Source organism: Hydrogenophaga sp. L76 (assembly GCF_057654755.1).
Genome location: NZ_CM172807.1, coordinates 3,361,019 through 3,413,325, shown reverse-complemented (window position 1 = coordinate 3,413,325; position 52,307 = coordinate 3,361,019). Strand labels below are relative to the sequence as shown.

The window sequence follows — 52,307 nt, the reverse complement described above, 5'->3', positions numbered from 1 at the left end:
GGCACCCAGCGCCCCAGCTCCACGGCGTCGGCCGCCAGCGCCATGTCGCTGGTGTGCACCAGACCCGGACCCATGGCGGTCACGAGATACAGGCGGCCCTGTTCGTCCAGCAGGCTTTGCCGGACCTCGCCGGCATCGGAACCCGTGTGTGCCCACACCTGGCCTCCGGGCTGCAAGCGCCAGATGAAGGGTGTGTTTTCCAGCTCGACATACACCCGCTGCGGACCGTTCTGGAAGAACCATTGCCCTTGCTCATCCGCGGCGTAGTTGCGGTGGATGAATTCGATGAGCTTCTCGTGTTTGAGCAGGGAGCCCTTGCTGGCGGCGCCCCCGTCGCCCTCGGCCAGCGCAAACGGGCCGGCGGCCTGGCAACGGTCGTCGCGCATGTACCAGTTGCCGCGGGCGTCGAGTCCCAGCCAACCGTAGCAGTGCGGCACGTTGGGCCATTTGGCGAGGGCGGCCTTGACGATGTCGTCCATGACGTTTGCTTTCAGAGATGCGCCAGCAGCCAGCGACCGACGGCTTCGGGCATGGCGCGCACATGGCTGCGCAGCAGCGGGCGCGAAGCCGGGAAGCCCACGTGCCCACCCTGCGCCGGTTGCCACAGCGTAACGCAGGGTCCGGCGTCTTGCGAATTCGGCAGCGAACCAGCGGGCACAAAAGGGTCATTGAGCGCGTTGAGGGCCAGCGCTGGCACACGGATCTGTGCCAGCAGGGGCTTGGCCGATGCGCGCGCCCAGTAATCCTCGGTGTCTCGAAACCCGTGCAACGGGGCTGTGAACAGGTTGTCGAAGGTGTAGAGGTCGCGCGCCGCCAGCAAGGCCTCGCGGTCGAACAGGCCCGGGTACTGCGCCAGCTTGCGCAAGGCCTTGGGCACCATGGAGGCGAGGAACATGCGCGTGTAGACCAGGCGGTTGAAGCCGCGGCCGATGGCGTAACCACCCGCAGCAAGGTCCAGCGGCGAGCACACGGCGGCCACCGCACGCACGGTGTGTGCGGCGCCCTCGCCCATCTCGCCTGCCCAGCGCAGCAACGCATTGCCGCCCAGCGAGATGCCGACCGCCAGCAAGGGGCGCCCCGGGTGCTCGGTGGCGAGGCGGTTGAGGATCCAATCGATCTCCTGAAAATCACCCGAATGGTAGGCGCGGGGCGCGCGGTTGATCTCGCCCGAACAGCCACGGAAGTGGGGCACGGCAAAGGCCAGACCCTGCGATGCGGCAAAGTCGGCGAAGGCGACGGCGTACTGACTGGCCGATGAACCTTCCAGTCCATGGAACAACACCAGCAAGGGTGCGAGAGGCGCGACGGTGTGCGCGGTCATGTCCACATCGATGAAATCACCATCGGGCGTGTCCCAGCGGGTGCGTTGCCAAACGGGCGCCGGCCCGAAATGGCGCTGGGCATACAACGCTGCCCACAGCGTCTGCGCATGGCCACCGGGCAGCCACCAGGGCGCGAGGTAGTGATCCATCGCACTGGTCAGCGGCTCGCGTTTCATGTCACTGGCGCCCGGCCGCCCGAAGCCATGGACGCGCCTCCCTCGGGGGGCAGCGGGCGAAGCGAGCGTGGGGGTCGTTTCATCCTGGTTGAATGCTCAGTGCAGGACCGGCGGCGCGGTCGTGACCTCAGGCGGCTCGGTGCGTGAACCCGGGCTGGCGTGGTGGGCCACCAGGCGCCAGCCCTGTGCCGTCTTGGCGTAGACGTTGGTGGCGACCACCCAGGCGTGCTGCAGCCCGTCGTCGCTCAACACCTCCACGCGCTCGACCACGCTGTGCACACTGCAACTGCCCGCATCCAGGCGGCGCACCTTTTCCGGATGGGCCTTGACGCTGCCGTTGGCAAACAGGGCCTCGAAAGCTGCACGCACCGCAGCATGCCCCACCATCCGAGGGCCACCAGGGTGGACGCAGACGATGTCGTCCTCGTCGGCCCAGCAGGCCATGAGTCGCTCGAGGTCGGCTTGCTGCAGGGCGTCGTAGAACGCCTGCTCCGTGTCGTCGGGAGAGCTGGGAGGCAGTTTGGTTTTGCGCATGGCCGCCATTTTGCCGCTTGCCCGTTGCGCCGGGGGCAACTGGCGCCGGTTTCCCCTGCACGACTCGACCGTGAACACTGGCCGGTTCCTTGCCGGGGTCTGCCGGCAAGGGCACAGGGCGGCCACGCGCCACAGGTATAGTTACCCGACAGCAGGCCTCGACACCGCCTGCCCCATTCTGGCCAACGCCTCCGGAGGACCCATGCGCACCTTGATCAAACCTTTGACCACCTGGGCCCTGGCCCTGTTCCTCGCGGCCAGCCTCAGCGGTTGCGGCTACAACGATTTCCAGCGCCTGGACGAACAGAGCAAATCCGCCTGGTCCGAGGTGCTGAACCAGTACCAGCGCCGCGCCGACCTGATCCCCAACATCGTCGCCACGGTCAAGGGCGAGGCCAACTTCGAGCAGGAGACGCTGACCAAGGTGATCGAGGCCCGCTCCAAAGCCACTTCGATCCAGATGACGCCGGAGATGCTGAACGACCCGGCCGCGATGCAGAAATTCCAGGCTGCGCAGGGTGAGGTGAGCAGCGCGCTGAGCCGTCTGATGGTGGTCGTTGAGCAGTACCCGAACCTGAAGGCCAACCAGGCCTTCAGCGACCTGCGCGTGCAGCTCGAAGGCACCGAAAACCGCATCACGGTGGCCCGCAACCGCTACATCCAGGCCATCCAGGAATACAACGTGCTCGCACGCAGCTTCCCGACCAACCTGACCGCCATGGTCTTCAGCTACGCGCCCAAGGCCGGCTTCCAGGTGGAGAACGAAGCCGCCATTTCCGCACCACCGACGGTCGACTTCAACAAACAATGACCGCCCACTGGCGTCGCCCCTTGCTGGCGGTGGCCCTCTGGCTGCTGGCATCGATGGCCTGGGCCCAGGGGCTTCAGCCCTTGCCCGAGTTGCGCGCCCGCGTGATGGACCAGACGGGCACGCTCGATGCGAGCAGCCTCGCCGCCATCGAAGCCAAGCTGGAAGCTTTTGAGAAGAGCCGCGGCTCGCAGGTCGTGGTGCTGATGGTGGCGACCACCGCTCCGGAAGACATCGCCGACTACACCCAGCGCCTGGGCGACGCCTGGAAGATCGGGCGCAAGGACGTGGGAGACGGGGTCTTGTTCGTCATCGCCAAGGACGACCGCCGCCTGCGCATCGCGACGGCCAAGACACTGGAGGGCGCGATCCCAGACCTGATCGCGCGCCGCATCATCGACCAGGCGGTCACGCCCGCCTTCCGCCGGGGCGACTACGCCGGTGGCATCCAGGCCGGGGTGGACCAGATCCTCGCGCGCATCGCCGGCGAGGATCTCCCGCTGCCGCAGGCCGCACCCGCTGCGGTGAATGGCTTTGAGTGGATGGACGTGCTGATCTTTCTGGTCTTTGCCGTACCGATCGTCTCGAGCGTTTTGCGGGGCATCTTTGGCAACAAGTTCGGCACCCTGCTCACCGGTGGCGCGGCGGGTGGACTGGCCTGGTTCATCACCTCGGTGGCCTGGATCGCCATCGGTGCCGGCTTACTGGGGATGCTGGCCGCCCTGTTCATCCAGTTTCTGCCCACTGCACCCACCTCGGGGCGCGGCTCCCGCGGCGGGCACCCTGGCGGCTGGGGCGGCGGCGGTTTCGGCGGAGGGGGCGGGTTCGGTGGGGGCGGCGGATTTGGCTCGGGCGGTGGGGGCAATTTTGGTGGCGGCGGCGCTTCGGGAGGCTGGTGAGCAAGATGAACAAATGGCTGTGCATCCTCAAACACCGCTGGCTCGATGCCTCGGACACCCGCCGCGCGGTGCCGGACGACATGGCAGAACGTCTGGCCCAGCGGGTCGCGGCCAGCGAAGCCCGCCACACCGGCGAGGTGCGTTTGTGCGTCGAAGCGGCGCTGCCGTTGTCCTACCTGTGGCGCCTGCAGCCCGCTCAGCCGGTCGAGGCCCTGGTGCGCGAGCGTGCGGTGAGCTGGTTTGGACGCATGGGCGTCTGGGACACCGAGCACAACAACGGTGTGTTGATCTACCTGCTGCTGGCCGAGCACGCGATCGAGTTCGTGGCCGACCGGGCCCTCACGCAACGTGTGGATCAGGCGCAGTGGCAGGCCATCGTGGACCGGCTCGGCGCCCGCCTGCACAGTGGTGAGTTCGAAGACGGTTTGACGCAGGCGCTGGAAGAGGTATCGGCGCTGCTGGTGGCGCACTTCCCAGCTTCGGCCGACACCTGGCGCCCCAACCAGTTGAGCAACAACGTCGTGCGCGCCTGAGGCGTGCCTGCAGGCCCGTGTTCGGCCTACCGGCGTTTCTGGGTGTCGAATCCGGTGCGGCTGTTCATGACCACCTGCAACTCCTGCTGCAATGCCTTGTTCATCTGGGCAAAGGTCCTGAGCTTGCGGGTGGTCTCGCGCAGGCGGTCGGCCATGCGTTTGGAGATCGCCAGCAACAATCGGGCGCCGACACGGGGCTCGTCCTTGAGCAGTCGCATGAGGGCGGTTCGGGAGAGGACCGCCGCGTAGATGTCGGTGGTGGCGGTGCAGGTGGCAGAGCGGGGTGATCCGTCCAGCACGCCCATCTCGCCGATCAGATGTCCCGGCCCCATGATGTTGACCACCATGCTGTCGTTGAGACCGGGCATGGCATTCTCTACCGCGATGTCGCCTTCGAGCACCAGCAGCATGTAGTCGTTCTGCCGGATTTCGCCTTCCTGGATGAACACCGTCCCGGACTTGATGCGCTTGGGTCGCATGTACGCCACCACCTTCACGGCGTCTGCCAAGGTCAGGTCGTCCAGCGCAGACGCGGTGACCAGAAGGCGCGCCGCCACTTCCTCGGGTGCCAGGTCCGGGCTTTCAAATATCGACGACATGGCGGAGGTGGGGGTTGAGGCGGTTCGACAAGATCCTTGTATTGTGCGGGCTCTCAAGAGAAACCAGCAAAAAAAAAGACCGGCCAACGACCGGTCTTCTTGGGGCAGAACGCGCAGGGCGTTTTACTTTTTCTGGCGGTACTTGCGCAGCGCTGCAATCTGGGCGGCCATGACAGCGAGTTCGGACGTGGCCTTGGCCAGATCGATATCGCTCTTGGCGTTCTTGACCGCTTCTTCGGCCTGCTTGCGCGCGTCGGTGGCCTTGGCCTCGTCCAGATCCTTGCCGCGGATGGCGGTATCGGACAACACAGTGATGTGGTTCGGCTGCACTTCCAGAATGCCACCCGCCACAAACACGAACTCTTCGCCGCCGTCGGCTTTTTCGATGCGCACGGCACCGGGCTTGATGCGGGTGATCAGCGGAATGTGACCGGGCAGAATGCCCAGTTCACCGGCTTCACCCGGCAGCGCCACGAACTTGGCCTCGCCCGAAAAGATGGACTCTTCGGCGCTGACCACATCGACGCGGATGGTGCTCATAGTTACTCCAATAAAAAAGGTGGGTGGGAAGCAAGCAACGGGGTGCCTGGCCAGGTGCCGTGCGGAGCCGTACCAGCGTACGGCGAGCATGGCAACAACGCCGCCCCCCGGGCTCCGCTTTACGCCACCTTTTTGGCCTTCTCGAAGGCTTCGTCGATCGTGCCGACCATGTAGAACGACTGCTCGGGCAGGTGATCGCACTCGCCGCTGGTGATCATCTTGAAGCCGCGGATGGTTTCCGACAGCGGCACGTACTTGCCGGGCGAACCGGTGAACACTTCGGCCACGTGGAACGGCTGCGACAGGAAACGCTGGATCTTGCGCGCCCGGGCCACGGCCAGCTTGTCTTCAGGGGCCAGTTCGTCCATGCCCAGGATGGCGATGATGTCGCGCAGTTCCTTGTAGCGCTGCAGCGTGTTCTGCACGGAGCGGGCGGTTTCGTAGTGTTCCTGACCCACGACCAGCGGATCCAGCTGGCGGCTGGTGGAGTCCAGCGGGTCCACGGCGGGGTAGATACCCAGCGAAGCGATGTCACGCGACAGCACCACGGTGGAATCCAGGTGGGCGAAGGTGGTGGCAGGCGACGGGTCGGTCAAGTCATCGGCTGGCACGTAAACGGCCTGGATGGAGGTGATCGAGCCGACCTTGGTCGAGGTGATGCGCTCTTGCAGGCGGCCCATTTCTTCGGCCAGCGTCGGCTGGTAGCCCACGGCGGAAGGCATGCGGCCCAGCAGGGCGGACACTTCGGTACCGGCCAGCGTGAAACGGTAGATGTTGTCCACGAAGAACAGCACGTCACGGCCTTCGTCACGGAAGGACTCGGCGATGGTCAGACCGGTCAGGGCCACGCGCAGACGGTTGCCCGGGGGTTCGTTCATCTGGCCGTAGACCATGGCCACTTTGGAGTTGGGCAGGTTCTCAAGGTCCACCACCTTGGAGTCGGCCATCTCGTGGTAGAAGTCGTTGCCTTCGCGGGTACGTTCACCCACACCGGCGAACACCGACAGACCGCTGTGGGCCTTGGCGATGTTGTTGATGAGCTCCATCATGTTCACGGTCTTGCCCACACCGGCGCCACCGAACAGGCCCACCTTGCCGCCCTTGGCAAAAGGGCAGATCAGGTCGATCACCTTGATGCCGGTTTCCAGCAGTTCCTGCGAGGGGCTGAGTTCGTCATAGGCCGGGGCCTTGCGGTGGATGGAGGCGGTCAGGGTCTGGTCAACCGGGCCGCGCTCGTCGATGGGCGTGCCGAGCACGTCCATGATGCGGCCCAGGGTGGCCTTGCCCACGGGCACCATGATGGGTTCGGCGGTGTTGGTCACCAGCATGCCGCGGCGCAAGCCGTCGGACGAGCCCAGCGCAATCGTGCGCACCACGCCGTCACCCAGCTGTTGCTGGACTTCCAGCGTCAGGGCCGAGCCCTCCATTTTCAGGGCGTCATAAATGTGCGGCATCTGGTTGCGCGGAAATTCCACGTCAACCACGGCGCCGATACACTGGACGATCTTGCCTTGTACTTGAGACATGATGGATACCTTTTAAATTCTCTGGATTCTGTTGAACGGCTGCTTCAGACCGCTGCGGCGCCGGCAACGATTTCCGAAAGTTCTTTCGTGATCGCGGCCTGGCGGGTCTTGTTGTAGACCAGCTTGAGTTCGCCGATGACGCTGCCAGCGTTGTCGGTGGCGGCCTTCATGGCCACCATGCGCGCCGACTGCTCGGAGGCCATGTTTTCGGCCACAGCCTGGTAGACCTGGGCTTCCACGTAGCGCAGCAGCAGCTCGTCAATCACGGCGGGTGCGTCGGGTTCGTAGATGTAGTCCCAGTCGCGTCCGCCAGCGCCATCCTGCAAGGTGCCGGCGTTCAACGGCAGCAATTGCTCGGTCACGGCTTCCTGCTTCATCGTGTTGATGAACCGGGTGTAGCACAGGTAGACCGCGTTGATCCGGCCTTCGGTGTAGGCGTCGAGCAGCGTTTTCACGGGGCCGATCAGCTTGTCCAGATGGGGCGTGTCGCCCAGTCCGGTTGCGCTGGACACCACCTTGGCGTTGATGCGGTTGAGGAAACCGAGACCCTTGTTGCCAATGGCCACAGCTTCGGCACCCACGCCTTTGGCCTGCAGATCCTTGAGCTGGGACGTCAGCGCCCGCAGCACGTTGGTGTTCATGCCGCCGCACAGGCCTTTGTCGGTCGTCACAACGACAAAACCGGCGGTCTTGGCGTCGTTGACCTTCATGAAGGCGTGCGTGTACTCGGGGTTCGCGCGGCTCAGGTTGCCGGTGATCTGGCGCACCTTTTCCGCGTAAGGCCGGGCCGCACGCATGCGTTCCTGCGCCTTGCGCATTTTGGAGGCGGCGACCATCTCCATGGCTTTGGTGATCTTCTTGGTGTTCTCCACCGATTTGATCTTGCCGCGTATTTCCTTGCCTGCTGCCATTGCTGCTCCTTTATCGGGTCAATGGGCCGGTTCAGTACGTGCCGGTTTTCTTGAACTCGGCAATGGCGGCGGCCAGCTGGGCTTCAGCATCCTTGTCCATGGCCTTGTCGTTTTCCAGCTTGGCCAGCAGGGCCGCGTACTTGTCCTTGAGGTGGGCGTGCATGCCGGCTTCGAAAGGCAAGACTTGCTTGATTTCGATGTCGTCCAGGTAGCCCTTGTTCACGGCGAACAGCGTGGAGGCCATCAAGGCGATGGACTGCGGGCTGTACTGGGCCTGCTTGAGCAGTTCGGTCACGCGGGCACCGCGGTCGAGCTGCTTGCGGGTGGCTTCGTCCAGATCGGAAGCGAACTGCGCGAACGCAGCCAGTTCACGGTACTGGGCCAGGTCGGTACGGATACCGCCGGACAGGCTCTTGATCAGCTTGGTCTGGGCAGCACCACCGACGCGCGACACCGAGATACCGGCGTTGATGGCGGGGCGGACACCGGCGTTGAACAGGCTGGTTTCCAGGAAGATCTGGCCGTCGGTGATCGAGATCACGTTGGTCGGCACGAAAGCGGACACGTCGCCGGCTTGCGTTTCAATGATGGGCAGGGCGGTCAGCGAACCGGTCTTGCCCTTGACTTCACCCTTGGTGAAGGCTTCGACGTAGTCGGCGTTGACGCGAGCGGCGCGCTCCAGCAGGCGGCTGTGGAGATAGAACACGTCGCCGGGGTAGGCTTCGCGGCCTGGCGGGCGGCGCAGCAGCAACGAAACCTGGCGGTAAGCCACGGCCTGCTTGGACAGGTCGTCGTACACGATCAGCGCGTCCTGGCCGCGGTCGCGGAAGTACTCGCCCATGGTGCAGCCGGAGTAGGCCGACAGGTACTGCATGGCGGCCGATTCAGAAGCCGAAGCGGCCACGACGATGGTGTAGTCCATCGCGCCGGCTTGCTCCAGGGCACGCACCACGTTCTTGATCGACGAGGCCTTCTGGCCAATCGCGACGTAAACGCAGGTCATGTTCTGACCCTTCTGGTTGATGATGGCGTCGATGGCCACGGCGGTCTTGCCGGTCTGGCGGTCGCCAATGATCAGCTCGCGCTGGCCACGGCCGACGGGCACCATCGAGTCGATCGACTTCAGGCCGGTCTGCACCGGCTGGTCCACCGATTTACGGGCGATCACGCCCGGGGCGACCTTTTCGATCACGTCGGTCATCTTGGCGTTGATCGGGCCCTTGCCGTCGATCGGAGCGCCCAGAGCGTTGACCACGCGGCCGATCAGCTCTGGGCCGACCGGCACTTCCAGAATGCGGCCCGTGCACTTGACGGTTTCACCTTCGGAAATGTGTTCGTATTCACCCAGAATCACGGCGCCGACGGAGTCGCGCTCAAGGTTCAGAGCCAGGCCAAAGGAAGGCACACCATCCTTGTTGGCAGGAAATTCCAGCATTTCGCCCTGCATCACATCGGACAGGCCGTGCACACGGACGATACCGTCGGTCACCGACACCACGGTGCCCTGGTTGCGCACATCGCTCGATGCACCCAGACCCTCGATACGGGACTTGATCAGTTCAGAGATTTCGGCGGGATTGAGTTGCATGACTCTTTCCTTCTTTCGTTAAATGGGATGAGGGCGCGCCCGGGATTCGACCAACGGGCTTCAGGCCGTTAGCGCAACTTTCATTTGTTCCAGGCGGGCTTTGATCGAGGTGTCGAGCACCTCGTCACCCACCACCACGCGAACGCCACCGATCAGGTCCGGCTGGAGCTCCACCTTCAGGTTGAGCTTGCGTCCAAAGCGCTTTTCCAGCACACCCGACAGATCGGCCAGTGCAACACTGTCCATGTCGAAGGCGCTGTAAACCACGGCGTCGAAACTGCCCTGCTGGGCGTTTTTCAGCAAACGGAACTGCGCTGCCATTTCGGGCAACGCATCAATGCGACCGTTGTCGATCACCGTGCGCAGAAAATTCTGGGCCATGACCGGCAGCGCGCTCTTGAGCACACCGGTGATGACCCCGAACACCTGCTCGGACGAAGACTTGGGCGCATCAGCGAACTGGCGCAACTGCTCATTGGAAGCAACAGCAGCCAGCTCATCGAGCCAGACGGCGGTGCCGGCCGCGTCAGCGCCTGCAGCCTGGAACAGCGCTTCGGCGTAGGGGCGGGCAATGGTGGCGATTTCGGCCATGGTCTACCTTTGGATGCCTGCGGATATCGGATGGAACGTGGACGTCGAGCGCATCAGAGCTCGGTCTTCAGGCGACCCAGCAACTCGGCATGAACGCCGGCGTTGACTTCACGCTTGAGGATCTGCTCGGCACCCTTGACGGCCAGCGCGGCCACTTCTTCGCGCAGCGCTTCACGGGCCTTGACGACCTGCTGATCGGCTTCCTGGCGGGCGGTGGCCACAATCTTGGCGGCTTCGTCCGTGGCACGGGCCTTCGCCTCGTCGATCACGGCCTGGGCACGACGCTCGGCGTCGGCCAGGCGGGTGGCGGCCTCGTTGCGCGACTGGCTCAACTCTGCTTCAACGCGCTTGTTGGCCACGGCCAGTTCGGACTTGGCCTTCTCGGCAGAGGCCAGTCCTTCGGAAATCTTCAACGCACGCTCGTCAAGTGCCTTGGCGATGGGGGGCCACACGAATTTCATCGTGAACCACACCAGGATCGCAAAAACGACGGCCTGCGCGAAGAGGGTTGCATTGATATTCATCGCAACGCCTTTCTGTGTGTTGACAGGAGTGGTGACGCGCTTGCTGCAGCGTCAGCGGACAACCGGATCGCAGACCAGAACCAACCGGCCTGCAGGGCGCCGCCGCGCATGGCAGCAAAACCCATTAAGCGGCGAGCGTGAAGGGGTTGGCGAACGCGAACAGCAGGGCAATGGCCACACCGATCAGGAAAGCGGCGTCAATCAGACCGGCCAAGATGAACATCTTGGTCTGCAGGTCGTTCATGAGTTCAGGCTGACGGGCCGACGACTCGAGGAACTTGCCACCCATCAGGGCAATACCGATAGAGGCGCCAACGGCACCCAGACCGACGATAAGACCGCAAGCCAGTGCGACAAGACCCAGAACGTTTTCCATGATGACTCCTATGAGATGAACGAAAGTTGAGAAAGGGAAGAAACGAGAGAACTCAGAGCGAGGTGAAACCGCGCAACTTAGTGAGCGTCATGCGCTTGACCCAGATAAATCAGGGCCAGCATCATGAAAATGAACGCCTGCAAGGTGATGACCAAAATGTGAAACAAGGTCCACACCGTGCCTGCGATCACGTGTCCGACGAAGAAGAGCCCACCGGACAACGAGAGGGAAGCGAAGCCACCCAACAGCGCAATCAGCATGAACACCAGTTCACCCGCGAACATGTTGCCAAACAACCGCATGCCGTGCGAAACCGTCTTCGCCACGAACTCGATCATTTGCATCAGGAAGTTGGTCACGCCCAAGAGCAGTGCCCAGAAAGGATTTTTGCTGGTGCCAAAAGGTGCGGTCACCAGCTCGTGCGCCCAACCACCCAGACCCTTGATCTTGAGGTTGTAGAACACGCACATCAACAGCACGGAGACCGACAGCCCCAGCGTGGTCGAAAGATCGGCAGTGGGCACGACACGCAGATAGGCGTGGTGTGGATCGTGACCAGCGGCACCATAGATGCCTTCCCAGATCTTGGGCAGCAGATCCACCGGGATCATGTCCATGAAGTTCATGGCGAAAATCCAGCAGAACACGGTGAGCGCCAGCGGGGCAACCAGTTTGCGGCTGTTGGCGTTGTGGATCACGCCCTTGGCCTGGCTGTCCACCATTTCAACCAGCATTTCCACCGCCGCCTGGAAGCGACCCGGCACACCGGCATGCGCCGAACGGGCGGCGCGCCAGAGGACGAAACACACGATCGCACCCAGCAAGGAGCTGACGATCACGGAGTCGAGGTTGATGACCGAAAAGTCGACGATGAAGCCCTGCTCCTGATTCGTCAAATGGGTCAAGTGGTGGCGAATGTACTCACCGGGGGTGGGACCGATACCTTCTGCAGCCATGTTCGTTCGCGCCAATCAACCGTTTAACTTTGAACGCCTGGCTTGGGCCAAGAACCCAAACCAGTACACCTTGAGAGTCAACACCAGACCGGCCAGAAGGCCGAGCCAACTGAGTTCCGGGACGATTTTCGGCGCCAGCCACAACATGGCGACCGCCAGCAAAATCTTGACCCATTCCCACAGCAAAAAACCGGCAAATGCAGCCTGCGCCACACCCGCCAACAACCGGGCCAGGAAACTGGAGGTCAGTCCGTAGGCCATCAGGGCCGACGGGATCACCACCGATGCAGCGCCGTACAGAACCGACCAGGCCACCGGAGCGCGCTGCGTCAGCAACCACCCCAGCACACCCGCCGCCAGCCCCACCAGCAACTGCATTCCAACCAAGCGCCAGACCGAAATTTCCGGCTGACTTGCCCGCCACTGTTGCGCTTCTTCGCGCGTCAGGGGCTTGAATTCGGGTTCCTGCAACCCATCTGCATTCTGTTCGTCATCTGCTTGTGCTGTCGACTCAAGCCTCGGCATTGTCGGCATGGCAAATTACTCGCAGGTTACAAATGTGTGCGGTTCCGCAAAGCCGCTGATTATACGTAGAAACCCCACCGTGTCGTCAATACACCGGAGGGGCTTATCTGCGCCTGTCACGGCCGCGGCCGATAATCTCAGCCATGACGCCTCCCCTGCCGGTCACATCGCCCGACCTTCCGCCGCCACTGCCCGAATCGCTGTGCCACCTGAATGGCGAGTACATCCGGCTGTGCGACGCCAGGGTCAGCGTGCTGGACCGCGGCTTCATTTTTGGCGACGGTGTCTACGAGGTGCTGCCCGCCTACGGAGGCCGCATTTTTCGCTTCGACCAGCACATGGCCAGGCTGGACCGCTCGCTCGACGCGTTGCGCATCAACAACCCGCACAGCCCCGCCGAATGGCTGGCCATGGCCCGGCGCTTGATCGACGCGCTCGTGGCGTCCACCGGTGCGTCCAACCAAATCGTCTACATCCAGATCACGCGCGGCGTGGCACCGCGCGACCACGTGATGCCGCGCGGCCTGCGCCCCACGGTGTTCGTGATGGTGAGCGAGATGAAGCAGGCCACGCCAGCCCAGCGCGAACAGGGTGTGCACTGTGTGAGTGCCGATGATTTCCGCTGGCAGAAGGCCCACATCAAGACCACCAGCCTGCTCGGCGCGGTGATGGCACGCCAGATCAGCGCCGACGTGGGCGCGGTCGAGACGGTGATGTTTCGTGACGGCCACCTCAGCGAGGCGTCGTCCAGCAACGTGTGGGTGGTGAAGAACGGCGTGGTGATGGGCCCGCCCAAGGACCACCTGTTGCTCGAGGGCATCCGCTTCGGCCTGATCGAAGAAATGTGCCATGCACAAGGCATCCCTTTCGAGTTGCGGCGCATCACCCGCACCGAGGTGCTGGACGCCGACGAACTGATGTTGTCTTCCGCCACCAAAGAGGTCCTGCCCATCACCACCCTGGACGACCAGTCTGTGGGCCACGGCGCCGCGCGTGGTCGCCCGGGCCCGATCTACACCCGCCTGTACGCCGCCTACCAGCAGGCCAAGGCCAGCCAATCGATTTGAGGAGCACCCCCATGGACCTGCCCCGCGAGATCCCGCCCGAGCAATCGCTCATCGAATACCCCTGCCGCTTTCCCATCAAGGTGATGGGCGCCAACGTGGACGGCTATGTCACGGCCATGACACACGTGGCCAAAGCCTTCGACCCCAGTTTCGACGCCTCGACCATCGAACTGCGCCCGAGCAAGGCCGGCAACTACATGGGTCTCACCCTGTCGGTGTACGTGACCAGCCGCGAGCAGCTCGACGAGCTGTACCGCACACTGACCACGCACCCCATGGTCAAGATCGTTCTCTGAGCATGCAGATCCGCAGCCTCGGCCGGGTGGACTACGCACCCACCCACGACGCCATGGTGGCGTTCACCGAGGCGCGCACCGCCGACACGCCCGATGAGCTCTGGGTCTGCGAGCACCCACCCGTGTTCACGCAGGGCATTGCCGGCAAGGACGACCACCTGCTCGCGCCGGGCGACATCCCGGTGATCAGGACCAACCGCGGCGGCCAGGTGACCTACCACGGCCCGGGCCAGGTGGTGGCCTACCCGCTGATCGATTTGCAGCGCGCCGGTTACTTCGTCAAGGAATACGTCTACCGCATTGAAGAGGCGGTGATCCGCACACTGGACCACTTCGGCGTGACCGGTCATCGAGTGGCCGGTGCACCCGGCATTTACGTGAGGCTGGACGAACCGACCAGCCATGCCCTGCTGCCCCAGCGACCGCAAAAGAAGGTGGAAGGCCAGCCCGCGGCCGACCCCGACTTCACCGGTCTGGGCAAGATCGCAGCACTGGGCATCAAGGTCAGTCGCCACTGTACCTACCACGGCGTGGCGCTCAACGTGGCCATGGACCTGCAGCCCTACTGGCGCATCAACCCATGTGGGTATGCGGGTCTGCAGACGGTGGACCTTTCTACAATCGGGGTCGCCGTTTCATGGGATGAAGCGGCCCAGGTCCTGAGCCAGAAGCTCGGCACCACCCTCAGCCCCTGAACCTCCCGTTCATTCATTGCGCCACCCGCGCCCACGACATGACCCGCCCCGACTCCCCCACGGCCGCCGACACCCACACGGTTCGCGAAACCCAGCCCGCCGCCGGCTACGACGCCACCGCCAAGCAGAAGAGCCAGGCCAAGACCTCGCGCATCCCGATCAAGATCGTGCCGGCCGAAGTGCTGAAAAAGCCCGACTGGATCCGCGTAAAGGCCGGATCGCCGACCACGCGCTTCTACGAGATCAAGGACGTGCTGCGTGCCAACAAGCTGGTGACGGTGTGCGAAGAAGCGAGCTGCCCCAACATCGGCGAGTGTTTCGGCAAGGGCACGGCCACCTTCATGATCATGGGCGACAAGTGCACGCGCCGCTGCCCGTTCTGCGACGTGGGCCACGGCCGCCCGGACCCGCTGGACGTGAACGAACCGGAGAACCTGGCCAGGACGATTGCCCAGCTCAAGTTGAAATACGTGGTGATCACCAGCGTGGACCGCGACGACCTGCGCGACGGTGGTGCCGGCCATTTCGTGGCCTGCATTCAGAAGACCCGCGAGCTGTCACCCGGCACGCAGATCGAGGTGCTGGTGCCCGACTTCCGCGGCCGCGACGACCGCGCACTGGAGATCCTGAAAGCCGCGCCGCCCGATGTGATGAACCACAACCTGGAAACCGCGCCGCGCCTGTACAAGGAAGCCCGCCCGGGGTCGGACTACCAGTTCAGCCTGAACCTGCTCAAGAAGTTCAAGGCCTTGTTCCCGCACGTGCCGACCAAGAGCGGCCTGATGGTCGGCCTGGGCGAGACCGACGAAGAGATCCTTGAAGTCATGCGCGACATGCGCGCGCACAACATCGAGATGCTGACCATCGGTCAGTACCTCGCGCCCAGCGGCCACCACCTGCCAGTGCGACGCTACGTGCACCCCGACACCTTCAAGATGTTCGAGGCCGAGGCCTACAAAATGGGCTTCACCCACGCCGCCGTCGGTGCGATGGTGCGCAGCTCGTACCACGCAGACCAGCAGGCGCACAACGCACTCAACGCTGGCGCCACCAAGGCCTGAACATGAAACACCCGACCGATGCCCTGTCGGTCCGGTGCTACGGCGCCTCGCACGGCAGCCATGCCCACGAGCATTTCCAGATCCTGCTCGGACTGGACGGCGTGCTGGATCTGGAAGTGGATGGCCGCGGCCGGCGCATCGCGGCCGGCGACGGTGTCGTGATCGTTCCCGGGGACCGCCACGATTTCGAAGCCGCCAGCGCCGCGCGCTGCCTGGTGCTGGATTCGCACGACGCCCGCTGGCAACACGCCCCACACAACCCGAAGCCCCGCGCACTGGCGCCGCTGGCCAGCTACCTCGCAGCGGCCTGCGACAGCGCCTTGCCACGCGCCCGGTTGCTCGGCCCGGCCCTGCTGCTGGAAGCCTGGGTACCCCCGGCCATGCCCCAGCGGGCACGGCGCGCCATTGACTGGACCGCGCTGACCGACTGGGCGACAACGCACAGCCGCGAGCCCCTGCAAGTGGACGACCTGGCGGCGCGCGTGCACCTGAGTGCGGCGCACTTCACAGCCCGTTGCCGCGAGGAACAGGGTCAAAGCCCGATGGCCTGGCTGCGCGACTTGCGACTGACCGCAGCGCGCCGCTTCAGGAGCCAGGGCCTGCCGGTGGCCGAGGTGGCGCGACGCACGGGCTACCGCTCGCCCTCGGCACTGACCGCCGCCCTGCGCAGGCCAGCGGGTCGCTAAACCGCAACGAGACCCGTGGATCGCGACGATCCACCCGCGGCTCGCGATGGCGCGGCCACTATGCTGAGGCCATGTGTCAACTCCCTGCGATCAGCCCACCCGCGCACGCCCATGCGTTCGGGTTCTCAGGCCTTCACGCTGAGCTTTTCCCACGCCGCGATCACTTCCGCGGCGTACATCAGGGCGGGTCCGCCGCCCATGTACACGCAGACCGTCAGCATCTCTTCCAGTTCGGCGCGTGTGCAGCCCAGTTGGACCAGCGCCTTGACGTGAAAGCCGATACAGCCCGAGCAGCGCTGCGTGACCGCGATCGACAACGCGATCAGTTCCTTGTGTTTGGCACTGAGTTCGCCATCGGTGATGGCGGCTTTGGCCAGTTGACCGAAGCCGGCCATGGCGCTGGGCTGAGCCTTGCGGAACGGCGCCAGGCTCTCGTTGATGTCGCGCATCAGATCGCTGTGATTGAACGTGCTCAATGGAACTCCTTCGAAGAAAAATACCCAATGGAGTATCCAGCATGAACCCGGCATGCGGCCTTGTCATGGATCAAAGCCCCATGGCGGCGCTCCGGGTGCCCGCATGACGGCCCATCTGCTGGCCCTTGGCGCCATCGTTCTCTGGGCCTCACTCGCCGCGCTGGGCGTTTCGCTCACGCACGTGCCCCCGTTCCTGCTGACCGGGCTGGCGCTGCTGATCGGCAGCGTGATCGCCTTGCCGCTGTCGCGCTTCGACTGGCGCCAATGGCGCATCCCAACCTCCACACTGGTGCTGGGGGTCTACGGCCTTTTCGGCTACCACTTCCTGTTCTTCATCGCTCTGCGCCACGCACCGCCGGTGCAGGCCAACCTGGTGAACTACCTGTGGCCGCTGGGCATCGTGGTCATGGCGCCGCTGTTCCTGCCGGGTGTGTCGCTCACCGCGCGCCACGTGCTGGCCGCGCTGATCGGCTTTGCCGGCGCGGTGCTGGCCATACTCGGACGCGGCGGTACCGGTGAAGCGGTCTGGGCCTGGGGTTACATCCCGGCGCTCGGCTCGGCCTTGATCTGGGCCAGCTATTCGCTGCTGACGAAACGCGTGCGGGCATTCCCCACCGCGGCCATCGGCAGCTTTGCGCTGATCTCGGGGTTGCTCTCGCTGCTGTGCCACGCCTGGCTGGAACCAGCCACCGCGCTGTCCGCGCGCGACTGGGGCCTGATCATCCTGCTGGGCGTGGGTCCTCTGGGTGGGGCGTTTTTTTTGTGGGATGCGGCGCTCAAGCGCGGTGACGCACGGCAGATCGGTGTATTGAGCTTCCTCACACCACTGCTGTCCACGCTTACCCTGCTCTGGGTGCGCGGGGAGGCCCCGAGCGCATCCGTGGTCCTGGCCGCGGTGATGATCATCGGCGCTGCGGTGATGGCGACGCGGATCCGCTGAGACACCCCAATTTGCACGTCGCTGCAAGGATCACGCCCCTGGCGTTGTGCGTGCCAATCGGCCTGGGGCGACCTGACCTCGTACAGCGCCAACGGCAAGCCATCGGGGTCGGCGAAAAAGGCGAACCGGCACCCCGTGTATTCGTCCAACCGCACCGGCTCGACCTCCACGCCCTGCGCCTCCGGATACGAGAGTCGGTGTGGCGCACCCGGGGAACAAAACAGTGCGATCTGTGAACCGTCAGGCAAGACCAGGTCCCGTTTCCAGCTCTGGCGCGTCTCGCTCACCGATCACCGGCAGACCCAGCACCCCGGCATAAAACCGCGGGGACCGTTCGACGTCCGAGCAGATGATTGCGGCGTGGTGGATGCGCAGCAGCACAGGGCGCGCCCCATCCGGCAAGCTTCAGTCCGCCATCAGCGCCGCCGGGTCCTCGGCCACAAGCACGCTCTGCGCCCAGGTCGCAAGCTTGACCGTGTCGCAGCGCAGGATTTGTTGCTTGACCGCGAGGATCTGCGACGGGTGCATGGAGAAACTGCGCAGACCCAGGCCGAGCAACAAGCGCGTCATGGCCACGTCGCCCGCCATTTCGCCGCACACGCTCACGCCCTTGCCCTGGGCGCGGCACTGCGCGATGGTGCTGGCCAGCAGTTGCAGGACAGCCGGATGCACCGGGTCGTACAGGTGCGAAACGGCTTCGTCGGCGCGGTCGATGGCCAGCGTGTACTGGATCAGGTCGTTGGTGCCGATGGACAGAAAATCGAAGTACCGCAGAAACAGCGGAATGGTGAGCGCCGCAGCGGGGACCTCGATCATCGCGCCCAGGCGCACCGGACCACAGGCCTGGCCCCGCGCGTCGAGTTGCTCGCGCGCGCGGTCCACCAGCGCCAGCGTCTGGCGGATCTCGCTCGCGTGCGCCAGCATCGGAATGAGCAGGTTGATCGCGCCGTGCGCCGCAGCGCGCAGGATGGCCCGCAACTGCGAAAGAAACATGGTCGGCTCGGCCAGACTCCAGCGGATGGCGCGCAGGCCCAGCGCCGGGTTCAGATGGTCTTCGCCCGCTCGCACGGGTGTTCGGTCCAGGGGTTTGTCGGCGCCCACGTCCACCGTCCGGATGGTGACGGGCAAGCCCTGCATGCCCTCGACCGCACGGCGGTAGGCCTGGTACTGCTCTTCTTCGTCGGGCAGCTTGCCGTTGCGGCCCATGAACAGGAACTCGGTTCGGAACAAGCCCACACCCACGGCGCCGGCCTTGAGCGCGCCGACCGCGTCTTCGGGTTGTTCGATGTTGGCCAGCAGCTCGATCTTCTGCCCGTCGAGGGTGATGGCCGGGGTGTTCTTCAGACGCGAGAGGCGCTCGCGCTCGACCTCGCCCTGGCGTTGCTTGAAGCCGTACTCGGCCAGCAGAATCGCTGACGGATCGACCACCACGACGCCGGCGTCACCATCGATGATGACCCAGTCGTCCTGGTTGATCAGGTGGCTGGCCGAACGCGCACCCACCACGGCCGGGATGTCCATGCTGCGCGCGACGATGGCGGTGTGGCTGGTCTTTCCGCCCACGTCCGTCACGAAGCCCGCAAACACGCTCTGCTTGAACTGCAGCATGTCGGCCGGCGACAGGTCGTGGGCGATCAGCACCAGCGGCACCTCGACCGAGGGGTCGAACAGGGTGTCGCTCTTGCCATCCGTGGCAGCGGGCCGCGGCGCTGCCACGGGCGAGGCCACGCCGCGCATGAAGCGCAGCATGCGCTCGACCACCTGCTCCAGATCGGCCTTGCGCTCGCGCAGGTAGGGGTCTTCCATTTCGTCGAACTGGCGCGCGATCACCTCCAGCTGGGTGGTCAGCGCCCATTCGGCGTTGTAGTGGCGGTCCACGATCCAGTGTTTGACACCGTTGGTGAGCTGCTCGTCCTGCAGCAGCATGAGGTGCACATCGAGCAGGGCGCTGAGTTCCGGGTGGGCGTCGTTGGACCCCAGTTCACCCAGGCTGTGCTGCACGCGGCCGATCTCTTCGACCACCGCCTTGCGCGCCGAGCGCAGACGCTCGATCTCGGCCTCGACCTGTTCGACCTTGACAAAATAGTGCGCCACGTCCACGCGGCTGGAAGCCACGATGACGGCCCGCCCGATGGCAATGCCCCGGGAGACCGCCAGGCCATGGACCGTGAAACTCATGCTGACCTCGAGCGCAAACGTTCAAGGCCAACGGCCGTTTCGCCGCCGGGCCGCCCCACGGCGAAACAGCCCCCTTGGGGGGCAGCGACCCGCGCAGCGGCGGAGCCCCGGGTCCATACCGCAGGCGGGGAAACGCAAGGGGGTGTCATCACTCTCCCTCGCCGAACTTGTCGTTGATCAGGGCGACGATGGCGTCCATCGCAGCCTGCTCGTCCGGGCCGTTGGTCTCGATCTCGACCATGCTGCCCATCCCGGCGGCCAGCATCATGACGCCCATGATGCTCTTGGCGTTGATGCGACGATCGCCGCGCGACATCCAGACGTCGCAGCTGTGGCTGCCGGCGATTTTGGTGAGTTTGGCCGAGGCGCGTGCGTGCAGCCCGAGCTTATTGCTGATGGTCACGGTGGTCTTGATCATGGGTGGCTCTTCGGGCCTGGTTCTGGGGTGCGGTCACAGCCACCTGGATGACCCCTTGCGTGGCGCCGATCATGGCGCGCGCGACCAGGGCATCGAGCGACTCGTGGCGGTAGGACACGGTGCGCAGCAGCATGGGCAGGTTGACGCCGGCGATCAGCTTGGAGCGCACGCCGTCGACCAGCTTCTGCGCCACATTGCAGGGTGTGGCACCAAACACGTCGGTCACGACCAGGGTATTGGGCTTGTCGAGCTGGCGCAACAACGCACGCGCCTGTGCCAGCGATTCTTCGGGCGGTACGTTGGGCTGGACATCCAGCGCCGACACCGCATCCGCGCTGTCGGGAAACACATGCAGCACACACTGGCGCAGAGCCGAAGCGAGCGGGGCGTGCGCAATGATGAGGATGCCGTTCATGGGTGCAGTTTAGTCCCGCGGCGAAACCGCATGTCGCCGGTAGCCGCGCAAAAAAACCCCATACGCTGACAAACAGCACAGCCCGAACACGGCCACGGCACCCCGGAAACTGGATTCGGTGCTCCAGCCCAGCGTGCCGAAGGCGTCCACCACCAGGCCGATCGACCACTGGACCACAAAAATCCCGGCAAAGATGACCAGGTTGAACGCCGAGAGCGCCCGTCCGGCCGCCTGGGGCGGCAAGGCCTGTGCCACCGCTGGCTGCGACAAGGCCACAAAGGTGCTGCCCACACAAAACACGGCCCACAGTTGCCAGCCCGCATCGGCGCCCAGCCAGACGATGGCACCCAGCGCCACGAAGCTGAACGGCAAGCCCCACGCGATCAGGCGTTCGGGCAACAGGCCGCGGTGGGCGAGGTGGGGGTTGATCACGCCCCACAGCCAGAACGCCGCGAGCATGCACAGGTTGATGCCAAAGAGGCCCAGTGCCGACTGATCCGGCGTGTAGCCGGCCACCTTGACCATCCAGGGGCCGGCCCATAGGGTTTGCACCGCCACCATGCCGCCGTAGTTCACGAATCCGATGGGCACCATCTGGCGGAAATACGGGTGACGCCAGATCTCGCCATAGCCAACGGCCCTGCCCGCAGCGGGCGCACCGGCGCTCCCGTGGTGACGCCAGGCGGGCACGAGCGCGGCGATGCCCAGCATGGACACCACCACCAGCCCGGCAAGCAACCAGAACAACCCGCGCCAGCCCAGCAGCGGCATGAGCCACTGCACGGGCAAGGTCGACGCCACCATGCCGAACGAGCCGGTCATGAGCATCCAGGAGTTGGCGCGCATCTGCGTGGCCGGGCTCAGCCAGCGCCGGTAGCCGGTGAGCGGCGCCATCAGGCAGGCGCTCACCCCCATGCCGGTCAGCACGCGCGCCGCGAGCAATCCGGTGAAACTGGTGGCCAACGCAAAGGCCACACAGCCCAGCACCGCCACACACAGGAAAGCCAGGATGACGCGGCGCGGGCCATAGCGGTCCAGCCAGGTGCCCAGCGGCAGCTGCGTCAGCGCGAAACCGAAGAAGTAACCCCCGGCCAGCAGGCCCAGGTCACTCGCCTGCAGCGATAGTTCGGCGCTGAGGACCGGCGAGAGTGTGGCGGTAACGGCACGCACCAGCGCCGACAAAAAATAGGCCAGCGCAAAAGCGAGAAAGACCCACACCGCCGTGCGCGGTGCCAGCCATTCGTTCTCGGGCACCGGCGGTCTGGCCTGAGCGCTCATGGGGTGGGCAGGCGCAAACCGGCGAAGAACGGATCCACCGCCTCGTCGGTCAGCTGGGCGCCGTACACGGCGGCTTGAAACACCTGCGTGCCCTGGGCGAAATAGGCGGCGCGCGTCTGCACCGGCTGGCCTTGTGGATCTTGACCTTGCGCGCTCACGCCGAGCGCCGCCGGTGTACCGGCCACGCTCACGGTCCACCCGTAGGCCGGATCGTCGGCCGGTGTGGGCACCGCTCGAATGGATTGAAGGCTGGCGCTGCGCCAGGCGGCCAGCGCGGTCGGCACCTGGGCGGCATTGCCCACATCGGCCCAGGCCACGGCAAAGCGCAGGCCACCGGTTTCGCAGCTGTGCATGTGCAGCTCGGCCGGCGCGCCAGCCAAAGGCACCGTGCGCGTGGCGCTCTCGGGTTTGCAGGGCATGAGGGCGAGCAAGGGCGCGCCGTCCAGGCGCAGCTCGCGCCAGTTGAAGGTGGGGCTGCAGGCGCCCAGGGCGAGCAGCGAGGCCAGCCACGCTGCGCGGGATGAATACGACAACGGGATCTCCGGACAAAAAGCGCGACAACCGGGCAACGCCGGTACGGGCACAATGGCCCGATGAACGCTCTGGATGGTATCCGCATACTCGATTTGTCCCGCGTGCTGGCCGGGCCCTGGTGCACGCAAACGCTCGCCGATCTGGGCGCCGACGTGGTGAAGGTGGAGCGCCCGCCTGGCCCCAACCACCCCGGTGGCGACGACACACGCGGCTGGGGCCCACCCTTCCTGAAGGGGCGCGACGGCGCCGACACCGCCGAGGCCGCCTACTACCTGGGCGCCAACCGCAACAAGCGATCCATCACCTGCGACATCGCGCAACCCGAAGGCCAGGCGCTGATCCGCGAACTCGCCGCCAAGGCCGACGTGTTCGTGGAGAACTACAAGGTCGGCGACATGGCGCGCTACGGGCTCGATTTCGCGTCGCTGCACGCCATCAACCCGAAGCTGGTCTACTGCTCGATCACCGGCTTCGGCCAGACCGGACCGTACAAGGACCGCGCGGGTTACGACTACGCGATCCAGGGCATGGGCGGGCTGATGAGCGTCACCGGCGAGCGCGATGATCTGCCCGGCGGCGGCCCGCAGAAGGTGGGTGTGGCGGTGGCCGACCTGTTCACCGGGCTCTACGCCACGGTAGCCATCCAGGCCGCGCTGCGCCACGCCGAGCGCACCGGCGAGGGACAACACATCGACATGGCCCTGCTCGACACGCAGGTCACCATGCTCGCCAACCTGGGCGCCAACTACCTGGTGCGCGGCCGTGACGACGGCAAGGTGCCCGGTCGCGCGGGCAACGCGCATGTCAATATCGTGCCCTACCAGGTGTTTGAGGTCGCGCCGGATGCGCAGAGGCGGCCTCAGCACATCATCCTGGCCGTGGGCAACGACGGCCAGTTCGCCAAATTCTGCGAGGTGGCGGGCCGCCCGGATCTGGCGCAGGACGAACGCTTCGCCCGCAACCAGAACCGCGTGCGCCACCGAGACGTGCTGGTACCGCTGCTCGAAGCGATCATGAAGACGCGCAGCAAGGCCGACTGGCTCGCCGCGCTGGAAGCCGCCAAGGTGCCCGGCGGCCCGATCAACAACCTGGCCGAGGTGTTTGCCGACCCGCAGGTGCAAGAGCGCGGCATGGTGCAGACCTGGCAGCACCCGCTGGCCGACGCGGTAGACCTGGTGGCCAGCCCGCTCAAGCTCAGCGCCACCCCGGTGCGCAGCGATCTGCCGCCACCGCTGCTGGGCGAGCACACGGCCGAGGTGCTGGGCGACTGGCTGGCCCACACGCCCGAGCGCTTGTCGGAACTTCGCGCGCGCGGTATCGTCTGACGCTGGCCTGCTCGTCCCCCTCTTCCTGTGACCCTGACGCCCCACTTGCCATGAGCACCACCGCAACGAAGCCTGAAGAAGTGGCAACCGCCGCCACCCCGATCAACCGATCCGCGGCCTTGCCCAGCCCGGCGTCCCTGCGCGGCGCAGCTCTGGCCGCCGCAGCCCTCGGGGAACCGCTGGTGGTGATGACCACGCTGAGTGGCTGCCCGTATTGCGACCTGGTCCGCAACAGCTACCTGCTGCCCCTGCGGCGCGAGGGCAAGGTGCAGGCGGTGCAGATCGACATCCGCGACCGCAGCAGCAACCTGCAGGGCTTCCAGGGCGAAAACACCACCCCGGCCGAACAGGCCCGGCTGTGGAAAGCGCGCTTTGCACCGACGGTGCTCTTCCTCGGACCCAAGGGGCAAGAGCTGGCCGAACGCCTGGTCGGCGTGGCGGTGCCGGATTTTTACGGGGAATACCTCAATGCACGTCTCCAGGAAGCCCGCATCAAACTGAAATCGGCACACGCCACCTGAATCCCCGGCGGATTGAACTTTTACCGGTTCCGTTGAACTCCCACTGCTGGCAAAGGTCCATCTCTCACATTCCGCCAACGATTGGCCGTGAACCGCATCACCTTCCCTTGAGCGAACCCTGCCCCATGTTTTTCCGTTCCACCATCACCGATTTGGCCACCCGCCGCCGCTCCGTCATGACGCTGTTTGCTGTCGTGGCCGCCGCAACTTTCAGCCTGAGCGGTTGCGGCACCCGTGACGCCGCCCCGGCTTCCACCTTTGTGCTGATCGACGGCAGCCAGTCCACCACCGCCGACCTCAAAGGCAAAGTGACGCTGGTGAACTTCTGGGCCACGACCTGCGTCTCCTGCGTCAAGGAAATGCCGGCGCTGACCGCGACCTACAACAAATACAAGGACCGCGGGTACGACACCGTGGCCGTGGCCATGAGCTACGACCCGCCCGCCTGGGTGCTCAATTTCGCCAAGACCCGGCAACTGCCCTTCAAGGTAGCCCTCGACAACACCGGGGAACTGGCGAAGGCCTGGGGCGACGTGAAGCTCACCCCCACCACCTACCTGGTGGACAAACAGGGCATCATCGTCAAGCGCTTCGTCGGCGAACCCGACATGACGGCGCTGCACAACCTGATCGAAGAGTTGCTCGCCAAGGGTTGACACCCGTCCAGGCATGTTCTCGCATGAAAAAGCCGGCTCCTCGAAGCCGGCTTTTTTGTCATTCGCGGACGCCGTCAAGCGCCCCACGAACGATGTGCTCCACGCTTCAGTCCTTGCGGAAGTCGTCGTGGCAGGCCTTGCACGACTGGCCCGCTGCGCCGAACGCGGTCTTCACGCTGTCCAGATTGCCCGTTCTCGCGGCAGCGGCGAGCTTGGCCACTTCCCCCTGCATTTTCTCGGCCGCCGCATTGAATTTCGCCTGCTCGGTCCAGATCGCGGGCAGCGCACGGGTCTCACCCTTGTCCGTCCCCGGGCCGAAGCCCGCATAGGGCAGCTTGCTCATGGTCTCCACGATGGCCGCGTTGTCCGCCGCCACCTTGGCATCGAACGGCGCCTTGCCACTGGCCATCGCACCGATGCGTCCAAAATGGGCGGCCATCACGGTGAACGCGGCTTTGCGGTACTTGACCGCATCTTCGGGCTTCTGGAACTGGGCCGCAGCGGGAAAGGACAAGCTGACCGCAGCTACACCGAGAGCAAGAGAGGCAAGCGTTTTCATGGTGACTCCTGAGCAAGTGGATTGGATGTGTTGTTGTAGCCCGTGAGTGCTACAACGCGCTGAGTCTACGTCCGATGATTAAGTTCCGCAGGAACTGATGGCGCGCTGTTTTCTCCATAATGCAGGCGTCACCACAGGAGGCTCGACCATGCACACCATCCGCGTCTGGGATCTGCCCACCCGCCTGTTCCACTGGGCTCTGGTGGTCTGTGTCATTGGCCAGATCGTCACGGCCAATGTGGGTGGGAACTGGATGAACTGGCACTTGCGCCTGGGTTACGCGGTGTTGACCCTGTTGCTGTTCAGGCTGGTCTGGGGTTTTGTAGGCGGGCACTGGTCCCGCTTCTCCAGCTTTCTGTACGGCCCCGCCACGGTGCTGAACTACCTCAGAGGCCAGGCCCGTCCGGAACACCGCGTCGGCCACAATCCGCTGGGAGCATTCTCCGTTTTTGGATTGCTGGCACTCTTGTTGCTGCAGGTCGGAAGCGGTCTTTTCAGCGACGATGAAATTGCGTTCACCGGCCCGCTGGTGAGCCTGGTCTCAGGTGATACCGTCAGTCTGGCCACCAGCTACCACAAGAATGTCGGCAAGTTCATTGTGCTGGCCCTCGTGGCGCTGCACCTTCTGGCGATAGTTTTTTACAGGATCGCCAAGAAGGAAGATCTGGTGCGTCCCATGATCGTCGGTGACAAGCAGGTCGCCACGCCCGTCTCGAGCGCGCGGGACTCTGCGCAGTCGCGCCTGCTGGCCCTGGGGGTGTTGTGCCTGTGCGCGCTGGTGGTATATAGGCTGGTGGACCTGGGTACCGTGACCGGGTTTTGACTGACTGCGGCCCGAACGCCTTGTCGTCTATAGTCGTGATCCGGAATTGCCCGAGCACCCCTCATCCATGAACGAGTCCCCAGCCGAAGTCAGCTTGCGCCTGGTCCACGCTGGCGAAGATGTGGACATCATCCGTACACTCTTTCTGGAGTACCAAGCCGATCTGGGCGTGGACCTGTGCTTCCAGGGCTTCGCCAACGAGCTGGTGACCCTGCCCGGCGACTACTCGGCACCCGGAGGTGGCTTGATGCTGGCCTGTGTGGATGGCCTCCCCGCCGGCTGCTGTGCCTTCCGTCCATTGATCAGCAGTGACCACCTCAACGCCTGCGAAATGAAACGCCTGTTTGTCCGGCGCGCATTCCGGGGCTTTGGTCTGGGGCGCCAGCTGGTCGAACAGACCATGTCGATGGCCCGGCTCGCGGGCTACACCACCATGTTGCTGGACACCCTGAGCGAGATGGAGACGGCACGGGCCATGTACCAGGAGGCAGGTTTTGTCGAGGTGCCCCCCTACTACCACAACCCTCTGGCAGGAGCGCACTACCTCAAAGCCATGCTTTAGCGTGGCGATCACCAGCGATAGAAGGGCAGGCCATCCGCTGGCGGCATGCCCTTGATGTCGCCCGCAATGTTCAGACGCCTGCTTTGATCTGTGCCAGCAAGGTGTCGGCGTCGCTCACCTCGAACTGACCCGGGCCTTCGATGTTCAGCGCCTTGACCACGCCATCCTTCACCAGCATGGAATAGCGGTTGCTGCGCAGGCCCATGCCGCGCGCCGTCAGGTCCAGTGTCAGGCCCGTGGCCTTGGCAAATTCCGCGCTGCCGTCGGCCAGCATGCGCACCTTGTCGCCGGTTTTCTGGTCGCGCGCCCAGGCACCCATCACAAACGCGTCGTTCACGCTCAGACACCAGATTTCATCGACACCCGCGGCCTTGAGGGTATCGAACTGCGCCACATAACCCGGCACATGTTTGGCCGAACAAGTAGGGGTGAACGCACCGGGCAAGGCAAAAATAGCGATGGTCTTGCCAGCGCTGGCCTTGGCCGTGTCCACCGGGTTGGGCCCGATGCTGCATCCATCGCCCTCGACCTCCATGTACTCCATGAGCGTGGTCGCGGGAATCCTATCGCCTATCTGAATCATGGGTGCTCCTCGTTGTGCGTGAAAGGGCCACGTCGGGCCGGATGAGACGAACCGCCAGCCGGCGACGTCAGAAATAAAAAAAGCGACCGAATTGTCGGTCGCTTTTTCGGGTTGCGCTGCAGGGCGCAACAACAGGCTTACACCAGTGCGGCCTTTTGAACCAGGCGGGTGGCAACCCAGTTTTTGGTCTTGGACAGCGGACGGCTTTCGGTGATCTCGATCACGTCGCCCGTCTTGTATTCACCGGCTTCGTCGTGCGCGTGGTACTTGCTCGACTTGGCAACGATCTTGTCGTAGAGCTCGTGCTTCACACGGCGCTCGACCAGAACCGTCACGGTCTTGGCACGCTTGTCACTGACGACCTTGCCAATCAAGGTGCGCTTGAGGGATGTTTTAGCTTCCGTCATGGTTTCGCTCCTTATTTGGCAGCAGCCGCTGCACGCTGTTGCTCGGCCAGGATGGTCTTGGCGCGAGCAATGGCACGGCGGGTGTCGCCCAGCGTACCGGTGTTGTTGAGTTGTTGCGTGGCTTTTTGCATGCGCAGACCGAAATGGGCCTTTTGCAGCGATTTCACTTCGGCTTCGAGGCCGGCCACATCCTTTTTGCGCAGATCAGCAGTTTTCATCTCATGTTCTCCTGAATCACTGACCCAGCATGCGCGTCACGAACGTGGTGCGCAAAGGAAGTTTGGCAGCAGCCAGCGTGAAGGCTTCACGCGCCAGCTGTTCGGGCACACCGACGATCTCGTAGAGCACCTTGCCGGGCTGGATTTCAGCCACGTAGTACTCGACCGAACCCTTGCCGTTGCCCATGCGGACTTCGGCAGGCTTCTGGGAAATCGGCTTGTCCGGGAAGACGCGGATCCAGATCCGGCCGCCACGCTTGACGTGACGGGAAATCGCACGGCGTGCGGCTTCGATCTGGCGGGCCGTCAGACGGCCGCGATCGGTGGACTTGAGACCGAAGTCACCAAAAGCCACGGTGGCGCCACTGGTGGCGACGCCCGTGTTGCGGCCTTTTTGCTCTTTACGGTACTTGCGACGAGCGGGTTGCAACATGTTTATTCTCCTTTGCCGTCCGCAGCTGCAGATGCGGGTGCGTCTTTACGAACGCGCTTAACGGCGGGTTTGGTGTCACCACCCGTGGCTTCGGCAGGCTTGTCGCTGCCATCGGCCGGGGCGGCATTGGCGCCAGGGCGGCGAACCGCAGCGCGGGCAGGAGGACCTGCCGGACGCTCGCGGCGCGGACCACGCGGACGACGATCTTCTTCGGAACGCGGTGCTTCGGCAGCCACAGGCGCATCGTTGCGACCCAGGGTGTCGCCCTTGTAGACCCAGACCTTGACACCGATGATGCCGTAGGTGGTCTTGGCTTCGGACGTGCCGTAGTCGATGTCGGCGCGCAAGGTGTGAAGCGGCACGCGGCCTTCGCGGTACCACTCGCAACGAGCGATTTCGATACCGTTCAGACGACCCGACGACATGATCTTGATGCCCAGGGCACCCAGACGCATGGCGTTCTGCATGGCGCGCTTCATGGCGCGGCGGAACATGATGCGCTTTTCGAGCTGCTGCGTGATGCTGTCGGCGATCAGCTTGGCATCGATTTCGGGCTTGCGCACTTCTTCGATGTTGACCGCAACCGGCACGCCCAGCTTGGCGGCCAGTTCTTTCTTCAGCTTCTCGATGTCTTCACCCTTCTTGCCGATCACCACGCCCGGACGTGCCGAGTAAATGGTGATGCGGGCATTCTTGGCAGGACGCTCGATCACGACGCGGGAAACCGCGGCGTTCTTCAGCTTGCCCTTGAGGTACTCGCGCACCTTGATGTCTTCGGCCAGCATGCCGGCGAAGTCGCGGTTGCTTGCGTACCAGCGGCTGGCCCAGTTGCGTGAAATCGCGAGGCGGAACCCGGTGGGGTTGATTTTCTGTCCCATATTCCAGTGACCTCTTCAGTTGCCAACTGTCACATAGATGTGACAGGTGGGTTTGCTGATGCGGTTGCCGCGGCCTTTGGCGCGGGCCGAAAAACGCTTGAGCGTGGTGCCTTGTTCGATGTAGATGGTCTTGACCCTCAATTCATCGATGTCGGCGCCGTCGTTGTGTTCAGCATTGGCGATGGCGGATTCAAGCGCTTTCTTGACAATGCCAGCGGCCTTCTTCTGCGTGAACGCCAGGATGTTCAGGGCTTGGTCAACCTTTTTGCCGCGAATCAGGTCCGCAACCAGGCGGCCCTTGTCCATCGACAGGCGCACGCCGCGAACGACAGAGCGAGTTTCTGTATTCATGGTTGGTCCTTACTTCTTCGCTTTTTTATCGGCCGGGTGGCCTTTGAACGTGCGTGTCAGCGAAAACTCGCCGAGCTTGTGACCCACCATCTGATCGGTGATGTACACGGGCACGTGCTGCTTGCCGTTGTGCACAGCGATGGTCAGGCCGATGAACTCGGGCAGGATCATGGAGCGGCGCGACCAGGTCTTGACGGGCTTTTTGTCCTTGGTGGACACGGCCTTTTCCACCTTGGCCATCAGATGATGGTCAATGAAAGGGCCTTTTTTGAGTGAACGAGTCATGTTGTCAACCCTTTACTTCTTGCGACGCGACACGATCATCGACTGCGTACGGCGGTTGTTGCGCGTACGGTAGCCTTTGGTCAGGTTGCCCCATGGATCCACCGGAGCGCGGCCTTCGCCGGTCTTGCCTTCACCACCACCGTGCGGGTGGTCGATCGGGTTCATCGCGGTACCGCGAACGGTCGGACGGATACCCATGTGACGCTTCACACCGGCCTTGCCCAGCTGACGCAGGCTGTGTTCTTGGTTGGACACTTCACCGATGGTGGCGCGGCAATCCACGTGGATCTTGCGCACTTCACCCGAGCGCATGCGCACCTGGGCGTAAATGCCTTCGCGGGCCAGCAACACGGCCGAGGCGCCAGCGGAACGGGCGATTTGCGCGCCCTTGCCGACTTGCAACTCAATGCAGTGGATGGTCGAACCGACGGGAATGTTGCGGATCGGCAGGGTGTTGCCGACACGGATCGGCGACTCCGAACCGGACAGCAGCGTGGCACCGACTTCAACACCGCGCGGGGCAATGATGTAGCGGCGCTCGCCATCGGCGTAGCACACCAGCGCAATATGGGCGGTGCGGTTGGGGTCGTACTCGATGCGTTCGACCTTGGCCGGGATGCCGTCCTTGGTGCGACGGAAGTCGACCACGCGGTAGTGGTGCTTGTGACCACCGCCCTTGTGGCGAACCGTGATGTGACCGTTGTTGTTGCGACCGGCCTTCTGGAATTGTGGTTCCAGCAGCGGCGCATAACCTTCACCTTTGTGGAGGTGGTCACGCGTGACCTTCACCATGCCGCGACGGCCTGGTGAGGTGGGCTTCATCTTGATAACTGCCATGATTAAACAGCCTCCCCGCCGAAGTTCAGTTCCTGACCCGGCATCAGCGTCACGTAGGCCTTGCGCACGTGGTCGCGACGACCAACCGACTTGCCAAAGCGCTTGGACTTGCCTTTTTGGTTGAGCACGGACACGCCCTTGACTTCCACCTTGAACATCAATTCCACAGCGGCTTTGATTTCAGGCTTGGAAGCATCCCGCAGCACCTTGAACAGCACAGCGTTGGTTTGCTCGGCGGCTTGCGTGGCCTTTTCCGACACGATCGGCGCAACCAGCACCTGCATCAGACGGCCTTCATCGTATTTCGTGACGCTCATGCGAACATCTCCTTGAGCTTGTCAATGGCGCCCTTGGTGACAATCACCTTCTTGTAGTGCACCAGGGACACCGGATCGGCGTAACGCGGCTCAACAACCAGGATGTTGGGCAGGTTGCGCGAAGCCAGATACAGGTTTTCGTCCACTTCCTCGGCAATCACCAGAACATGGTTCAGGTTCATGGCCTTGAACTTGTCGGCGAGCTGCTTGGTCTTGGGTGAATCCACCGTCATGGAATCGACCACAGCCAGACGGCCTTCACGAACCAGTTGCGAGAAGATGGAGGCCATGCCGGCACGGTACATCTTCTTGTTGATCTTCTGGGTGAAGTTCTCGTCGGGGCTGTTCGGGAAAATGCGACCGCCGCCACGCCACAGCGGGGAAGAGGTCATACCGGCGCGGGCGCGGCCCGTGCCTTTTTGCTTGAACGGCTTCTTCGTCGAGTGATGGACCTGCTCACGGTCCTTCTGAGCTCGCGTACCCTGGCGGGCGTTGGCCTGATAGGCCACGACCAGCTGGTGAATCAGCGCTTCGTTGTAGTCGCGACCAAAAACGGTCTCGGGCACGTCCACATTGGACGAGGCTTGACCCTGGTCATTCAGGAGTTCAACTTGCATCAGTTAGCTCCCTTGTTGACTTTGGCTTTGATGGCGGGGCGAACGGTCAGGAAACCGCCGTTGGAGCCCGGCACAGCGCCACGGATCATCAGCAGCTGACGGGCTTCGTCAACGCGGAAGATGTCGAGGTTCTGAATGGTCTTGGTGTCATCGCCCATGTGACCGGTCATTTTCTTGCCGGGGAACACGCGACCGGGGTCTTGTGCCATGGAGATGGAGCCCGGGACGTTGTGCGAACGGCTGTTGCCGTGCGACGCGCGCTGGGATTTGAAGTTGTGGCGCTTGATGGTGCCGGCGAAGCCTTTACCGATCGAAGTACCTTGCACGTCCACCTTCTGGCCAGCCGCAAACACAGCAGTGGCAGCCACCACGGCACCGGGCTGGTACTGGGCAGCGACGTCGGAGGCGACGCGGAATTCCTGGATGATTTCACCCGCTTCAACACCGGCCTTGGCCAGGTGGCCCGCTTCGGGTTTCGTGACGCGTGAAGCACGGCGGGCACCAAAGGTGACCTGCAGCGCATCGTAGCCATCGTTGGCTTGGGTTTTGACTTGTGTCACACGGTTGTTGGACACGTCGACCACCGTGACAGGAACTGCGTCCCCATCATCGGTGAACAGGCGCATCATGCCCACCTTGCGACCCAACAACCCGAGGGAGTTGCTAAGACTCATTGTTTTCTCCGTTCCCGACTTCAATTGGCCGGGGCTGATGTTGTGCCCGCCTCTGCCCTGAGGCAGCGCTGCGACACATTGTTAAGGCGCTCCGGACCCACCGGTCAGCACCGAAAAAACGATCATCTCTCAGACCAAAGGCCTGAAAAGCCTACGAGTATAACCAGCAGGCTGAATTTGCGCAAGCCTGACTCTCGCCAGGCTTGCCATGCGTGCATTACTGCAGCTTGATTTCGACGTCCACGCCGGCCGGCAGGTCGAGCTTCATCAGGGCGTCAACCGTTTTATCGGTCGGGTCCACGATGTCCATCAGACGCTGGTGGGTGCGAATTTCGAGCTGGTCGCGCGACGTCTTGTTGACGTGCGGCGAACGCAAGATGTCAAAACGCTTCATGCGCGTCGGCAGGGGCACGGGGCCCTTGACGATGGCCCCGGTGCGCTTGGCGGTGTCCACAATCTCGGCGGCCGAGGTGTCGATCAGTTTGTAGTCAAACGCCTTCAGGCGGATGCGGATCTTTTGCTTGGAAGACATGTGTGTGCTCCTTACGCAATGATCTTGGCAACAACGCCGGCGCCAACGGTACGACCGCCTTCGCGGATGGCGAAGCGCAGGCCTTCTTCCATGGCGATGGGGTTGATCAGCTTGACCGTGATCGACACGTTGTCACCCGGCATGACCATTTCCTTGCCTTCGGGCAACTCGATCGAGCCGGTCACGTCGGTGGTACGGAAGTAGAACTGCGGACGGTAGTTGTTGAAGAACGGCGTGTGACGGCCACCTTCATCCTTGGACAGCACGTAGATCTCGCCGGTGAAGTGCGTGTGCGGCTTGATGGAGCCGGGCTTGCACAGCACCTGACCGCGCTGCACGTCTTCGCGCTTGGTGCCGCGCAGCAGGATACCGACGTTGTCGCCAGCCTGGCCCTGGTCCAGCAGCTTGCGGAACATTTCCACGCCGGTGCAGGTGGTCTTCTGGGTGTCGCTGATACCGACGATCTCGATTTCTTCGCCGACCTTGACGATGCCGCGCTCGATACGACCGGTCACGACGGTGCCGCGGCCGGAGATGGAGAACACGTCTTCCACGGGCATCAGGAAGGCACCGTCCACCGCACGGTCAGGCGTGGGGATGTAGGTGTCCAGCGCATCGGCCAGCTTCATGATGGCTTCTTCGCCCAGAGGGCCCTTGTCGCCTTCGAGGGCGAGCTTGGCCGAGCCGTGGATGATGGGGGTGGCGTCGCCAGGGAATTCGTACTTGTCGAGCAGTTCGCGCACTTCCATTTCAACGAGTTCGAGCAGCTCGGCGTCGTCGACCATGTCGCACTTGTTCAGGAACACGATGATGTAAGGCACGCCCACCTGACGGGCCAGCAGGATGTGCTCGCGGGTCTGGGGCATGGGGCCGTCAGCGGCCGAGCACACCAGGATGGCGCCGTCCATCTGGGCGGCACCGGTGATCATGTTCTTGACGTAGTCGGCGTGGCCGGGGCAGTCAACGTGGGCGTAGTGGCGGTTGGCCGTCTCGTATTCCACGTGGGCGGTGTTGATGGTGATGCCGCGGGCCTTTTCTTCCGGAGCCGCGTCGATCTGGTCGTAGGCCTTGGCTGCACCGCCGAACTTGGCCGACAGCACGGTGGTGATCGCCGCCGTCAGGGTGGTCTTGCCGTGGTCCACGTGACCGATGGTGCCGACGTTCACGTGCGGCTTGGTCCGCTCAAATTTCTCTTTTGCCATTTTTCAATTCCTAAAGAACAAACCCGTGTCACGGTTTAAGGTCTGCATCACACTGCTGATTCGCCCCGCACGGGGACAGGGCGGCGCGTGATCGCAGACCGGCTAAAACTTACTTGGCGCGCGCCGCAACAATGGCTTCAGCCACGTTGCGCGGTGCTTCGGCGTAGTGCTTGAACTCCATCGAGTAGGTGGCACGGCCTTGCGACATGGAGCGCAGCGTGGTCGAGTAACCGAACATCTCCGACAGAGGCACTTCGGCGCGAATGGCTTTGCCGCCACCGACCATGTCTTCCATGCCCTGCACCATGCCGCGACGGCTGGACAGATCGCCCATCACGTTACCGGCGTAGTCTTCAGGCGTCTCGACTTCCACCGACATCATGGGTTCCAGGATCACCGGGCTGGCCTTGCGGCAGCCTTCCTTGAAACCGAAGATGGCGGCCATCTTGAAGGCCATTTCGGACGAGTCCACGTCGTGGTAGGAACCGAAGTGCAGCGTGACCTTCACGTCCACCACCGGATAACCCGCCAGCACGCCAGTCGTCAGGGCTTCGATCACACCCTTTTCCACCGCAGGAATGTATTCGCGAGGAACCACACCGCCCTTGATCGCGTCGACGAATTCAAAGCCTTTGCCGGCTTCGTTGGGCTCGATCTTGAACACCACGTGACCGTATTGGCCCTTGCCGCCGGACTGGCGCACAAACTTGCCTTCGGAGTCTTCCACCGTCTTGCGGATGGTCTCGCGGTAAGCCACTTGTGGCTTGCCCACGTTGGCTTCCACACCGAACTCACGCTTCATGCGGTCAACGATGATTTCCAGGTGCAGTTCGCCCATGCCGGCGATGATGGTCTGACCCGACTCTTCGTCGGTCTTGACGCGGAAAGACGGATCTTCTGCGGCCAGGCGCTGCAGGGCAATGCCCATTTTTTCCTGGTCGGCCTTGGTCTTGGGTTCCACAGCCTGCGCAATCACAGGCTCCGGGAAGACCATGCGCTCGAGCATGATGATGGCATCCGGGTCGCACAGGGTTTCACCCGTGGTCACGTCCTTCAGGCCCACGCAGGCAGCGATGTCGCCGGCGCGAATTTCTTCGACTTCCAGCCGGTTGTTGGCGTGCATCTGAACGATACGGCCAATGCGCTCTTTCTTGCCCTTGATCGGGTTGTAGACCGAATCGCCCTTTTTCATCACGCCAGAGTAGACGCGGACAAAGGTGAGCTGGCCGACATAAGGGTCGGTCATCAGCTTGAAGGCCAATGCCGAGAACTTCTCGTTGTCATCAGGCCTGCGGGTCGTGTCGGCTTCGTCGTCGTCCGTGCCCTTGACGTCGGCGATGTCCACCGGGGAGGGCATCAACTCGATCACGGCGTCGAGCATGCGCTGCACACCTTTGTTCTTGAACGCGGTTCCGCACAGCATCGGCTGGATCTCGGTCGCCAGCGTGCGCACGCGCAGACCCTGGGTGATTTCCTCTTCGGTCAAGTCACCTTCTTCAAGGTACTTGTTCATCAGCTCTTCGCTGGCTTCGGCCGCAGCCTCGACCATCTTTTCACGCCACTCTTTGGCTTGCTCCAGGAGTTCAGCGGGAATTTCTTCGTAGTTGAATTTCATGCCCTGGGACGCTTCATCCCAGATGATAGCCTTCATCTTGCGCAGATCCACCACGCCCCTGAAATGCTCTTCGGCACCGATCGGGATCACGATCGGCACAGGATTGGCCTTCAGGCGCAACTTCATCTGCTCGACGACCTTGAAGAAGTTGGCACCGGTGCGGTCCATCTTGTTCACGAAGGCCAGACGCGGCACCTTGTATTTGTTGGCCTGGCGCCAGACGGTTTCCGACTGGGGCTGAACACCGCCCACGGCGCAGTACACCATGCAGGCGCCGTCGAGCACGCGCATGGAGCGCTCCACCTCGATGGTGAAGTCCACGTGGCCGGGGGTGTCGATGATGTTGATGCGGTGTTCGGGGAAGGACAGGTCCATGCCCTTCCAGAAACAGGTCGTGGCGGCGGAGGTGATCGTGATGCCACGTTCCTGCTCCTGCTCCATCCAGTCCATGGTGGCGGCACCGTCGTGCACTTCACCGATCTTGTGGTTCACACCCGTGTAGAAAAGAATGCGCTCGGTCGTGGTGGTCTTGCCGGCGTCGATGTGAGCGGAGATACCGATATTGCGGTACCGCTCCAGTGGCGTAGTGCGTGCCATGGAAATACTCCTGAATTGGGCAAGCCCGCCACCCCTTCTGGGGTTTGCGGGCTCGCCTTGGATGACTGGGAAAAGCGGGACTTAGAAGCGGAAGTGGCTGAAAGCCTTGTTGGCTTCGGCCATGCGGTGCACTTCATCACGCTTCTTCATGGCGCCGCCACGGCCTTCGGTGGCCTCGATCAGCTCGTTGGCCAGGCGCATGGCCATGGACTTCTCGCTGCGCTTGCGGGCAGCTTCCTTGATCCAGCGCATCGACAGCGCCAGGCGACGAACCGGGCGCACTTCAACAGGCACCTGGTAGTTCGCGCCGCCGACACGGCGGGACTTGACTTCCACCATGGGCTTGACGTTGTTGATGGCAATGGAGAAGGCTTCGACCGGGTCTTTGCCGGTCTTTTTCTCGATCTGCTCCAGCGCACCGTAAATGATGCGCTCGGCGACAGCTTTCTTGCCGCCTTCCATGATCACGTTCATGAACTTGGAGAGCTCGACGTTGCCGAACTTGGGATCCGGCAGGATTTCACGTTTAGGGACTTCGCGACGACGTGGCATTTTTACACCTCAAATTTGCTTCAGTTGGCGTCTTTTCAGACACCGCGAGAACCCAGCAAGGCCCTCACTTACTCGACCCGACGCCGACATGGCGTTTTGGGGTCACTACGTTCGACACAGCTTGCCGGCCGGCCAAACACCGAAAAACCAGGATTATTTGGCCTTGGGCTTCTTCGCGCCGTACTTGGAGCGCGACTGCTTGCGGTCTTTCACGCCCTGCAGGTCCAGCGAACCGCGCACGATGTGGTAACGCACACCAGGCAAGTCCTTGACACGACCGCCGCGAACCAGCACGACGCTGTGTTCCTGCAGGTTGTGGCCTTCGCCGCCGATGTAGGAAATGACCTCAAAACCGTTGGTCAGGCGCACTTTGGCAACCTTACGCAGAGCGGAGTTGGGCTTCTTGGGGGTCGTGGTGTACACACGGGTGCACACACCGCGACGCTGCGGAGAGTTTTCCATGGCCGGGCTCTTGGATTTGGTCTTTTCGACCTCCCGGCCGTGGCGCACGAGTTGATTGATGGTTGGCATGAAGAAACGTCCCTAAACGTTTAAAAAAGCGAAAACGAAAACTTCTCGGAAGATTCCGAAAAGCCCTCTAATGTAGCACGGGCTTGTTCTTCTGACAAACGCCCACGCAAAATGTCGCCGGAACACACGCGGATGCACAGCGCTTTCTCAAGCGCGAGGTGTCTTCGTGCCGCGCATTTCAGGCGCAGCTTACTGAATCCAGAGGCGCACAGCGTCCCAGGCCCGGCCGAAGACACCGCTCTCCTCGACCGTCTCCAGCACGCTCAGCGGCACCTCGGCCACCGGCGTACCGTTGGCCAGACTCACCTTCAGAATGCCCACCGCCTGGCCGCGCATCAAAGGCGCGACCAAAGGTTCCGGGCGGGTGACCTCGGTCTTCAGCCTCGCACCCTCGCCAGCAGGAACGGACACCACAACACCCTCGGGCCGGCCCAGCTTGACGACTTCCGCCTTGCCTTTCCAGACGCGCGGCGATACCAGCGGCTCGCCAACAGGGGACAGGCGCACGGCATCAAACGCGGTGTAGCCCCAGTTCAGCAACTTCTGGCTTTCGGCGGCGCGGGCGTTTTCGCTCGAAGCGCCCAACAGCACGCTCAACAGACGCCGCTGTCCCTGCGGCCCACTGCCCAAGGCGGGTACGGCCCGATGGGCGGTGGCGACCAGGCAATAGCCCGCGGCACTGGTGTGACCGGTCTTCAGGCCGTCCACACTGGGGTCGCGAAACAGCAGCAGATTGCGGTTGGTGTCGTTGGCGGCAGGGGTGCCGGGATAACGGTAGCGCTGAATGGCGTAATAGGGCACGAAGTCGGGGAAATCGCGCATCAGGCGGGTGGCGAGCGTGGCCAGGTCGCGGGCGGTGGTGGTGTGACCTGCCTCGGTAAGGCCTTCGGGATTCTTGAAGCCGCTGGCGTTCATGCCCAAGGCTTTCGCCTGCTGGTTCATCAGCTGCACAAAACGCTCCACGCTGCCGCCCAATCCCTCAGCCAGCGCTACGGTGGCATCGTTGCCCGACTGCACGATCATGCCTTTGACCAAGTCTTCCACGGGTACCTGCATCTTGGGATCGATGAACATGCGCGAACCCGGCATTTTCCAGGCCCGCTCACTCACCGGCAAAGTCTGGGTCAGACTGAGCTTGCCCGTCTTCAGGGCATCAAACACGATGTAGGCGGTCATCAGCTTGGTGAGAGACGCCGGCTCCACCGCCAGATCGGGGTCTTTCGACGCCAGCACCTGGCCCGAGGTCACATCCATCAGCAAATAGGCGCGGGCCGCCACTTCGGGCGGCTGGGGCACCTGGGCAGAGGCCGAAAACGCCACCGCAGCGGCCAACAGAAACAAAGCACGGGAAAACAATCGACGCAACAAAATCCGGTTCCTGAAAAAAAATGGGGGAAAGGGGCGGCCGCTTCAGGCGTGCAGATGGCGCAGGACCAATTCGCGCAGCAACGGCAACTGCCCGTGAAAAAAGTGGCCGCCACCGGGCACCACCAGCACAGGCAACACCTGGGGCCGCGCCCAGTCCATGACCGAAGCCAAAGGCACCGTGTCGTCCTGCTCGCCATGAATGACCAGGGTACGCGGGTGAAGTTCCTCAGCCACCGGAGCGACTTCAAACCGGCTGGCGGCCGTGCCCACCAGAATCAGGCGCCGGATCTCGCGTTGCGCATGGAGCTGGCGGGCCGCATGGCTGGTGACGAACGCCCCGAATGAAAACCCGGACAGACACAAGGGACCAGATGGCGCCTGCGCTTCGATCACCGACAACAGATCGGCCAACTCGCCACGGCCCTCGTCGTAGGCCCCCTCACTGCGCCCGACGCCGCGGAAGTTGAAGCGGACAGCCGTCCAGCCCGCCAGCACGCAGGCGCGCGCGAGGGTCTGGACAACCTTGTTGCTCAGTGTGCCGCCATGCAGCGGGTGCGGATGGGCCAGCACCGCGATCCCGACCGCGTCGCCCGAAGGCCGGTCCATCGCGACTTCCAGCACACCGGCCGGACCATCCTGCAGCAGGTATTCGGTCTGGGCGTTCATCGGTGCGCCCCGGACAGCCTGGCATCGGCGACCTGCACGAGAACTCGACAGTCAGGCGAGCGCATTCAGCGTCCAACGTCCGGCGGGGTCAGCAGCCGCTGCACCACCACGCCGTCGCGCAAATGGGACTGCACGATCTCGTCGATGTCGCTCTCGTCGACATAGCTGTACCAGACCGCTTCCGGGTAGACCACGGCAATCGGTCCACCGGCACAACGGTCCAGGCAACCCGCCTTGTTGACCCGAACCTTGCCGGGTTCGAGCAAACCCTGGGCCTTGGCCTGGGATTTGCAACGATCAAAGGCGGCCTGCGCCTTGTGCTGGGCACAGCAATCCTCGTTCCCCTCGCGCTGATTGAGACAGAAGAAGATGTGGCGCTCGTAATACGACTTGTTTTCAGACATGCGCCGATTTTAGTGGGCGCCCTGTCCGGCACCAGGGTGTCGGGCGATGGCGCGCAGGCCAAAGAGCAGCGCCGAAAAAGGCCACAACCAACCCAGCCATTGTGAAAGGCCATAAAAACGGATGAAGCGCCCTTGCTCCCAGACTTCAAGCGACTGGTCGAAGTAAGGACTGACTGGCGCTCGATTCAGCAGGCTGAGCGACGTGGCCAGGCACAGCAGCATGAGCGCATGACATACCCGGCGTGGCAGGGCGAGCAGTGCCAGGCCGGCGACGAACGCCAGGGCCAGTCCCAACAAGGCCTGGGACGTGATCCACGCCCAGCCATGCTCCGGACCGTAAGTGAGTGCCGACGACAACCCTGAAACAGCCAGCGCGCACACAAAAAAGGCCACCAGAAACCCCACGCGGCGCGACAGCGAACGCATGTCGGCGAAACCCATGAGCAGCGGCGCCAGCAACCCGAGCGCCACACAGAATGCTTCGGCCAGCGGACTCAACGGCAGCGGGTTTTCAACCCGGAACGGCACCCAGGCCAGAAATGGGGTCTCCGCAAGCAGGTTCGCCAGCTCCATCTCCAGCCTGTCCCAGACCTGGCCCAGGCCAAAGGGCACCGAAACCGGGTAGAGCAAGGCTGCCGGCCACAAGGCCAGCAGCACCAGCGAGCCGTGGGCGCCAGGCACGAACCAGTCGGCCCGAAACTGGCTCCAGCGGCGCAGTCCACCCAGCCGCTCCAGCATCCAGGCTGCGGTCGCACCCAGCAGCGCACCGGCACCGTTCAGTGCCAGATCGAGGCTGGATGCCACCCGCATGGGCAGGTAGTTCTGCAGGGTTTCCACCCCGAACGACAGCAGAAGCGGCAAGGTGAAGCCCAACAACCAGGACCATCCCCCAGCACCGGAGCGCAGCAGGGACAGCGCCAGCAGAAACGCCAGCGGGGCGTAGCCCAGAAAGTTGCTCATCACATCAAAGGCGGTCCAGTACTTCGGCAGCGGCGCCAACATGAAGGCCATCGGCTTCACGCCCTGCATGCGCCAGCCCTGAAACGGATACAGGCTCGCATACACCACCAGCGCCGCAAACAGCAACGCGAGTGGCCAGGCCGAAGAACGCGGGGTCGTGACCACCCCTGGGCCTCAGAAGGGCTTGATCACCACCAGCAGCACCACGACCACCAGCATGATCACCGGTGCCTCGTTGAACCAGCGGTACCAGACATGGCCCCGGCGGTTGATGCCTTGCTGGAACCTGCGAAGCATGACGCCGCAAGCGTGGTGATAGCCGAGGATCAGCGCCACGACGAACAGCTTGGCGTGCATCCAGCCATTGCCGGCGCCCAGACCGATCCCATAACCCAGCCAGAGCCACAGACCCAGTGCAACCGCTGGAACAGCCAACAGGGTGGTGAAGCGCATCAGCTTGTGCGCCATGAGCAGCAAGCGCTCGCGCTCGGCAACACTTTCGGGCGGAACCATGGCCAGATTGACAAAAATCCGGGGCAGGTAAAACAGGCCGGCGAACCAGCTGGCGATAAAAACGATGTGGAAGGATTTGACCCAGAGCATGCTGGCAGTTTAGCCCGCCAGGGAGTACTGCACATGCTGCGCCGGGTGGGTTGCGCCTCGGCGACGGACAAAAAAAACCCGGCCCTCAGGGCCGGGTTAGGAAGCCTTTTTGCTGTCACACACTAAGGCACCCGCTCAGGGAGGAAAAGCGGGGGGCTCACCCTTCGGCTCGCCCGAGTGAATGTTACAACACAATGTCCGGATTTTTGTCGCCGCCACTGTCAGATTTGACAAATGGGCCGCAGCGTCAGCCTCAGGAACACCTATGGACTACTACATCATCTTGGCCAGTTCGAACATCACCGCCGTGCCAAGGGCTTCGCGGATGTTGCCCCGGCCCACCTTGGCCATGGAAAACTCGCCAAATCCCGACATGTCGAATGAGCTGTCGTCCGGCGAGATCTCGACGAAAGGGAACTCGAAGACTTCGCGCAGCAGATCCCGGCGGAAGGCATCAAAGTCGTCGTCCTTGATTTCCGAATCCACCACGATCAGGCTGGGCATGCGGCTCTTGATGGCATCGCGGGCTTGTTGGAAATCAACCACACTGTCCGAAGAAATACCTATCTCACGCAGCGCATCACGCACGTCGGCACGGATCTGCAAGCTCGGTGAAATGGTGAGCACATAGGTACCGGAAAGCGACTTGAACATCGACGAGTGGTCGTCCGACAGGTCCACGGCCGAAATACCGTCGACGGCCTGCACGGTGCGGGTGAACATGGCTGTGAAACTCACACCCTCCTCGTTCACTTCGCGCTCGATCTCGACACCGCCCGACACCATGGCAATCTGGCGGATCAGAATCCAGCTCAGGCTGTCCGTCGACGCAGCGCTTGACGGGGGCACACCGTCATTGGCCACGCGCATCTGCAAACGCGCATGTTGCGGCCAGGCGTTGAGGTCCAGACGCATGTCGACCCGGCTGCCAAACGGCAGCCCCCAGTCAAGCACGGCATTGACGAAGGTATGTGCAATTGTGGGATCGATCAGCACATCCACCTGTTTGAGCTTGCGCCGCAAGGCAATGCCCAGCGTGCCAAGCTCCTGCTTGCGCTCCTGCAACACGTCTTCAACCAGCTTCGCCATGTCCACCTTCTCATGCGACTGGCGGATGCGACCACTGTAGAAACGGTTGATCTGCTGGGCGCTGACACCAGCGAGCTTGATGCGCTCGGCCGGAATGCTCAGGGCCCGATGCTCCAGCTTGTTGATGCGCCCCTTGGCCAGCAACTGATCAATCTGGTTTTCCAGGGAGCTGACGTTTTCGGTGAACTGCTCGGCGAGGCTAGGGCGTGTTAACACTAATTGCTTTTGGACATCTCGGCTGCGAAACTATCGGCCATGGAGATCACAAAAGAGCAATTCGCGCGCATTGAACACTGCCTGTGAACGGCTGTCAGTTTCCGCGTAAATCTGGTGTCGGGAGCAAGCCAGACGCGTTCACCCGCTTCAGTCAGCTGAATGCCTTGAACTTCCTTTGAGTTGAATGGGGGGTGCCCGTTCTGCAGGGCACTGAGGTGTGCCGGGGGGGGGGCGTGCCTGCTTTGGCCGTGGCATGGCGGGCATGAGTCAGCGCAGGGGTATGGCGCAGCGCTGGTGTTTTGCGTTACATATCGCCTACCCGTGTAAGAAGCAGGCGCGACAGTGACAGTCACTTTCCGGTAAACCCACTGTCGCGCCCCGAGACCCACCGCTTTGGAGGGCGCCGTTGCCGCTGTCAGTATTTCACGAAGCGGGCGTGGCTGTCCATAGCATGGGCTCACGCATGGGAATGGAGCGCCCATGCCCACTGCCCAGCCCGCGCCGTCACCACCGCCCAGACGCTTTGTGTGCGCCCTGTGCCGCTGCCCTGTGCTCATCTGCAGCCACTGCGACCGCGGCCAGCGCTACTGCAGCGCGGCCTGCTCGCACCAGGCCAGAAGTGGCGCCCAGCGCGCAGCCGGCAAACGCTACCAGGACAGCCGCAAGGGCCGTCACGCTCACGCCAGACGCCAGGGGCAATGGAGGGCGCGCCAGCAAACAGTGACGCATCAGGGTAGCCCACCACCGCCCTGCACTGATGTACTCCCACCCGGCGAAACAACCGCTCTGATCCCAGACGCAAGTCAACGCTGCAAGTGCCAGTTTTGCGGCCGTTCGGTCTCGAATTTTGTACGCCTGGACTATTTGCGTTGCCGCTTTCGTCGCCCATCGAAACCATCCGTATGGAGTACCGACTCACATGGCCATTTCACCTGAACTCACGGCGCAGATCCTGCGCTACCACCACGCCGAGCACTGGCCGGTGGGAACGATCTCGTCCCAGCTGGGCGTGCACCGCGAGACCGTCATGCGCGTGCTCACCCAGGCCGGCGCCGCCCCCATAGTGCCCGCACAACGCACCTCGGGCGTGAGCCCCTACCTGCCCTTTATTGAAGAGACCCTGAAGCAGTTCCCCAACCTCACGGCCAGCCGGTTGCACACCATGGTCGCCGAGCGCGGTTACGAGGGACGCCCCGACCACTTTCGCCACATCGTCGCCAGGCACCGTCCACGCCCCCCAGCACAGGCCTACTTGCGCCTGCGCACCTTGCCCGGTGAACAGGGGCAATGCGACTGGGGCCACTTCGGCCACATCCAGATCGGGCAAGCCAGGCGACCCCTGATGGCCTTTGTGATGGTCCTGTCCTGGTCCAGACGCATCTTCCTGCGCTTCTTCCTGGGCGCGCACATGGAGAACTTCCTGCGCGGCCACGTCCAGGCCTTTGAATCCTGGGAGTCCGTTCCCAGGGTCGTCTTGTACGACAACCTCAAGAGCGCGGTGCTCGAACGCAGGGGGCAGGCCATCCGCTTCAATCCCACCTTGCTGGCACTCTCGGCGCACTACCGCTTCGAGGCCAGGCCCGTGGCCCCGGCCCGGGGCAATGAGAAGGGCCGCGTGGAGCGGGCCATCCGCTACATCCGCACGGCCTTCTTCGAGGGACGCACCTTTGACGGCCTCGACGATCTCAATGCCCAGGCCGATGCCTGGGTGAACGGGGCAGCCAGCGCTCGGCGCTGCCCCGAGGACTCCCAGCTGTCGGTGCAGCAGGCCTTTGACCAAGAGAAGGCGCACCTGATGGACATCCCGGTCACACCGTTTTGTTGCGATGAGATCCGCGGCGTGACAGCGGCCAAGACACCCTATGTTCGCTTTGACCTGAACGACTATTCCATCCCCCACACCCACGTACAGCGCAGCCTGAGCGTGCACGCCAGCCTGCATGAGGTGCGTATTCTGGACGGCCAGCAGGCACTGGCCACGCACCCGCGTTGCTGGGACAAGGCTCAGCAGATCGAGATCGAGGCCCATGTGCAGGAACTGGTGCAGCACAAGCGAGCCGCGCGAGCCCATCGCGACACGGACCGCCTGGTGCACGCGCTGCCTCAGGTGCAGGATTTGCTGACAGAGGCGGCCAAGCGGGGTGAGCCGCTGGGACGCATCGCCCGTGAGTTGCAGGAACTCCTGGATGTGCATGGACGCACGCAGATGACGGCCGCCGTCGCCGATGCCATGAGCCGCGGTGTGCCGCACCCCCATGCGGTTCGTCTGGCGCTGCAACACCAACGCCAACGCCAGCGCCAGCAGCAAACCCCGCCCCCGCTGGGCGTGGCCCTGTCCGCGCAGGTGCGCGCGCGCGACATCGCCGTGCGCCCCCACAGCCTGGACAGCTATGACCGTCTCACGCAGGAGAGTGACGATGCCAGCAACTGATTCGGCCACACTCAAACACCGCGCCCAGGCGTTGCAACTGCACGGGGTGCTGGCCAACTGGAGTACCTGCTGCACCGAACCCTGGGTGGGCACATTGCTGGACTGGGAAGAGCAGGAGAGAACCCGCCGATCCATGGAGCGGCGCCTGCACAGTGCGCGCATCGGGCGCTTCAAGCCCTTGGTGGATTACGACTGGCGCTGGCCCGAGCAGATTGACCAGGCCAGCGTGAGCGAGCTGATGACGCTGCAGTTCCTGCAAAACGCCAGCAACGCCATCCTGGTGGGGCCCTCCGGGGTCGGCAAGACCACGATCGCGCAGAACATTGCGCACCAGGCGGTGTTGCAGGGACACACCGTCCTGTTCACCACCGCCGGCAAGCTGCTGGGCGAGCTGGCCAGTCTGGACAGCGATTCGGCACTGCGCACCCGGCTGCGCCACTACGCCAGGCCAGAGCTCCTGGCCATTGATGAGGTCGGGTATCTGTCGTATTCCAGCCGCTATGCCGATCTGCTGTTCGAGTTGATCAGCCGGCGCCACGAGCACAAGAGCACGCTGATCACCACGAACAAATCGTTTGCCGAGTGGGGTGAAGTGTTCCCCAACGCGGCCTGCGTGGTCGCACTCGTGGACCGCCTGGTCCACCACGCCGAAATTGTCGGTATCAAGGGCCAGTCGTACCGGCACAAGGAGGCACAAGAACGCGCCCGGGCGCGCACCGCAAAGCGCAAACCGTCGAAGGAAACAGCATGAAGCCGTGGCACCCGCCTTCAGGACTGCACCATGGGCTGCCCTTCACGGTGGACGACACCTGGACACCAGAGCAGGCCTTGGCGGTGATGGAGTTGCTTGATGATCTGCGCGATCGCGTCTGGACCCATTACGGCCGGGTCATCCAGAACCTGCTGCGCGAGCAGCGCGTGACACAGTGAATCGCTGGACGACTTTGACCCGGAGTTGCCGTTCTGAACAACGACGAATCTCCCACGCCAACAGCAAGGGCCCCTGACGGGGCCCTTGCTGTTGGTGGCGCACTCAGCACCGAAAGCCGCCACCAGAATCCGCCGCCACAAATGACCACCGGATTCCGTCACCATTTACCGCCGCCAGATTTACGCGGGTTTAGATCGCCGCTAACACTGCCTGCCCTTGCAGCGCGGCAACGTCAGCATGAGCAATTTGGAGGTCATCAACGCCATGCTGTATGTGGCCGAGCACGGTTGCAAGTGGCGCGGACTTCCCAAGCGGTTTGGCAACTGGCACACCATCTACACGCGCATGCGTCGCTGGACCAAGGCCGGTGTGCTGGACAAGATGTTTGATGCGCTGCAGCGCGAGCAGATCGTGCGCATCAAGATTGAAGCGGTGTCCCTGGACTCCACCAGCATTAAGGTGCATCCCGACGGCACAGGCGCTCTAAAAAAAACGGACCTCAGTCCATCGGCAAGTCCCGAGGCGGATGGAACACCAAGATTCATATGGTTGCCGCGGATGCTCGAACGGCCGTAACGTTCAGCCTCTCACCGGGCCAGGCGCATGACGCACCCGAAGGTCGGCGGTTGCTTCAGAGCCTGGGCGCAGCGAGTCGGCCGGTACATCTGCTCATGGACCGAGCCTACGAAGGAAACGAGACGCGACAGTTGGCGCTTGACCTGGGATTCATCCCGGTAGTGCCGCCGCTGAGGACGCGAATCGAACCATGGGAGTACGACCGTGAGATGTACAAGCGCCGCAATGAAGTTGAACGCCTGTTCCGCCGACTCAAGGGCTACAGGCGCATCTTCAGCCGCTTCGAGAAACTCGATGCGATGTTCCTGGGGTTTCTTAGCTTTGTGCTGGTGGTCGATGGCCTTCGAAGTTTGTGTTAACAGGCCCTAGCCACCAGCTCGGGCCAATGGTCGTCGAGCGACCAGGCTTCGGGCGCACCGGCGACCGCCGGTTTGGTACCCACGGGTGGGGTGGCGGAGTTTTTCTTGGTTTGCAACATGGCAGAACTCGGTGAATAAAGAAGCCAGGACCCTATCGACAGTCGCATGCAGCCGGTGCATCCGGTCATGTCACATCACCCCCAGGGCGTTTCGATGCGGACGGCCGATCGGAAGATCAAAAAAATACCTTCGCCAGCCCAGGACAGCCGGCGCACACTTGTATTTTCTTCTTATGAGAGAGTTCAACACAAACTTCTGGGTTTTTCAATCACCCCCATCTTCTTACGAATTGAAACCCGGTAGTTTCAGACACTTTGAGGACTGGATTCAACCGAACCGGGTCGGCCACCCGCGGCGGCTTTGCCACAATACAGGCATGCACATCCCAGCCCCCTACCCCCTGTCCCGCCCCCGCCGCCTGCGGCGTGATGCCTTCACACGCGATCTGGTGCGCGAGCACCGGCTCAGCCCGGCCGACCTGATCTACCCGGTGTTCGTGCTCGATGGGCACGGCCGACGCGAAGCGGTGGGCTCCATGCCGGGCGTGGAGCGCCTGAGCCTGGACCTGCTGCTACCGGTGGCCGAAGACTGCGTGAAACTGGGCATTCCGGTGATGGCGCTGTTCCCGGTGATCGACCCGTCGCTCAAGACGCCCGACGGCCGTGAAGCGCTGAACCCCGATGGCCTGGTGCCGCGCGTGGTGCGCGAACTGAAGAAACAATTTCCCCAACTGGGTGTGATGACCGACGTGGCGCTCGACCCCTTCACCAGCCACGGTCAGGACGGCTTGCTGGACGAGCACAACTACATCCTGAACGACCCGACAGTCGAGATCCTGGTGAAGCAGGCGCTTACACAGGCCGAAGCCGGTGTGGACATGGTGGCGCCCAGCGACATGATGGACGGCCGCATCGGCGCCATCCGCCTGGCTCTCGACGCCAAGGGTCTGGTGCACACGCGCATCATGGCCTACAGCGCCAAGTACGCCAGCGCCTTCTACGGTCCGTTCCGCGACGCGGTGGGCTCGGCCGCCAACCTGGGCAAGGCCGACAAGAAGGTCTACCAGATGGACCCGGGCAACAGCGACGAAGCCTTGCGCGAAGTGGCGCTGGATCTGGCCGAAGGCGCCGACATGGTGATGGTCAAGCCCGGCATGCCCTACCTGGACATCGTGCGCCGCGTGAAGGACGAGTTCCGCGTGCCGACCTTCGCCTACCAGGTCAGCGGCGAGTACGCCATGCTCAAGGCCGCTGCGATCAACGGCTGGCTGGACCACGACGCGGTGATGATGGAAAGCCTGCTGGCCTTCAAGCGTGCCGGTGCCGACGGCGTGCTGACCTATTTCGCGCGCGACGCGGCCCGCCTGCTGCGCGGCTGATCCACCCCACCACCGCCTGCCTGGCCACCGACGCATGCGCATCTTCCACGTTCTGCCCGGTGCCGTGCACGAAACCGGGGCGCTGCCCACCGAACTGGCGCCACGCAGTTTTGTCTGGATCGCCTGCGGCCGGCGCGAGTTCGAACTGGAGCAAGGTCACATCCAGTCCACGCTGCACGCCCTGCACAGCGTGACGCTGGTCGACCTGCACGTGTCCGACCTGCTCAACAACCAGTTGCCCTCGCACTTCGACTACACCTCGCAGTACGACATCCTGGTGTTCCGTCGGCTTGCTGCAGGGCACAGCGAGACCGACCTCGCGCACCCCGGTCAGGTCTTGACGCAACACATCAAACGCGGCGGTCCGCCGGTGCTGCGCCGCATCGACACCAGCCCGGTCGGGTTTGCGGTGTTCGACCGCGTACTGGTCACGGTCCACCCCGCGGGCTGCACGGTGCTGGAACAGTACGCCTCGCGACTGCTCGCCGCAGCCTCGGCCGCTTCGCGCGCCGCTGGCGTGAACCTGCCCAGCGGGCCGGCCGACCTGATGCTGCGCATCGTGAACCAGATGGTGGATGGCTACCTCGATCTGCGGCGCGAACTCACCCGCCAGCTGGACCACTGGCAAGCCGAACTGCTGCACCCCTCGACGCGCTTCAACAACTGGGGCTCGTTGCTGGACGCGCGCATTTCGCTGCACCACCTGGACGAAATCTGCGAAGACCAGCGCGCCGCCATCCAGGACTGGATCGAAGCGCTGTCTGGCTGGGAAGTGATCGAGGGTTCCGCCAGCGACCACTTTGGAGGCCATCGCGGACTGGAGCTGCTCAAGGTGCGCAGCCGCGACGTGCTGGAGCACATCGAACGTGTGGTGCACAACGTGCGCCGGCTGGAGCAGAACGCAGAGACCGCGGTGCAGATGCATTTTTCGGCACAGAGCAACCGCACCAACGACATCATGCGCACGCTCACGGCGCTGACCGCCATCTTCCTGCCGCTGAACCTGATCGCGGGCATCTTCGGCATGAACTTCGAATTCATTCCACTGCTGCACAAGGAGTCGGGATTCTGGTGGGCCATGGGCTCGATGACGCTCACGGCCGTGGTGCTCAGCGTGCTGTTCTGGCGCAAACGCTACCTCGCCCGCACCGGCGAGCGCTGATCCTCACCGCGACTGCACAGTCCCCTCGGACCGTTTTGCATCCACGTGTGCGCCAAGGGCGAAACCGCATTCAGACGAAGGGCGGACTCAAGCCCTCGTTGGCCAGCGCGCGCTGCACCGCGGGTCGCTCCAGCATGCGCTGCAGATACGGGCCCAGCAGGCGTTTGCTGCGGGCCGGCGCATTGTCGAAATTGCGTGTCCAGCGACACAGGGTGAACACATACGGGTCCAGTGCGGTGTAGGCCTCGCCCATGAACCAGGGCCCGCCGTGGCGGGTCAGCTCGTTGTCGAGCTGTTTCAAGAGGTTGTTGATGCGGATCCCGGCGTGGTGCTTTACCTCGGCGGCGCCCGCCATGTTGCCGGCGTTCACCCAGCGCTCGGGATAAAAATAGACGATCAGGGTGGCCTGCAGCGTGTTGGTCAGCCACATCAGCCACTTGTAGAAGTGCGCGCGCTCGGGTGTGCCCAGCGCGGGCACCAGGCCGCTGGCCGGGTGCGTGTCGCACAGGTGCAGGCAGATGGCCGCCGTCTCGTACAGCACCAGATCGCCATCGGTGAGCACCGGAATCAGGCCGTTGGGGTTGAGCTTGAGGTAGGCCATCGTCTTCTGCACGTCCTGCGCGCGATCGACCAGGACGCGCTCATAAGGAACGGCCAGTTCTTCGAGCAGGATGTGCGGCACCATGCTGGCGGTGCTGGGGTAGTAGTGCAACTGGATCATGGTCAGTTTTTCGGGGTGGGCACGCCAAACAGGCGCGCCCCATTGTCCCAGCCTATGCGTCGCGCCACATCGTCAGGCAGACCACCGAGCCAGGTGCGGTAGCCCTGCATCAGTTCGCCGTAATAAAGCCAGCGCTGGTTGATCCATGTGTCCGATCCGATCATGAACCGGTCTGGGTACTTGAGCAGCAGGGCACGCCACTCGGGGCAGAGCTGGCCGCCTTCGCAGGTGAGGCCTGGCCGGTACGAGAGCTCGCCCATCAGGCGCGGGTAGCGCGCCATGAGTTGATCCACCCGCGCCACTGGCGTGCCGCCGATGCCGGTGTGGGCCCATATCAAGTGAAGTTTCTGGCCTTGGGTGGGCGTGTGCGCCATCAGCAGGTCGATCGCCGCGTCGTCCACATGGGCCAGGATCGCCAGGTTCTTGCCCTCGGCGAGAGCCATGAGCTGCTTCGCCACCGGTCCGTTGGCGTTGGCGCTGTCGTACAGGTGGAACTCGCCGAGTCCACGGTAGGGGCCGGCGGGTGTGCCTTTGGCCAGTTCGGCTTGCACCAGGTTGACGATGGTGCCGTCGCGGAACCAGTTGTTGTAGTCGGCGCGGTTGCGGTAGAGCCGCACGAATGGCACCACGGTCACGCCCGCGGCGCGCGTCTGCTCACGCGCCGAGGACAGGGCGCGGGTGCCGTCGTTGGGGCGGGAGTTCGCCAGCACCGCGCGCACGCCACTTTGCTGCATGCGCGTGAGCACGTCCGCCAGCGGGTGCGGACAGCCCGGCTCGGGCGCGTCGTGCACGCAGGCTTCGTCGTTGTAGTGCAGGTGGGCGTCGAACAAGGGCCCGGTGTAGGCCCCCTGCGCCGCGGCCGACAGCACCCAGCCGGCCAACAGGGCCAGCCCGGAGAACCGCGTCAGGCCGGCGGCGCTCACCGGACTACCCTCCGTGCTGCGCACTGCGGGGCTGAGCGCCTTCGGAACGGCCGGGCGGCGCTCACCGGACTTTCCCTCCGTGCTGCGCACTGCGGGGCTGAGCGCCTTCGGAACGGCCGGGCGGCGCTCACCGGACTTTCCCTCCGTGCTGCGCACTGCGGGGCTGAGCGCCTTCGGAACGGCCGGGCGGCGCTCATGGTCTCACCCCAGGTGCTGCGCCAGGAAAGCCAGCGTGCGCTCGCGCGCGAGCTGGGCGGCCTCGGCGTTCCAGGCGCCGCGGTGGTCGCAGTTGAAGCCGTGGTTCGCGGCATAGATGTGCACCGTGACACCGGGCTGCGCCTTCTGAAAGGCGCGCACGCTGTCCAGCGGAATCCAGTGGTCCTGCTCGCCGAAGTGGGCCATCACCGGCACGCGGGGCTGGCGCGCCGCCTCGGCATCGCTGGTCATGCCGCCGCCGTAATACGGCACGGCGGCCGACAGTCCGCTGAGCACACTGGCCGAGCGCCAGGTCAGAAGACCACCCCAGCAATAACCCAGGATGCCGACCTTGCCACCCTGCGCCGCGTGGTCAATGGCGGCCTGGATGTCGGGCATCACGCCCGCCGCCGGCAGCGCCTCGACCGCGGCCTTGAGCGCCATGCCGGCCTGCATGTCGGCTTCGGCGTAGCCCAGCTCCACGTCGGCTTTGACACGGTGGAAGGTTGACGGTGCGACAACGAAATAGCCGTCGGCCGCGTAGCCATCAGCCACGGCGCGGATGTGGGCGTTGACGCCAAAGATCTCTTGCAACACCACCAAGCCACCTTTGGGCTGACCCGCGGGTTGTGCCACGTAGGCGGGAAATGTGAAGCCGTCGGCGGCGGTGAGGTTGACGAAGGTTCCCATGGGATGCTCCTGTGTTGTGGTCAAAAAAATGTCAGCCCGCCAGCCGGC

At 63.7% G+C, this 52,307-nt stretch carries 68 protein-coding genes (2 of these 68 running past the window's edge); 20 read left to right on the top strand and 48 right to left on the bottom strand.

Annotated features, from left to right (window positions below):
* From AC23D4_RS16645 to AC23D4_RS16635, 3 genes are all read right to left on the bottom strand, one after another.
* Positions 1 to 479, bottom strand: the 5' portion of a protein-coding gene (locus tag AC23D4_RS16645; protein WP_472890297.1) for a DUF2946 family protein. Its footprint begins 127 nt before the window's first position; only the first 479 of its 606 coding nucleotides appear in the window; it begins with the start codon at positions 477 to 479; its stop codon lies off the left edge, out of view.
* Positions 480 to 490: 11 nt separating this feature from the next.
* Complete coding sequence (locus AC23D4_RS16640) at positions 491 to 1,498, bottom strand: YheT family hydrolase (protein WP_472890298.1); 1,008 nt, start codon at positions 1,496 to 1,498, stop codon at positions 491 to 493.
* Positions 1,499 to 1,594: 96 nt separating this feature from the next.
* Positions 1,595 to 2,032, bottom strand: a complete 438-nt coding sequence (locus AC23D4_RS16635) for a YybH family protein (protein ID WP_472890299.1) — start codon at positions 2,030 to 2,032, stop codon at positions 1,595 to 1,597.
* 202 nt (positions 2,033 to 2,234) lie between these two features.
* On the opposite strand from AC23D4_RS16635, the gene AC23D4_RS16630 reads away from it, so the two are divergent.
* From AC23D4_RS16630 to AC23D4_RS16620, 3 genes are read left to right on the top strand one after another with little or no spacing between them, the layout of a single operon-like run.
* Complete coding sequence (locus AC23D4_RS16630; RefSeq protein ID WP_472890300.1) at positions 2,235 to 2,843, top strand: LemA family protein; 609 nt, start codon at positions 2,235 to 2,237, stop codon at positions 2,841 to 2,843.
* The gene (locus AC23D4_RS16625; RefSeq protein ID WP_472890301.1) at positions 2,840 to 3,739 is read left to right on the top strand and encodes a TPM domain-containing protein; all 900 of its coding nucleotides are present in this window, start codon (positions 2,840 to 2,842) and stop codon (positions 3,737 to 3,739) included. Before AC23D4_RS16630 ends, AC23D4_RS16625 begins: the two co-directional genes overlap by 4 nt.
* Positions 3,740 to 3,744: 5 nt before the next feature.
* The gene (locus tag AC23D4_RS16620; RefSeq protein ID WP_472890302.1) at positions 3,745 to 4,272 is read left to right on the top strand and encodes a TPM domain-containing protein; all 528 of its coding nucleotides are present in this window, start codon (positions 3,745 to 3,747) and stop codon (positions 4,270 to 4,272) included.
* Positions 4,273 to 4,298: 26 nt separating this feature from the next.
* Here AC23D4_RS16620 and AC23D4_RS16615 read toward each other — a convergent pair whose 3' ends face one another.
* From AC23D4_RS16615 to AC23D4_RS16570, 10 genes are all read right to left on the bottom strand, one after another.
* Positions 4,299 to 4,871: a cyclic nucleotide-binding domain-containing protein gene (locus AC23D4_RS16615; RefSeq protein ID WP_472890303.1), complete on the bottom strand. Its 573-nt coding sequence runs from the start codon at positions 4,869 to 4,871 to the stop codon at positions 4,299 to 4,301.
* Positions 4,872 to 4,994: 123 nt separating this feature from the next.
* Entirely contained in the window at positions 4,995 to 5,411 is a 417-nt protein-coding gene (locus AC23D4_RS16610; protein WP_226491019.1) for a F0F1 ATP synthase subunit epsilon, read from the bottom strand.
* A gap of 119 nt (positions 5,412 to 5,530) precedes the next feature.
* Complete coding sequence (gene atpD / locus AC23D4_RS16605; protein WP_472890304.1) at positions 5,531 to 6,937, bottom strand: F0F1 ATP synthase subunit beta; 1,407 nt, start codon at positions 6,935 to 6,937, stop codon at positions 5,531 to 5,533.
* Between the two features lie 44 nt (positions 6,938 to 6,981).
* Positions 6,982 to 7,848, bottom strand: coding sequence for a F0F1 ATP synthase subunit gamma (gene atpG / locus AC23D4_RS16600; protein WP_305362962.1), 867 nt, complete (start codon positions 7,846 to 7,848; stop codon positions 6,982 to 6,984).
* Positions 7,849 to 7,879: 31 nt separating this feature from the next.
* Positions 7,880 to 9,436 (bottom strand): F0F1 ATP synthase subunit alpha, encoded by a 1,557-nt coding sequence (gene atpA / locus AC23D4_RS16595; RefSeq protein ID WP_077334653.1) that lies wholly within the window; start codon positions 9,434 to 9,436, stop codon positions 7,880 to 7,882.
* Between the two features lie 60 nt (positions 9,437 to 9,496).
* Positions 9,497 to 10,027, bottom strand: a complete 531-nt coding sequence (locus AC23D4_RS16590) for a F0F1 ATP synthase subunit delta (RefSeq protein ID WP_472890305.1) — start codon at positions 10,025 to 10,027, stop codon at positions 9,497 to 9,499.
* A gap of 53 nt (positions 10,028 to 10,080) precedes the next feature.
* The gene (locus tag AC23D4_RS16585; protein ID WP_305360851.1) at positions 10,081 to 10,551 is read right to left on the bottom strand and encodes a F0F1 ATP synthase subunit B; all 471 of its coding nucleotides are present in this window, start codon (positions 10,549 to 10,551) and stop codon (positions 10,081 to 10,083) included.
* 124 nt (positions 10,552 to 10,675) lie between these two features.
* Complete coding sequence (gene atpE, locus AC23D4_RS16580) at positions 10,676 to 10,927, bottom strand: F0F1 ATP synthase subunit C (protein WP_305360850.1); 252 nt, start codon at positions 10,925 to 10,927, stop codon at positions 10,676 to 10,678.
* A 77-nt stretch (positions 10,928 to 11,004) separates the two neighbouring features.
* Entirely contained in the window at positions 11,005 to 11,883 is an 879-nt protein-coding gene (gene atpB, locus AC23D4_RS16575) for a F0F1 ATP synthase subunit A (protein WP_472890306.1), read from the bottom strand.
* Between the two features lie 15 nt (positions 11,884 to 11,898).
* Positions 11,899 to 12,417: an ATP synthase subunit I gene (locus AC23D4_RS16570; RefSeq protein ID WP_472890307.1), complete on the bottom strand. Its 519-nt coding sequence runs from the start codon at positions 12,415 to 12,417 to the stop codon at positions 11,899 to 11,901.
* Between the two features lie 134 nt (positions 12,418 to 12,551).
* Between AC23D4_RS16570 and AC23D4_RS16565 the strand changes: the two genes are divergently transcribed.
* Genes AC23D4_RS16565 through AC23D4_RS16545 form a run of 5 tightly spaced genes read left to right on the top strand, consistent with a single transcriptional unit; the run spans position 12,552 to position 16,213 of the window.
* Positions 12,552 to 13,475, top strand: a complete 924-nt coding sequence (locus AC23D4_RS16565) for a D-amino acid aminotransferase (protein ID WP_472890308.1) — start codon at positions 12,552 to 12,554, stop codon at positions 13,473 to 13,475.
* A gap of 11 nt (positions 13,476 to 13,486) precedes the next feature.
* A complete protein-coding gene (locus tag AC23D4_RS16560) occupies positions 13,487 to 13,771 on the top strand; it encodes an HP0495 family protein (RefSeq protein WP_472890309.1) in 285 nt (94 codons plus the stop codon).
* A gap of 2 nt (positions 13,772 to 13,773) precedes the next feature.
* Positions 13,774 to 14,466, top strand: a complete 693-nt coding sequence (lipB, locus tag AC23D4_RS16555; RefSeq protein ID WP_472890310.1) for a lipoyl(octanoyl) transferase LipB — start codon at positions 13,774 to 13,776, stop codon at positions 14,464 to 14,466.
* 38 nt (positions 14,467 to 14,504) lie between these two features.
* Positions 14,505 to 15,527 carry a lipoyl synthase gene (gene lipA / locus AC23D4_RS16550; protein ID WP_472890311.1) on the top strand — a complete coding sequence of 341 codons (1,023 nt, stop codon included), beginning with the start codon at positions 14,505 to 14,507 and terminating at the stop codon, positions 15,525 to 15,527.
* Between the two features lie 2 nt (positions 15,528 to 15,529).
* Positions 15,530 to 16,213 carry a helix-turn-helix transcriptional regulator gene (locus AC23D4_RS16545; protein WP_472890312.1) on the top strand — a complete coding sequence of 228 codons (684 nt, stop codon included), beginning with the start codon at positions 15,530 to 15,532 and terminating at the stop codon, positions 16,211 to 16,213.
* A gap of 125 nt (positions 16,214 to 16,338) precedes the next feature.
* Here the strand turns inward: AC23D4_RS16545 and AC23D4_RS16540 are convergent, their stop codons facing one another.
* Complete coding sequence (locus tag AC23D4_RS16540; RefSeq protein WP_472890313.1) at positions 16,339 to 16,689, bottom strand: carboxymuconolactone decarboxylase family protein; 351 nt, start codon at positions 16,687 to 16,689, stop codon at positions 16,339 to 16,341.
* A gap of 103 nt (positions 16,690 to 16,792) precedes the next feature.
* Between AC23D4_RS16540 and AC23D4_RS16535 the strand changes: the two genes are divergently transcribed.
* Entirely contained in the window at positions 16,793 to 17,629 is an 837-nt protein-coding gene (locus AC23D4_RS16535; RefSeq protein WP_472890314.1) for a DMT family transporter, read from the top strand.
* Between the two features lie 240 nt (positions 17,630 to 17,869).
* On the opposite strand, the gene AC23D4_RS16530 is transcribed toward AC23D4_RS16535, so the two are convergent.
* The 6 genes from AC23D4_RS16530 to AC23D4_RS16505 form a co-directional block, all read right to left on the bottom strand.
* The gene (locus tag AC23D4_RS16530) at positions 17,870 to 18,010 is read right to left on the bottom strand and encodes a VOC family protein (protein WP_472890315.1); all 141 of its coding nucleotides are present in this window, start codon (positions 18,008 to 18,010) and stop codon (positions 17,870 to 17,872) included.
* A gap of 24 nt (positions 18,011 to 18,034) precedes the next feature.
* Positions 18,035 to 19,807, bottom strand: a complete 1,773-nt coding sequence (ptsP, locus tag AC23D4_RS16525) for a phosphoenolpyruvate--protein phosphotransferase (RefSeq protein ID WP_472890316.1) — start codon at positions 19,805 to 19,807, stop codon at positions 18,035 to 18,037.
* 148 nt (positions 19,808 to 19,955) lie between these two features.
* Entirely contained in the window at positions 19,956 to 20,225 is a 270-nt protein-coding gene (locus tag AC23D4_RS16520) for an HPr family phosphocarrier protein (RefSeq protein WP_472890317.1), read from the bottom strand.
* A complete protein-coding gene (locus AC23D4_RS16515) occupies positions 20,194 to 20,640 on the bottom strand; it encodes a PTS sugar transporter subunit IIA (RefSeq protein WP_305360838.1) in 447 nt (148 codons plus the stop codon). The genes AC23D4_RS16520 and AC23D4_RS16515 overlap by 32 nt, the downstream gene beginning before the upstream one ends.
* A 9-nt stretch (positions 20,641 to 20,649) precedes the next feature.
* Entirely contained in the window at positions 20,650 to 21,918 is a 1,269-nt protein-coding gene (locus tag AC23D4_RS16510) for an MFS transporter (RefSeq protein ID WP_472890318.1), read from the bottom strand.
* Positions 21,915 to 22,451, bottom strand: a complete 537-nt coding sequence (locus tag AC23D4_RS16505; RefSeq protein ID WP_472890319.1) for a hypothetical protein — start codon at positions 22,449 to 22,451, stop codon at positions 21,915 to 21,917. The genes AC23D4_RS16510 and AC23D4_RS16505 overlap by 4 nt, the downstream gene beginning before the upstream one ends.
* 60 nt (positions 22,452 to 22,511) lie before the next feature.
* Between AC23D4_RS16505 and AC23D4_RS16500 the strand changes: the two genes are divergently transcribed.
* The 3 genes from AC23D4_RS16500 to AC23D4_RS16490 all read left to right on the top strand — a co-directional run bounded on the left by AC23D4_RS16500 (position 22,512) and on the right by AC23D4_RS16490 (position 24,954).
* Positions 22,512 to 23,777: a CaiB/BaiF CoA transferase family protein gene (locus AC23D4_RS16500; protein WP_472890320.1), complete on the top strand. Its 1,266-nt coding sequence runs from the start codon at positions 22,512 to 22,514 to the stop codon at positions 23,775 to 23,777.
* Between the two features lie 50 nt (positions 23,778 to 23,827).
* Positions 23,828 to 24,298, top strand: coding sequence for a thioredoxin fold domain-containing protein (locus AC23D4_RS16495; protein ID WP_472890321.1), 471 nt, complete (start codon positions 23,828 to 23,830; stop codon positions 24,296 to 24,298).
* 176 nt (positions 24,299 to 24,474) lie between these two features.
* Entirely contained in the window at positions 24,475 to 24,954 is a 480-nt protein-coding gene (locus AC23D4_RS16490) for a TlpA family protein disulfide reductase (RefSeq protein WP_472890329.1), read from the top strand.
* A gap of 106 nt (positions 24,955 to 25,060) precedes the next feature.
* Here the strand turns inward: AC23D4_RS16490 and AC23D4_RS16485 are convergent, their stop codons facing one another.
* Positions 25,061 to 25,513, bottom strand: a complete 453-nt coding sequence (locus AC23D4_RS16485) for a c-type cytochrome (RefSeq protein ID WP_472890322.1) — start codon at positions 25,511 to 25,513, stop codon at positions 25,061 to 25,063.
* A 148-nt stretch (positions 25,514 to 25,661) separates the two neighbouring features.
* Between AC23D4_RS16485 and AC23D4_RS16480 the strand changes: the two genes are divergently transcribed.
* Complete coding sequence (locus tag AC23D4_RS16480) at positions 25,662 to 26,336, top strand: cytochrome b/b6 domain-containing protein (protein WP_472890323.1); 675 nt, start codon at positions 25,662 to 25,664, stop codon at positions 26,334 to 26,336.
* Positions 26,337 to 26,403: 67 nt separating this feature from the next.
* Positions 26,404 to 26,898 carry a GNAT family N-acetyltransferase gene (locus AC23D4_RS16475; protein WP_472890324.1) on the top strand — a complete coding sequence of 165 codons (495 nt, stop codon included), beginning with the start codon at positions 26,404 to 26,406 and terminating at the stop codon, positions 26,896 to 26,898.
* Positions 26,899 to 26,968: 70 nt separating this feature from the next.
* Here the strand turns inward: AC23D4_RS16475 and AC23D4_RS16470 are convergent, their stop codons facing one another.
* The 22 genes from AC23D4_RS16470 to AC23D4_RS16365 form a co-directional block, all read right to left on the bottom strand.
* Entirely contained in the window at positions 26,969 to 27,481 is a 513-nt protein-coding gene (locus AC23D4_RS16470) for a peroxiredoxin (RefSeq protein ID WP_472890325.1), read from the bottom strand.
* 137 nt (positions 27,482 to 27,618) lie between these two features.
* The gene (gene rpsQ / locus AC23D4_RS16465; protein WP_177137010.1) at positions 27,619 to 27,888 is read right to left on the bottom strand and encodes a 30S ribosomal protein S17; all 270 of its coding nucleotides are present in this window, start codon (positions 27,886 to 27,888) and stop codon (positions 27,619 to 27,621) included.
* A gap of 11 nt (positions 27,889 to 27,899) precedes the next feature.
* Complete coding sequence (rpmC, locus tag AC23D4_RS16460) at positions 27,900 to 28,106, bottom strand: 50S ribosomal protein L29 (protein WP_177137009.1); 207 nt, start codon at positions 28,104 to 28,106, stop codon at positions 27,900 to 27,902.
* Between the two features lie 16 nt (positions 28,107 to 28,122).
* Entirely contained in the window at positions 28,123 to 28,539 is a 417-nt protein-coding gene (rplP, locus tag AC23D4_RS16455; protein WP_177137008.1) for a 50S ribosomal protein L16, read from the bottom strand.
* A 2-nt stretch (positions 28,540 to 28,541) separates the two neighbouring features.
* Entirely contained in the window at positions 28,542 to 29,417 is an 876-nt protein-coding gene (rpsC, locus tag AC23D4_RS16450) for a 30S ribosomal protein S3 (RefSeq protein WP_305725237.1), read from the bottom strand.
* A 15-nt stretch (positions 29,418 to 29,432) separates the two neighbouring features.
* The gene (gene rplV, locus AC23D4_RS16445; protein ID WP_177137006.1) at positions 29,433 to 29,768 is read right to left on the bottom strand and encodes a 50S ribosomal protein L22; all 336 of its coding nucleotides are present in this window, start codon (positions 29,766 to 29,768) and stop codon (positions 29,433 to 29,435) included.
* Between the two features lie 9 nt (positions 29,769 to 29,777).
* Entirely contained in the window at positions 29,778 to 30,053 is a 276-nt protein-coding gene (gene rpsS, locus AC23D4_RS16440; protein WP_077334601.1) for a 30S ribosomal protein S19, read from the bottom strand.
* Positions 30,054 to 30,065: 12 nt separating this feature from the next.
* Positions 30,066 to 30,890, bottom strand: a complete 825-nt coding sequence (gene rplB / locus AC23D4_RS16435) for a 50S ribosomal protein L2 (protein ID WP_472890326.1) — start codon at positions 30,888 to 30,890, stop codon at positions 30,066 to 30,068.
* A 2-nt stretch (positions 30,891 to 30,892) separates the two neighbouring features.
* Positions 30,893 to 31,207 carry a 50S ribosomal protein L23 gene (gene rplW / locus AC23D4_RS16430; RefSeq protein ID WP_305360857.1) on the bottom strand — a complete coding sequence of 105 codons (315 nt, stop codon included), beginning with the start codon at positions 31,205 to 31,207 and terminating at the stop codon, positions 30,893 to 30,895.
* Positions 31,204 to 31,824 carry a 50S ribosomal protein L4 gene (gene rplD, locus AC23D4_RS16425; RefSeq protein ID WP_305360858.1) on the bottom strand — a complete coding sequence of 207 codons (621 nt, stop codon included), beginning with the start codon at positions 31,822 to 31,824 and terminating at the stop codon, positions 31,204 to 31,206. The genes rplW and rplD overlap by 4 nt, the downstream gene beginning before the upstream one ends.
* Positions 31,824 to 32,498 (bottom strand): 50S ribosomal protein L3, encoded by a 675-nt coding sequence (gene rplC, locus AC23D4_RS16420; protein ID WP_472890327.1) that lies wholly within the window; start codon positions 32,496 to 32,498, stop codon positions 31,824 to 31,826. The genes rplD and rplC overlap by 1 nt, the downstream gene beginning before the upstream one ends.
* A 217-nt stretch (positions 32,499 to 32,715) precedes the next feature.
* Positions 32,716 to 33,030: a 30S ribosomal protein S10 gene (gene rpsJ / locus AC23D4_RS16415; RefSeq protein WP_068174613.1), complete on the bottom strand. Its 315-nt coding sequence runs from the start codon at positions 33,028 to 33,030 to the stop codon at positions 32,716 to 32,718.
* An 11-nt stretch (positions 33,031 to 33,041) separates the two neighbouring features.
* Positions 33,042 to 34,232 (bottom strand): elongation factor Tu, encoded by a 1,191-nt coding sequence (gene tuf, locus AC23D4_RS16410; RefSeq protein ID WP_472890328.1) that lies wholly within the window; start codon positions 34,230 to 34,232, stop codon positions 33,042 to 33,044.
* 109 nt (positions 34,233 to 34,341) lie between these two features.
* Positions 34,342 to 36,444 (bottom strand): elongation factor G, encoded by a 2,103-nt coding sequence (gene fusA, locus AC23D4_RS16405; protein WP_472890550.1) that lies wholly within the window; start codon positions 36,442 to 36,444, stop codon positions 34,342 to 34,344.
* An 81-nt stretch (positions 36,445 to 36,525) separates the two neighbouring features.
* Positions 36,526 to 36,996, bottom strand: a complete 471-nt coding sequence (gene rpsG / locus AC23D4_RS16400) for a 30S ribosomal protein S7 (RefSeq protein WP_068169697.1) — start codon at positions 36,994 to 36,996, stop codon at positions 36,526 to 36,528.
* Positions 36,997 to 37,149: 153 nt separating this feature from the next.
* Positions 37,150 to 37,527, bottom strand: a complete 378-nt coding sequence (gene rpsL / locus AC23D4_RS16395; RefSeq protein ID WP_056266875.1) for a 30S ribosomal protein S12 — start codon at positions 37,525 to 37,527, stop codon at positions 37,150 to 37,152.
* A 189-nt stretch (positions 37,528 to 37,716) separates the two neighbouring features.
* Complete coding sequence (locus tag AC23D4_RS16390; RefSeq protein WP_218179492.1) at positions 37,717 to 38,895, bottom strand: D-alanyl-D-alanine carboxypeptidase family protein; 1,179 nt, start codon at positions 38,893 to 38,895, stop codon at positions 37,717 to 37,719.
* 42 nt (positions 38,896 to 38,937) lie between these two features.
* Entirely contained in the window at positions 38,938 to 39,561 is a 624-nt protein-coding gene (locus AC23D4_RS16385) for an alpha/beta hydrolase (RefSeq protein ID WP_177137000.1), read from the bottom strand.
* A gap of 65 nt (positions 39,562 to 39,626) precedes the next feature.
* Positions 39,627 to 39,965 carry a (2Fe-2S) ferredoxin domain-containing protein gene (locus tag AC23D4_RS16380; protein WP_472890548.1) on the bottom strand — a complete coding sequence of 113 codons (339 nt, stop codon included), beginning with the start codon at positions 39,963 to 39,965 and terminating at the stop codon, positions 39,627 to 39,629.
* Between the two features lie 9 nt (positions 39,966 to 39,974).
* On the bottom strand, positions 39,975 to 41,090 hold the full coding sequence (locus tag AC23D4_RS16375) for a VanZ family protein (protein ID WP_472890547.1): 1,116 nt from the start codon (positions 41,088 to 41,090) through the stop codon (positions 39,975 to 39,977).
* Between the two features lie 9 nt (positions 41,091 to 41,099).
* Positions 41,100 to 41,528, bottom strand: coding sequence for a CopD family protein (locus AC23D4_RS16370; RefSeq protein ID WP_177136997.1), 429 nt, complete (start codon positions 41,526 to 41,528; stop codon positions 41,100 to 41,102).
* A 273-nt stretch (positions 41,529 to 41,801) separates the two neighbouring features.
* Positions 41,802 to 42,833 carry a hypothetical protein gene (locus tag AC23D4_RS16365; protein ID WP_472890546.1) on the bottom strand — a complete coding sequence of 344 codons (1,032 nt, stop codon included), beginning with the start codon at positions 42,831 to 42,833 and terminating at the stop codon, positions 41,802 to 41,804.
* A gap of 919 nt (positions 42,834 to 43,752) precedes the next feature.
* On the opposite strand from AC23D4_RS16365, the gene istA reads away from it, so the two are divergent.
* The 4 genes from istA to AC23D4_RS16345 all read left to right on the top strand — a co-directional run bounded on the left by istA (position 43,753) and on the right by AC23D4_RS16345 (position 47,130).
* On the top strand, positions 43,753 to 45,264 hold the full coding sequence (istA, locus tag AC23D4_RS16360) for an IS21 family transposase (RefSeq protein WP_472890610.1): 1,512 nt from the start codon (positions 43,753 to 43,755) through the stop codon (positions 45,262 to 45,264).
* On the top strand, positions 45,251 to 46,015 hold the full coding sequence (istB, locus tag AC23D4_RS16355) for an IS21-like element helper ATPase IstB (protein WP_472888557.1): 765 nt from the start codon (positions 45,251 to 45,253) through the stop codon (positions 46,013 to 46,015). Before istA ends, istB begins: the two co-directional genes overlap by 14 nt.
* Positions 46,012 to 46,194 (top strand): hypothetical protein, encoded by a 183-nt coding sequence (locus tag AC23D4_RS16350; RefSeq protein WP_305335885.1) that lies wholly within the window; start codon positions 46,012 to 46,014, stop codon positions 46,192 to 46,194. Before istB ends, AC23D4_RS16350 begins: the two co-directional genes overlap by 4 nt.
* A gap of 211 nt (positions 46,195 to 46,405) precedes the next feature.
* Positions 46,406 to 47,130 (top strand): IS5 family transposase gene (locus AC23D4_RS16345; RefSeq protein WP_487623745.1). Its coding sequence is split into 2 segments (ribosomal slippage): positions 46,406 to 46,679 and positions 46,679 to 47,130, totalling 726 coding nucleotides; the frame shifts between segments, so codons are not numbered across the junction.
* Here the strand turns inward: AC23D4_RS16345 and AC23D4_RS16340 are convergent.
* Complete coding sequence (locus tag AC23D4_RS16340; protein ID WP_487623634.1) at positions 47,127 to 47,249, bottom strand: hypothetical protein; 123 nt, start codon at positions 47,247 to 47,249, stop codon at positions 47,127 to 47,129. The genes AC23D4_RS16345 and AC23D4_RS16340 overlap by 4 nt on opposite strands.
* 317 nt (positions 47,250 to 47,566) lie before the next feature.
* Between AC23D4_RS16340 and hemB the strand changes: the two genes are divergently transcribed.
* Positions 47,567 to 48,568, top strand: a complete 1,002-nt coding sequence (hemB, locus tag AC23D4_RS16335) for a porphobilinogen synthase (RefSeq protein ID WP_472888163.1) — start codon at positions 47,567 to 47,569, stop codon at positions 48,566 to 48,568.
* Positions 48,569 to 48,602: 34 nt separating this feature from the next.
* Entirely contained in the window at positions 48,603 to 49,730 is a 1,128-nt protein-coding gene (locus AC23D4_RS16330) for a magnesium transporter CorA family protein (RefSeq protein WP_177136994.1), read from the top strand.
* 70 nt (positions 49,731 to 49,800) lie between these two features.
* Here the strand turns inward: AC23D4_RS16330 and AC23D4_RS16325 are convergent, their stop codons facing one another.
* From AC23D4_RS16325 to AC23D4_RS16310, 4 genes are all read right to left on the bottom strand, one after another.
* Positions 49,801 to 50,451 (bottom strand): glutathione S-transferase family protein, encoded by a 651-nt coding sequence (locus AC23D4_RS16325; RefSeq protein WP_472888164.1) that lies wholly within the window; start codon positions 50,449 to 50,451, stop codon positions 49,801 to 49,803.
* A 2-nt stretch (positions 50,452 to 50,453) separates the two neighbouring features.
* On the bottom strand, positions 50,454 to 51,341 hold the full coding sequence (locus AC23D4_RS16320; protein WP_472888305.1) for an amidohydrolase: 888 nt from the start codon (positions 51,339 to 51,341) through the stop codon (positions 50,454 to 50,456).
* Between the two features lie 234 nt (positions 51,342 to 51,575).
* A complete protein-coding gene (locus AC23D4_RS16315; protein WP_472888165.1) occupies positions 51,576 to 52,259 on the bottom strand; it encodes a dienelactone hydrolase family protein in 684 nt (227 codons plus the stop codon).
* Positions 52,260 to 52,290: 31 nt separating this feature from the next.
* Positions 52,291 to 52,307 carry the 3' portion of a 2-hydroxychromene-2-carboxylate isomerase gene (locus AC23D4_RS16310; RefSeq protein ID WP_472888166.1) on the bottom strand. Its footprint extends 583 nt past the window's final position, so the window shows 17 of its 600 coding nt (coding positions 584-600); the start codon falls outside the window, past its right edge; the stop codon is at positions 52,291 to 52,293.

Excerpts from the sequence above, each read along its gene's own strand:
- AC23D4_RS16640 (WP_472890298.1), bottom strand. The coding sequence starts at position 1,498 with ATGAAACGCGAGCCGCTGACCAGTGCGATGGATCACTACCTCGCGCCC.
- AC23D4_RS16635 (WP_472890299.1), bottom strand. The coding sequence starts at position 2,032 with ATGCGCAAAACCAAACTGCCTCCCAGCTCTCCCGACGACACGGAGCAG.
- AC23D4_RS16630 (WP_472890300.1), top strand. The coding sequence starts at position 2,235 with ATGCGCACCTTGATCAAACCTTTGACCACCTGGGCCCTGGCCCTGTTC.
- AC23D4_RS16625 (WP_472890301.1), top strand. The coding sequence starts at position 2,840 with ATGACCGCCCACTGGCGTCGCCCCTTGCTGGCGGTGGCCCTCTGGCTG.
- AC23D4_RS16620 (WP_472890302.1), top strand. The coding sequence starts at position 3,745 with ATGAACAAATGGCTGTGCATCCTCAAACACCGCTGGCTCGATGCCTCG.
- AC23D4_RS16615 (WP_472890303.1), bottom strand. The coding sequence starts at position 4,871 with ATGTCGTCGATATTTGAAAGCCCGGACCTGGCACCCGAGGAAGTGGCG.
- AC23D4_RS16610 (WP_226491019.1), bottom strand. The coding sequence starts at position 5,411 with ATGAGCACCATCCGCGTCGATGTGGTCAGCGCCGAAGAGTCCATCTTT.
- atpD (WP_472890304.1), bottom strand. The coding sequence starts at position 6,937 with ATGTCTCAAGTACAAGGCAAGATCGTCCAGTGTATCGGCGCCGTGGTT.
- atpG (WP_305362962.1), bottom strand. The coding sequence starts at position 7,848 with ATGGCAGCAGGCAAGGAAATACGCGGCAAGATCAAATCGGTGGAGAAC.
- atpA (WP_077334653.1), bottom strand. The coding sequence starts at position 9,436 with ATGCAACTCAATCCCGCCGAAATCTCTGAACTGATCAAGTCCCGTATC.
- AC23D4_RS16590 (WP_472890305.1), bottom strand. The coding sequence starts at position 10,027 with ATGGCCGAAATCGCCACCATTGCCCGCCCCTACGCCGAAGCGCTGTTC.
- AC23D4_RS16585 (WP_305360851.1), bottom strand. The coding sequence starts at position 10,551 with ATGAATATCAATGCAACCCTCTTCGCGCAGGCCGTCGTTTTTGCGATC.
- atpE (WP_305360850.1), bottom strand. The coding sequence starts at position 10,927 with ATGGAAAACGTTCTGGGTCTTGTCGCACTGGCTTGCGGTCTTATCGTC.
- atpB (WP_472890306.1), bottom strand. The coding sequence starts at position 11,883 with ATGGCTGCAGAAGGTATCGGTCCCACCCCCGGTGAGTACATTCGCCAC.
- AC23D4_RS16570 (WP_472890307.1), bottom strand. The coding sequence starts at position 12,417 with ATGCCGACAATGCCGAGGCTTGAGTCGACAGCACAAGCAGATGACGAA.
- AC23D4_RS16565 (WP_472890308.1), top strand. The coding sequence starts at position 12,552 with ATGACGCCTCCCCTGCCGGTCACATCGCCCGACCTTCCGCCGCCACTG.
- AC23D4_RS16560 (WP_472890309.1), top strand. The coding sequence starts at position 13,487 with ATGGACCTGCCCCGCGAGATCCCGCCCGAGCAATCGCTCATCGAATAC.
- lipB (WP_472890310.1), top strand. The coding sequence starts at position 13,774 with ATGCAGATCCGCAGCCTCGGCCGGGTGGACTACGCACCCACCCACGAC.
- lipA (WP_472890311.1), top strand. The coding sequence starts at position 14,505 with ATGACCCGCCCCGACTCCCCCACGGCCGCCGACACCCACACGGTTCGC.
- AC23D4_RS16545 (WP_472890312.1), top strand. The coding sequence starts at position 15,530 with ATGAAACACCCGACCGATGCCCTGTCGGTCCGGTGCTACGGCGCCTCG.
- AC23D4_RS16535 (WP_472890314.1), top strand. The coding sequence starts at position 16,793 with ATGACGGCCCATCTGCTGGCCCTTGGCGCCATCGTTCTCTGGGCCTCA.
- ptsP (WP_472890316.1), bottom strand. The coding sequence starts at position 19,807 with ATGAGTTTCACGGTCCATGGCCTGGCGGTCTCCCGGGGCATTGCCATC.
- AC23D4_RS16520 (WP_472890317.1), bottom strand. The coding sequence starts at position 20,225 with ATGATCAAGACCACCGTGACCATCAGCAATAAGCTCGGGCTGCACGCA.
- AC23D4_RS16515 (WP_305360838.1), bottom strand. The coding sequence starts at position 20,640 with ATGAACGGCATCCTCATCATTGCGCACGCCCCGCTCGCTTCGGCTCTG.
- AC23D4_RS16510 (WP_472890318.1), bottom strand. The coding sequence starts at position 21,918 with ATGAGCGCTCAGGCCAGACCGCCGGTGCCCGAGAACGAATGGCTGGCA.
- AC23D4_RS16500 (WP_472890320.1), top strand. The coding sequence starts at position 22,512 with ATGAACGCTCTGGATGGTATCCGCATACTCGATTTGTCCCGCGTGCTG.
- AC23D4_RS16495 (WP_472890321.1), top strand. The coding sequence starts at position 23,828 with ATGAGCACCACCGCAACGAAGCCTGAAGAAGTGGCAACCGCCGCCACC.
- AC23D4_RS16490 (WP_472890329.1), top strand. The coding sequence starts at position 24,475 with ATGACGCTGTTTGCTGTCGTGGCCGCCGCAACTTTCAGCCTGAGCGGT.
- AC23D4_RS16485 (WP_472890322.1), bottom strand. The coding sequence starts at position 25,513 with ATGAAAACGCTTGCCTCTCTTGCTCTCGGTGTAGCTGCGGTCAGCTTG.
- AC23D4_RS16480 (WP_472890323.1), top strand. The coding sequence starts at position 25,662 with ATGCACACCATCCGCGTCTGGGATCTGCCCACCCGCCTGTTCCACTGG.
- AC23D4_RS16475 (WP_472890324.1), top strand. The coding sequence starts at position 26,404 with ATGAACGAGTCCCCAGCCGAAGTCAGCTTGCGCCTGGTCCACGCTGGC.
- AC23D4_RS16470 (WP_472890325.1), bottom strand. The coding sequence starts at position 27,481 with ATGATTCAGATAGGCGATAGGATTCCCGCGACCACGCTCATGGAGTAC.
- rpsQ (WP_177137010.1), bottom strand. The coding sequence starts at position 27,888 with ATGACGGAAGCTAAAACATCCCTCAAGCGCACCTTGATTGGCAAGGTC.
- rpmC (WP_177137009.1), bottom strand. The coding sequence starts at position 28,106 with ATGAAAACTGCTGATCTGCGCAAAAAGGATGTGGCCGGCCTCGAAGCC.
- rplP (WP_177137008.1), bottom strand. The coding sequence starts at position 28,539 with ATGTTGCAACCCGCTCGTCGCAAGTACCGTAAAGAGCAAAAAGGCCGC.
- rpsC (WP_305725237.1), bottom strand. The coding sequence starts at position 29,417 with ATGGGACAGAAAATCAACCCCACCGGGTTCCGCCTCGCGATTTCACGC.
- rplV (WP_177137006.1), bottom strand. The coding sequence starts at position 29,768 with ATGAATACAGAAACTCGCTCTGTCGTTCGCGGCGTGCGCCTGTCGATG.
- rpsS (WP_077334601.1), bottom strand. The coding sequence starts at position 30,053 with ATGACTCGTTCACTCAAAAAAGGCCCTTTCATTGACCATCATCTGATG.
- rplB (WP_472890326.1), bottom strand. The coding sequence starts at position 30,890 with ATGGCAGTTATCAAGATGAAGCCCACCTCACCAGGCCGTCGCGGCATG.
- rplW (WP_305360857.1), bottom strand. The coding sequence starts at position 31,207 with ATGAGCGTCACGAAATACGATGAAGGCCGTCTGATGCAGGTGCTGGTT.
- rplD (WP_305360858.1), bottom strand. The coding sequence starts at position 31,824 with ATGCAAGTTGAACTCCTGAATGACCAGGGTCAAGCCTCGTCCAATGTG.
- rplC (WP_472890327.1), bottom strand. The coding sequence starts at position 32,498 with ATGAGTCTTAGCAACTCCCTCGGGTTGTTGGGTCGCAAGGTGGGCATG.
- rpsJ (WP_068174613.1), bottom strand. The coding sequence starts at position 33,030 with ATGTCTTCCAAGCAAAAGATCCGCATCCGCCTGAAGGCGTTTGACTAC.
- tuf (WP_472890328.1), bottom strand. The coding sequence starts at position 34,232 with ATGGCAAAAGAGAAATTTGAGCGGACCAAGCCGCACGTGAACGTCGGC.
- fusA (WP_472890550.1), bottom strand. The coding sequence starts at position 36,444 with ATGGCACGCACTACGCCACTGGAGCGGTACCGCAATATCGGTATCTCC.
- rpsG (WP_068169697.1), bottom strand. The coding sequence starts at position 36,996 with ATGCCACGTCGTCGCGAAGTCCCTAAACGTGAAATCCTGCCGGATCCC.
- rpsL (WP_056266875.1), bottom strand. The coding sequence starts at position 37,527 with ATGCCAACCATCAATCAACTCGTGCGCCACGGCCGGGAGGTCGAAAAG.
- AC23D4_RS16385 (WP_177137000.1), bottom strand. The coding sequence starts at position 39,561 with ATGAACGCCCAGACCGAATACCTGCTGCAGGATGGTCCGGCCGGTGTG.
- AC23D4_RS16380 (WP_472890548.1), bottom strand. The coding sequence starts at position 39,965 with ATGTCTGAAAACAAGTCGTATTACGAGCGCCACATCTTCTTCTGTCTC.
- AC23D4_RS16370 (WP_177136997.1), bottom strand. The coding sequence starts at position 41,528 with ATGCTCTGGGTCAAATCCTTCCACATCGTTTTTATCGCCAGCTGGTTC.
- istA (WP_472890610.1), top strand. The coding sequence starts at position 43,753 with ATGGCCATTTCACCTGAACTCACGGCGCAGATCCTGCGCTACCACCAC.
- istB (WP_472888557.1), top strand. The coding sequence starts at position 45,251 with ATGCCAGCAACTGATTCGGCCACACTCAAACACCGCGCCCAGGCGTTG.
- AC23D4_RS16350 (WP_305335885.1), top strand. The coding sequence starts at position 46,012 with ATGAAGCCGTGGCACCCGCCTTCAGGACTGCACCATGGGCTGCCCTTC.
- AC23D4_RS16340 (WP_487623634.1), bottom strand. The coding sequence starts at position 47,249 with ATGTTGCAAACCAAGAAAAACTCCGCCACCCCACCCGTGGGTACCAAA.
- hemB (WP_472888163.1), top strand. The coding sequence starts at position 47,567 with ATGCACATCCCAGCCCCCTACCCCCTGTCCCGCCCCCGCCGCCTGCGG.
- AC23D4_RS16330 (WP_177136994.1), top strand. The coding sequence starts at position 48,603 with ATGCGCATCTTCCACGTTCTGCCCGGTGCCGTGCACGAAACCGGGGCG.
- AC23D4_RS16325 (WP_472888164.1), bottom strand. The coding sequence starts at position 50,451 with ATGATCCAGTTGCACTACTACCCCAGCACCGCCAGCATGGTGCCGCAC.
- AC23D4_RS16315 (WP_472888165.1), bottom strand. The coding sequence starts at position 52,259 with ATGGGAACCTTCGTCAACCTCACCGCCGCCGACGGCTTCACATTTCCC.